This is a genomic window from Caballeronia udeis, from assembly GCF_001544555.2.
Classification (GTDB): domain Bacteria; phylum Pseudomonadota; class Gammaproteobacteria; order Burkholderiales; family Burkholderiaceae; genus Caballeronia; species Caballeronia udeis.
Genome location: NZ_FCOK02000027.1, coordinates 1 through 57,671, shown reverse-complemented (window position 1 = coordinate 57,671; position 57,671 = coordinate 1). Strand labels below are relative to the sequence as shown.

The 57,671-nt window shown below is 61.7% G+C and carries 42 protein-coding genes, 1 tRNA gene and 1 riboswitch (1 of these 44 running past the window's edge); of the genes, 21 read left to right on the top strand and 22 right to left on the bottom strand.

Going from position 1 to position 57,671, the window contains the following annotated elements:
- From AWB69_RS20010 to AWB69_RS19990, 5 genes are all read right to left on the bottom strand, one after another.
- Positions 1–335: the start of an efflux RND transporter permease subunit gene (locus AWB69_RS20010; protein WP_062087879.1), read on the bottom strand. It extends 2,965 nt beyond the left edge of the window; the window shows 335 of its 3,300 coding nt (coding positions 1–335); its start codon is at positions 333–335; its stop codon lies beyond the left edge, outside the window.
- 4 nt (positions 336–339) lie between these two features.
- The gene (locus AWB69_RS20005; RefSeq protein ID WP_062087876.1) at positions 340–3,468 is read right to left on the bottom strand and encodes an MdtB/MuxB family multidrug efflux RND transporter permease subunit; all 3,129 of its coding nucleotides are present in this window, start codon (positions 3,466–3,468) and stop codon (positions 340–342) included.
- A 33-nt stretch (positions 3,469–3,501) separates the two neighbouring features.
- Positions 3,502–4,857 carry an MdtA/MuxA family multidrug efflux RND transporter periplasmic adaptor subunit gene (locus tag AWB69_RS20000; protein ID WP_062087874.1) on the bottom strand — a complete coding sequence of 452 codons (1,356 nt, stop codon included), beginning with the start codon at positions 4,855–4,857 and terminating at the stop codon, positions 3,502–3,504.
- A gap of 600 nt (positions 4,858–5,457) precedes the next feature.
- Positions 5,458–6,288: an IclR family transcriptional regulator gene (locus AWB69_RS19995; RefSeq protein WP_062087953.1), complete on the bottom strand. Its 831-nt coding sequence runs from the start codon at positions 6,286–6,288 to the stop codon at positions 5,458–5,460.
- 701 nt (positions 6,289–6,989) lie between these two features.
- Complete coding sequence (locus AWB69_RS19990) at positions 6,990–7,298, bottom strand: hypothetical protein (protein ID WP_062087872.1); 309 nt, start codon at positions 7,296–7,298, stop codon at positions 6,990–6,992.
- Positions 7,299–7,600: 302 nt separating this feature from the next.
- On the opposite strand from AWB69_RS19990, the gene AWB69_RS19985 reads away from it, so the two are divergent.
- Together AWB69_RS19985 and AWB69_RS19980 are read left to right on the top strand one after the other, a co-directional pair.
- The gene (locus tag AWB69_RS19985) at positions 7,601–8,086 is read left to right on the top strand and encodes a hypothetical protein (protein ID WP_156528907.1); all 486 of its coding nucleotides are present in this window, start codon (positions 7,601–7,603) and stop codon (positions 8,084–8,086) included.
- 166 nt (positions 8,087–8,252) lie between these two features.
- Positions 8,253–10,817, top strand: a complete 2,565-nt coding sequence (locus tag AWB69_RS19980) for a mechanosensitive ion channel family protein (protein ID WP_082913485.1) — start codon at positions 8,253–8,255, stop codon at positions 10,815–10,817.
- 42 nt (positions 10,818–10,859) lie between these two features.
- Here the strand turns inward: AWB69_RS19980 and AWB69_RS19975 are convergent, their stop codons facing one another.
- A complete protein-coding gene (locus AWB69_RS19975; RefSeq protein ID WP_082913484.1) occupies positions 10,860–11,414 on the bottom strand; it encodes a cysteine dioxygenase family protein in 555 nt (184 codons plus the stop codon).
- Positions 11,415–11,558: 144 nt separating this feature from the next.
- On the opposite strand from AWB69_RS19975, the gene AWB69_RS19970 reads away from it, so the two are divergent.
- Complete coding sequence (locus tag AWB69_RS19970; RefSeq protein WP_062087868.1) at positions 11,559–12,041, top strand: Lrp/AsnC family transcriptional regulator; 483 nt, start codon at positions 11,559–11,561, stop codon at positions 12,039–12,041.
- 121 nt (positions 12,042–12,162) lie between these two features.
- Complete coding sequence (locus AWB69_RS19965; RefSeq protein WP_062087866.1) at positions 12,163–12,369, top strand: hypothetical protein; 207 nt, start codon at positions 12,163–12,165, stop codon at positions 12,367–12,369.
- A gap of 58 nt (positions 12,370–12,427) precedes the next feature.
- On the opposite strand, the gene AWB69_RS19960 is transcribed toward AWB69_RS19965, so the two are convergent.
- On the bottom strand, positions 12,428–15,067 hold the full coding sequence (locus AWB69_RS19960; protein ID WP_062087863.1) for an FUSC family protein: 2,640 nt from the start codon (positions 15,065–15,067) through the stop codon (positions 12,428–12,430).
- Positions 15,068–15,319: 252 nt separating this feature from the next.
- Between AWB69_RS19960 and recC the strand changes: the two genes are divergently transcribed.
- From recC to arfB, 4 genes are read left to right on the top strand one after another with little or no spacing between them, the layout of a single operon-like run.
- Positions 15,320–18,700 (top strand): exodeoxyribonuclease V subunit gamma, encoded by a 3,381-nt coding sequence (gene recC, locus AWB69_RS19955; protein ID WP_062087861.1) that lies wholly within the window; start codon positions 15,320–15,322, stop codon positions 18,698–18,700.
- On the top strand, positions 18,697–22,383 hold the full coding sequence (recB, locus tag AWB69_RS19950; RefSeq protein WP_062087859.1) for an exodeoxyribonuclease V subunit beta: 3,687 nt from the start codon (positions 18,697–18,699) through the stop codon (positions 22,381–22,383). Before recC ends, recB begins: the two co-directional genes overlap by 4 nt.
- Positions 22,380–24,410 (top strand): AAA family ATPase, encoded by a 2,031-nt coding sequence (locus AWB69_RS19945; RefSeq protein WP_062087857.1) that lies wholly within the window; start codon positions 22,380–22,382, stop codon positions 24,408–24,410. Before recB ends, AWB69_RS19945 begins: the two co-directional genes overlap by 4 nt.
- Positions 24,407–24,820: an alternative ribosome rescue aminoacyl-tRNA hydrolase ArfB gene (gene arfB, locus AWB69_RS19940; protein WP_231937172.1), complete on the top strand. Its 414-nt coding sequence runs from the start codon at positions 24,407–24,409 to the stop codon at positions 24,818–24,820. The genes AWB69_RS19945 and arfB overlap by 4 nt, the downstream gene beginning before the upstream one ends.
- A gap of 211 nt (positions 24,821–25,031) precedes the next feature.
- On the opposite strand, the gene AWB69_RS19935 is transcribed toward arfB, so the two are convergent.
- The 4 genes from AWB69_RS19935 to thiC form a co-directional block, all read right to left on the bottom strand.
- A complete protein-coding gene (locus AWB69_RS19935; protein ID WP_062087855.1) occupies positions 25,032–26,630 on the bottom strand; it encodes an L-lactate permease in 1,599 nt (532 codons plus the stop codon).
- A gap of 549 nt (positions 26,631–27,179) precedes the next feature.
- On the bottom strand, positions 27,180–27,605 hold the full coding sequence (locus AWB69_RS19930) for a hypothetical protein (RefSeq protein WP_062087853.1): 426 nt from the start codon (positions 27,603–27,605) through the stop codon (positions 27,180–27,182).
- Between the two features lie 244 nt (positions 27,606–27,849).
- Positions 27,850–28,062 (bottom strand): glycine zipper 2TM domain-containing protein, encoded by a 213-nt coding sequence (locus AWB69_RS19925; protein WP_062087850.1) that lies wholly within the window; start codon positions 28,060–28,062, stop codon positions 27,850–27,852.
- Positions 28,063–28,373: 311 nt separating this feature from the next.
- On the bottom strand, positions 28,374–30,305 hold the full coding sequence (thiC, locus tag AWB69_RS19920) for a phosphomethylpyrimidine synthase ThiC (protein ID WP_062087848.1): 1,932 nt from the start codon (positions 30,303–30,305) through the stop codon (positions 28,374–28,376).
- Between the two features lie 248 nt (positions 30,306–30,553).
- Positions 30,554–30,682: riboswitch (TPP riboswitch) on the bottom strand.
- A gap of 387 nt (positions 30,683–31,069) precedes the next feature.
- Here thiC and AWB69_RS19915 point away from each other — a divergent pair.
- The gene (locus AWB69_RS19915) at positions 31,070–32,215 is read left to right on the top strand and encodes an EamA family transporter (protein WP_082913483.1); all 1,146 of its coding nucleotides are present in this window, start codon (positions 31,070–31,072) and stop codon (positions 32,213–32,215) included.
- A 147-nt stretch (positions 32,216–32,362) separates the two neighbouring features.
- On the opposite strand, the gene AWB69_RS19910 is transcribed toward AWB69_RS19915, so the two are convergent.
- Both AWB69_RS19910 and AWB69_RS19905 read right to left on the bottom strand, forming a co-directional pair.
- Positions 32,363–32,503 (bottom strand): entericidin A/B family lipoprotein, encoded by a 141-nt coding sequence (locus AWB69_RS19910; protein WP_062087943.1) that lies wholly within the window; start codon positions 32,501–32,503, stop codon positions 32,363–32,365.
- Positions 32,504–32,818: 315 nt separating this feature from the next.
- Positions 32,819–34,225, bottom strand: coding sequence for a sensor histidine kinase (locus AWB69_RS19905; protein ID WP_062087846.1), 1,407 nt, complete (start codon positions 34,223–34,225; stop codon positions 32,819–32,821).
- 231 nt (positions 34,226–34,456) lie between these two features.
- Here AWB69_RS19905 and AWB69_RS45905 point away from each other — a divergent pair, with 231 nt between their 5' ends.
- The 4 genes from AWB69_RS45905 (at position 34,457) to AWB69_RS19890 (ending at position 36,593) form a co-directional block, all read left to right on the top strand.
- Positions 34,457–34,633, top strand: a complete 177-nt coding sequence (locus AWB69_RS45905; RefSeq protein ID WP_075643953.1) for a DUF1328 domain-containing protein — start codon at positions 34,457–34,459, stop codon at positions 34,631–34,633.
- Between the two features lie 164 nt (positions 34,634–34,797).
- On the top strand, positions 34,798–35,391 hold the full coding sequence (locus tag AWB69_RS19900; RefSeq protein WP_062087844.1) for a ferritin-like domain-containing protein: 594 nt from the start codon (positions 34,798–34,800) through the stop codon (positions 35,389–35,391).
- Positions 35,392–35,506: 115 nt separating this feature from the next.
- Positions 35,507–36,139: a response regulator gene (locus AWB69_RS19895; RefSeq protein ID WP_062087842.1), complete on the top strand. Its 633-nt coding sequence runs from the start codon at positions 35,507–35,509 to the stop codon at positions 36,137–36,139.
- A gap of 4 nt (positions 36,140–36,143) precedes the next feature.
- A complete protein-coding gene (locus tag AWB69_RS19890; protein WP_062087840.1) occupies positions 36,144–36,593 on the top strand; it encodes a response regulator in 450 nt (149 codons plus the stop codon).
- Between the two features lie 14 nt (positions 36,594–36,607).
- Here AWB69_RS19890 and AWB69_RS19885 read toward each other — a convergent pair whose 3' ends face one another.
- From AWB69_RS19885 to AWB69_RS19875, 3 genes are all read right to left on the bottom strand, one after another.
- Complete coding sequence (locus AWB69_RS19885; RefSeq protein WP_062087839.1) at positions 36,608–37,822, bottom strand: MFS transporter; 1,215 nt, start codon at positions 37,820–37,822, stop codon at positions 36,608–36,610.
- Between the two features lie 190 nt (positions 37,823–38,012).
- On the bottom strand, positions 38,013–38,384 hold the full coding sequence (locus AWB69_RS19880) for a hypothetical protein (RefSeq protein WP_062087838.1): 372 nt from the start codon (positions 38,382–38,384) through the stop codon (positions 38,013–38,015).
- 287 nt (positions 38,385–38,671) lie between these two features.
- Positions 38,672–38,756 (bottom strand) — tRNA-Leu (locus AWB69_RS19875).
- Between the two features lie 271 nt (positions 38,757–39,027).
- On the opposite strand from AWB69_RS19875, the gene AWB69_RS19870 reads away from it, so the two are divergent.
- Complete coding sequence (locus AWB69_RS19870) at positions 39,028–39,612, top strand: TMEM175 family protein (RefSeq protein WP_062087837.1); 585 nt, start codon at positions 39,028–39,030, stop codon at positions 39,610–39,612.
- A gap of 71 nt (positions 39,613–39,683) precedes the next feature.
- Positions 39,684–40,148, top strand: coding sequence for a metallophosphoesterase family protein (locus AWB69_RS19865; RefSeq protein ID WP_062087836.1), 465 nt, complete (start codon positions 39,684–39,686; stop codon positions 40,146–40,148).
- Between the two features lie 138 nt (positions 40,149–40,286).
- Here the strand turns inward: AWB69_RS19865 and proP are convergent, their stop codons facing one another.
- From proP to argA, 3 genes are all read right to left on the bottom strand, one after another.
- The gene (gene proP, locus AWB69_RS19860) at positions 40,287–41,753 is read right to left on the bottom strand and encodes a glycine betaine/L-proline transporter ProP (protein WP_062087834.1); all 1,467 of its coding nucleotides are present in this window, start codon (positions 41,751–41,753) and stop codon (positions 40,287–40,289) included.
- Between the two features lie 633 nt (positions 41,754–42,386).
- Positions 42,387–42,662 (bottom strand): oxidative damage protection protein, encoded by a 276-nt coding sequence (locus AWB69_RS19855; protein WP_047896384.1) that lies wholly within the window; start codon positions 42,660–42,662, stop codon positions 42,387–42,389.
- Between the two features lie 91 nt (positions 42,663–42,753).
- Positions 42,754–44,124, bottom strand: coding sequence for an amino-acid N-acetyltransferase (gene argA / locus AWB69_RS19850; RefSeq protein WP_062087832.1), 1,371 nt, complete (start codon positions 44,122–44,124; stop codon positions 42,754–42,756).
- A 22-nt stretch (positions 44,125–44,146) separates the two neighbouring features.
- Between argA and hrpA the strand changes: the two genes are divergently transcribed.
- Positions 44,147–49,405, top strand: coding sequence for an ATP-dependent RNA helicase HrpA (gene hrpA / locus AWB69_RS19845; protein WP_407923046.1), 5,259 nt, complete (start codon positions 44,147–44,149; stop codon positions 49,403–49,405).
- A 111-nt stretch (positions 49,406–49,516) separates the two neighbouring features.
- Here hrpA and AWB69_RS19840 read toward each other — a convergent pair whose 3' ends face one another.
- Both AWB69_RS19840 and AWB69_RS19835 read right to left on the bottom strand, forming a co-directional pair.
- A complete protein-coding gene (locus AWB69_RS19840; RefSeq protein WP_197500279.1) occupies positions 49,517–50,068 on the bottom strand; it encodes an outer membrane protein assembly factor BamE in 552 nt (183 codons plus the stop codon).
- Positions 50,069–50,158: 90 nt separating this feature from the next.
- A complete protein-coding gene (locus AWB69_RS19835; protein ID WP_075643952.1) occupies positions 50,159–52,093 on the bottom strand; it encodes a YadA-like family protein in 1,935 nt (644 codons plus the stop codon).
- A 526-nt stretch (positions 52,094–52,619) separates the two neighbouring features.
- Between AWB69_RS19835 and AWB69_RS19830 the strand changes: the two genes are divergently transcribed.
- The 4 genes from AWB69_RS19830 to AWB69_RS19815 all read left to right on the top strand — a co-directional run bounded on the left by AWB69_RS19830 (position 52,620) and on the right by AWB69_RS19815 (position 56,577).
- On the top strand, positions 52,620–53,621 hold the full coding sequence (locus AWB69_RS19830) for a YVTN family beta-propeller repeat protein (RefSeq protein ID WP_062087826.1): 1,002 nt from the start codon (positions 52,620–52,622) through the stop codon (positions 53,619–53,621).
- A gap of 54 nt (positions 53,622–53,675) precedes the next feature.
- Positions 53,676–54,695: a sterol desaturase family protein gene (locus AWB69_RS19825; protein WP_062087824.1), complete on the top strand. Its 1,020-nt coding sequence runs from the start codon at positions 53,676–53,678 to the stop codon at positions 54,693–54,695.
- Between the two features lie 189 nt (positions 54,696–54,884).
- On the top strand, positions 54,885–55,742 hold the full coding sequence (locus AWB69_RS19820; RefSeq protein ID WP_062087822.1) for an EI24 domain-containing protein: 858 nt from the start codon (positions 54,885–54,887) through the stop codon (positions 55,740–55,742).
- Positions 55,743–55,764: 22 nt separating this feature from the next.
- The gene (locus AWB69_RS19815; RefSeq protein ID WP_062087820.1) at positions 55,765–56,577 is read left to right on the top strand and encodes a competence/damage-inducible protein A; all 813 of its coding nucleotides are present in this window, start codon (positions 55,765–55,767) and stop codon (positions 56,575–56,577) included.
- Between the two features lie 60 nt (positions 56,578–56,637).
- Here the strand turns inward: AWB69_RS19815 and AWB69_RS19810 are convergent, their stop codons facing one another.
- A complete protein-coding gene (locus AWB69_RS19810) occupies positions 56,638–57,102 on the bottom strand; it encodes a rhodanese-like domain-containing protein (RefSeq protein ID WP_062087818.1) in 465 nt (154 codons plus the stop codon).
- Positions 57,103–57,469: 367 nt separating this feature from the next.
- On the opposite strand from AWB69_RS19810, the gene AWB69_RS19805 reads away from it, so the two are divergent.
- Positions 57,470–57,671, top strand: a 202-nt coding sequence (locus AWB69_RS19805; protein ID WP_197500278.1) for a glutamine synthetase beta-grasp domain-containing protein, incomplete at its 3' end; no start/stop codon positions are given.

The following is a 57,671-nucleotide window of genomic DNA, read 5'->3' as shown; positions in this document are numbered from 1 at the left end:
ATGGCGGCCTGCACGTCGCGCGCGGCGCCGTCAATATCGCGGTTCAAGCCAAACTGCAACGTGATCCGCGCCGACCCGACCGAACTTTGCGACGTCATTTCGGTGACGTCGGCAATCGAGCCGAGATGACGCTCCAGGGGACTGGCTACGCTGGTCGCGACAGTTTCCGGACTCGCGCCGGGCAAGCTCGCCTGGACCGAAATGGTCGGAAAGTCCACTTGCGGCAACGGCGCGACCGGCAGCTTGGTGAACGCGAACAGGCCGGCGAGCGCAATGCCGATAGCCAGCAGCGTGGTAGCGACCGGGCGCGCGATGAACGGTTGCGACAGGTTCATGCGCTTACTCCTGATCGCTCACCGGGCTCGCCGGGCCGGGCGGCGCGTTCCGGTAGAAACGCGAACGCACGCGGCGCGCGAGCGAATCGAAGCCGAGATAGATCACTGGCGTGGTGAACAGGGTCAGCGCTTGCGACACGATCAAACCACCCACAATCGCAATCCCGAGCGGGCGCCGCAGTTCAGACCCCGCGCCCCAGCCGAGCATCAGCGGCAACGCGCCGAGAAGCGCGGCCATGGTGGTCATGAGGATGGGACGGAAGCGCAGCAAACACGCCTGATAGATTGCATCGCGCGGACTTTTGCCTTGCTCGCGTTCGGCTTCGAGCGCGAAGTCGATCATCATGATCGCGTTCTTTTTCACAATGCCGATCAGCAACACGATCCCGATGATCCCGATGATGTCGAGATCGTGCCCGCTGATCATCAGCGAAAGCAGTGCGCCAACACCTGCCGAGGGCAGCGTGGACAGGATGGTGATCGGGTGAATGAAGCTCTCGTACAACACGCCCAGCACGATATACATGGTGACGACCGCGGCCAGGATCAGGAACAGTTCGTTCGACAACGACGCCTGGAAGGCCAGCGCGGCGCCCTGGAAACGGATCTGGAACGAGGCGGGCAAGCCGATGTCCTTCTGCGCCTGATCGATCGCTTTCACGGCTGCGCCAAGCGAAGCGCCCGGTGCGAGGTTGAACGAGACGGTGGTTGCCGGGAACTGGCCGAGGTGCGTGACCAGCAGCGGCGCTGCGCGCTCATGGAAAGTCGCGATGGCCGACAGCGGCACCTGTCCCGCGCTTGCTGTGGAGGACGGCAGGTAGATGCCGTTCAGCGTCTCGCTGTAGTGCGCCTGCGTCGGCTCGGACTCCAGGATCACGCGGTACTGATTCGACTGCGTGAAGATGGTCGAGATGATGCGCTGGCCGAATGCGTCGTAGAGGGCGTTATCCACAGTAGCCGGCGTGATGCCGAAGCGCGCAGCCGTCGACCGGTCGATCTCCACATACACCGACTGCCCGTTCTGCTGCAGGTCGGTCGCCACGTCCGCCAGTTCCGGCGATTGCTGCAACCGCGCCGTGAGTTTCGGCACCCATTGCGCGAACTCCGCCGAGTTCGGGTCGGTCAGCATGAACTGGTATTGGGTCGGGCTGACGGTGGAATCGATCGTCAGATCCTGCACCGGCTGCATGTAGAGCCGGATGCCGGGAATGTTCTCCACGTCTTTCTGCAACGCCCGGATCACGTCGCTCGAGGTATTGCTGCGGTCGTCGCGAGGTTTCAGGTTGATCAGCATCCGGCCGCTGTTCAGCGTGATATTGGTTCCGTCCACGCCAATGAACGAGGTCAGGCTTTCAACGTCCGGGTTCTTCAGGATCTGTGCGGCCAGCGCTTGCTGCTGTTCAGCCACTGCCTGGTAGGAGGCGGCTTGCGGCGCTTGCGTAATCGCCTGGATCACGCCGGTATCCTGGATCGGGAAGAAGCCTTTCGGGATCCAGATGTAGAGCAGGGCGGTCAGCACAAGCGTGAGCAGCGCGACCACCAGGGTCGAGCGCTGCCGGTCGAGCACCCAGGTCAACGCGACGCCATAACGCCCGATCACATAGTCGATGAACTGATGCGCGCGCGCTTCGAACTGGTGACTCTCCTTCGGCGGCGTGTGGCGCAGCAGCTTGGCGCACAGCATGGGCACGAGCGTGAGCGAGACGATCGCGGAAATCACGATGGTCACGGCCAGCGTGATCGCGAATTCGTGGAACAGGCGTCCGACTACGTCGCCCATGAACAGCAGCGGAATCAGCACGGCGATCAGCGAAACGGTCAGCGAAATGATGGTGAAGCCGATCTGCTTCGAGCCCTTCAACGCTGCTTCGAGCGGTGCCTCACCTTCTTCCACGTAACGGGCGATGTTCTCGATCATCACGATGGCGTCATCGACGACAAAACCGGTCGCTATGGTCAATGCCATGAGCGAAAGGTTGTCGAGCGAAAAGCCGCACAGATACATGACGGCGAGCGTACCGATCAGCGAAACCGGGACGGACAAGCTCGGAATCAGCGTGGCCCAGACGTTCGCGAGGAACAGGTAGATCACGAGCACGACCAGCACCACGGAGAGCGCCAGTTCGAACTGCACGTCACGCACCGACGCGCGAATGGTCGTGGTCCGGTCGGTGACGATCCGCACGTCGAGCGCGGCCGGCAGCGCGGACTGCAACTGCGGCAGGATCTTCTTGATGCCGTCGACCACTGCAATCACGTTTGCGCCCGGCTGGCGCTGCACGTTCAGGATGATGGCCGGCGTGTTGTCCACCCAGGCGCCGAGCTTGGTGTTTTCCGGTCCCGAAACGACCGTGGCAACGTCCGTCAGCATCACCGGCCGGCCGTTCTTGTAAGCGATGACCGCGCTCTGGTAAGCGCTGGCGTCGGTGAGCTGGTCGTTCGCGTTGATCGTGTAGGCCCGCGAAGGGCCGTCGAAATTGCCCTTCGGCGTATTGACGTTCAGGTTCGAGATCGTGGTGCGCAAGTCGTCGATGTTCAGGCCATACGACGCCAGCGCACGCGTGTTCGCCTGGATCCGGACAGCCGGCCGATTGCCGCCGCTGACCGACACCAGCCCCACGCCCCCGACCTGCGAGATCTTCTGCGCGAGACGGGTATCGGCGAGATCCTGGACCTGCGTGAGCGGCAGGGTCTTCGAACTGATCGCGAGCGTGATGATGGGCGCATCCGCAGGATTCACCTTCGCGTAGATCGGCGGTGCGGGCAAATCGGACGGCAGCAGGTTGCCCGCTGCGTTGATAGCCGCCTGGACTTCCTGTTCGGCGATGTCGAGCGGCAGGTCAAGACTGAATTGCAGCGTGATGACCGATGCGCCCGCCGAACTCTGCGACGACATCTGGTTCAGGCTCGCCATCTGCCCGAACTGCTTTTCAAGGGGGGCGGTGACCGAGGTGGTCATCACATCCGGCGACGCGCCCGGATAGAACGTCTGCACCTGGATGGTCGGATAGTCGACGGCGGGCAGCGCGGACAGCGGCAAGAAGCGCAGCGCGACGAGGCCGACCAGCATGATTGCCGCCATCAGCAGCGCCGTGCCGACCGGACGCAGGATAAAAGGACGCGATGGATTCATGCGGGTGCAGTGCGGTTATGGATCATGAGCGCATCACTGCGGCTGTTTGCGATGGTGGCCGCGTTGCGCGCCCGAAGCAGCCGATGCAGCCGCCGCGCCTGAAGAGCTGGAAGCGGCCTTGGGCTTTTCTGCCGGGATCGTGATCTTCGCGCCCTCCTTCAGGCGGTCGGAGCCGTCGATCACCACGCGTTCGCCCACTTCCAGACCTGTCTTGATGCTGGTGCGTTCACCATCGACCGGACCGATCTTCACATTGCGCACGGTGACCGTATTGTCCGGCTTCACCACATAGACAAACGCGCCCGACGAACCGTTGAGCACAGCGGGCGTGGGCACGATGACCGCGTCCTTGATCACATCGACCAGCAGTTTCGTGTTCACGAACTGGTTCGGAAACAGCATGCTTTCATTGTTGTCGAAGGTCGCGCGCAGCTTGACGGTGCCCGTGGTGGTGTCGATCTGGTTGTCGATGGTTTCCAGATAACCGCTCTCGAGCGACTTGGTGTTGGCCCGGTCATAAGCGGTCACCGACATCTTCGTGCCCGCATGCAGCGGCTTCAGGATGGCGGTGAGGTTGTCTTCGGAGGTGGTGAAGATGACGCTGATGGGCTGCAATTGTGTAATGACAACCACGCCGTTCGTGTCGCCGGTCGTCACGTAGTTGCCCGGATCGACCTGGCGCAGGCCGACACGGCCTGACACCGGCGCCGTGATGCGCGCATACGTCAGGTCGAGCTTGAAGGTATCCACGTTCGCCTGGTCCGACTTGACCGTTCCCTCGTACTGCTGGACGAGCGAGGCCTGCGTGTCCACTTGCTGGCTCGCGATCGAGTCTTGCGAGAGCAGCATCTGGTAGCGCTTCAGGTCGAGGCGCGCGGTTTGCAGCAGCGCCTGGTCTTTCGCGAGCGTGCCTTGTGCATTGCGCAAGGAGATCTCGTAGGGGCGCGGATCGATCTGAGCCAGGACGTCCCCCTTCTTGACCATCTGGCCCTCCTGGAACGCAACGTCCTGCAGCGTGCCGTTGAGCTGTGTCTTGACCGTCACCGACGCCAGCGGCGTCACTGTCCCGAGCGAGTTGATCACCACCGGCATTTCGCCCTGCGTCACCGTCGCGACATGCACGGGTTGCGGCGGAGCCGCCATGCCCGGACCGCCGCCACCACGCCGGCCCCCGCCTGCCTGCCGCGCTTGCTGCGAGTTGTCAGCACCGCCGCGATTCCACGGATGCCACGCGAACAAGCCCGCCACGATCAGGATCGCGACGACGATCCATACAAGCCGCCGCCGGCGGGACCGGGAGGCGGATACAGGGGGAGTCGAGGCTTGGGATACGGGCGAACGGGTGTCAGAGCGCGGCGGTGGTGCTGGGTGTTTTTTCTGTTCGTCCATCGTTTCAGTGGCTCGGTGAGTCGGTGGGCTTGGAAACTGTCTTGAGGTGCTGGCGGATTGGTGTGCAGGCGTTCGCGCTGACGCTTCTGAAGCGTGCCGGGAGCGCCTTTGGATTAACGTCCCGCACTGTACGCGAATCAGGCGGCGAACATGCCATTGGTGCACGGTGCGCTTACGCAGGGTTCACGTGAGTGAAAGTATCGAAAGCTGGGCCGCGCGCGAAGTGTGATGCTACGTCCCGCGCTTCGTTGCAGTCCAGCTATCTTTCTTTCGATTGATTACGAACGTTACGAGTCCCGCCGGGACGGAAGGCAAAACGAAATCAACGCGCGGGAGGGGCATGAACGCCGGCCGGGATCGTATCGCGTTGTACGTTTGCGAGTCAGGCGAAGCCACGGCAAGCCGTGCTCAAAGAGCCTGCGCCGCCGGGACGCGCGAAGCAGGAGACGCTTCGCGGCGACGAGTATGCGCGAGGTAATGAAACGACGGGCCCCGATAGGTAACGACGAGCACCGATGGGCGGTGAAATGTCCCGATGTCGCTGATGCGGGCGCACGGCGACCGGTGTTTTGCCGCCCATCGGGCGCGAGGCCGGGTGCGTTACTCGCTCAGGCGCGCGGACGGTGTTCCGCCGATCTCGTGCGTGATCTTCGCGACGCATTCAAGCAAGGCTGGAGCGACCTTGTTCAGGAGCGCGTCACGCGGCGCCTGATATTCGGCGCCACCGCAATTGACCGCGTAACGTTGCCCGGACGGCCCTACAAAGCCTGCTGCAACGGCGTTGAGCCCTTGATGCCACTCGCCGGTGGAGATCGCGAAGCCACGGCGCACCGCGTCTTCCAGACCCGGCTTCAGGCTACCGTCGATACTGGGCCAGTCGTCGCCCGAAGCGGTCCGCAGGCTGTCGAGCAGACCGGCCCGGTCGGGTTCACCGAGCGCCGCCAGATACGCGCGCCCGACCGCCGTGCGTCCCAGATCCATCCGCGAGCCCACTTCGAGTCGCGACACGAGCACGGCCGAGCGTGGCCGGATGGTATCGATGACGACCATGTCCAGCCTGTCGCGCACGGCCAGATGAACGCTTAGTGTGGTCCGGTCCGCCAGTTCGATGAGAAACGGCCGTGCCCGCGCCCGGATGTCGAAGTTGCGCAGGAAGCCGTTGCTCAACTCCAGGACCGAAGCCGTCAGGACGAAACGCTCACTGTCGGGTAATTGAAACAGCAAATTGGCGCTCACCAGAGTCGCCGTCAACCGCGAGATGGTCGGCTTGGGAATACCCGTCCATTCAGCTAGTTCACGATTGCTGACCGGAGCGTCGGCAGCGGCGATTCGCCGGAGCACATCGAGGCCTCGCGACAACGCGACGACTTCTTCCCCATCACGCCCTTTTTCCTTTTCCCGGCTTACAGGCCGGCTCTCAGTGGTATGCATTATTTTTCGGAACTTGGTTTCGTTGGAAAGGCCGGAGACGCCGTTCGTCGAAGCTGACTGAGCACGCGCGCCACCGCTCACCGGAATCGTATCAACCAGCAATCCAAAACGTGCATTTGCTGGACCCGTTTTTGTCATCAAACCAGCGTACCTTACGGTCAGATAGTCGCTCAATCCTCGAAATTTCGCTTGACTAGGTTTCGCATAACGTAAAAAATGGAACCCGATTTCGAAAGCACTCCGGAAGCGCCAGTTGCGCGCGTCGAATTGCGATCGATAACCAGCTCTCAGGTTCTAGCACGGCCCTCGGAATGGCTAGAACTTTTAAGGCGCTACGGCAACGTAGCGCCTTTTTTTTGCCTGTCAAAGGCGCGCCCGACCATGTTCAGGATGCCACCGTCCTGATTGCCCATCTGCGTTCACGTGTCGAGAAGCGTTGTTGCCCGGTACTGATCTTGCCCCGATGCAGGAGAGGATAGACGCTGCATGTGGCGCGTACGCGTCGCAAGTACTTACGCTACCTTATCTCACGGCTTTCCAATTCGTTCGCCGCGTATGTTTAGTATTTTTGGGTGAACTAAAGGATCCTGATGCTTTTGCCAATAAGCCGATGCCCTTCCGAAACGAAAGGGCATCGTGAGAGGCGCGGGTATGTGCAGGGTGGTTGACCCGGCGAAGGGCTCATGCCCCGATCAATACGCCTACCGGTGTGCGGCGAACATCTTGCCGGGTTTCAGCAAGCGCCGGCCGCGCAATGTCCAATAGATGCTCGCTATGCCCAATACCGCCGCGCTGCCGAATACCAGCACAGGCGAAATCTGCTGCGGCGAAGGATTGCTGGTGGCAACGACCATCGACGCGACCAGCGCCGCGCCCGCTTGCGCAAAGGCGCGTCTGGCACGGTTGCGATAGCCGGAAAAACGCACTGAACGCGACATTGGCGTGCGCGTGAACGGCTCGAAAAGGATCAGCCCGGCGACGAGGGCAACCAGCAGGTTCATCAGGATCATGGCAACACTTCACTATCGAATTCAGGGATGGCCGCACTATAAGAAGCGTTGTCGATGAAATGAATCAGAAGGGTCTTAAAGCGGGTCCGATTGTGAATGTCGTGGAGTGGCGCCGATGGCGTTGCTGCGAATTTGTCCGGAACGCGCCTGAAACCTGGCCGAACGGCCAGCATCGCTGTGCTGAAAGGAAGCAGGCTGGCGCGCACGGTTATCATGAGCACTGAATGAGCCGTTGAAGCGGTGAATGTGACGGATGTGAAAATCGGGCGACGGCAGATCGCTCGCCCAACAGGACAATGACGATGCAAAAGAACTGGATGAACCGGCTGGCCGGTGCTGTGGTTGCGCTCGGACTACTCGCCGCGTGCGAAAAGCACGACGCCGCGGCGGGGCAGGCCGCGGGCGCGTTGAACAATGTAGCCAGCCAGGCCGGTCAGAAATATGATCAGGCTGCGAACTATGTCGGCCAGCAAGTCGACTCGATCAAGCAGTCCGCGCAGCAGAACCTGCAGTCCGCGGGCACCTTGCCGGATATGTCGGCGAGCGGTGTGGCCGCAGCAGCACGAGCGAATCTGGCAGGCGCGGCGAGCGCGACAAACGCGGCCATTGTCAATGCAGCGAGCGACACCGGCGCGGGCCTGCAGTCCGCCGGCCGCAAGTTGCAGGATTGGTCCGCGAGCTCGGCGACAGGTCAAAGCGCGGCGAGCGGAGCGTTGGGAACGAGTTCGGGCAGTTCGTCCGCTACCTCGCCGGACCCTGGAAATGCGCGCACGGATATGGACAAATAGGTGGCCGCCGGCTCGAGCCATGGAGTATGCAACGGTCTTCAACGCCGTGATTGCGGTGTCCCCGGGCTAACATCTCGTTACCTGCGTGACCGTTTTGTCTAAAGATAATTTCGGCGCAGCGGCTAAACTGGCGGTCTTTTACCTTTTTTGCGTATTGCGCACCGCCATGAAACCAAGCCGCATCCGGGCGCTTGCTGTCGCGCTGGTATTGGCCGCGTTGGTCAGCTCGGCGCTCTCTGTTTTCTCCCCGAACGCTAACGCTGCCCCTCCGGCGCTCACGTTGCCGTCGTTCCAGGAACTCATCAACAAACCGGCGGCACCCAGCCCGGGCTCAGCGTCCGCGGCGGCTTCCGGTACAGCGGACGCTACGGCCAGCCCGGCCAGCGACGCGGATCTGACGCGCTCGCTCGACACGGTCATCTCCACTCTGGACAACGACCGGGAACGCACGGCGCTGGTCGCGCAGTTGAAAAAGCTTCGCGACGCCAAGCGTGACGTCCAGGCCGCCGCAGAACCGGCCGACTCAGCCGCCGCGTCCGGCGGCTCCGGCGCGGCGGTGCTGCCGGAGGTGGCTGCGGCGTCGTCGGCGAGTTCATCGTCGGCGGCGTCGGCGGTCGTTGCCGCCATCACGCCGAAAACCGGGCTGCTCGGGGCGATCGCGTCGGGGCTGTCGAGCCTGGAGGACGACTTCAGCCGTGGCCGCACGCCGCTTAATTATTGGGGCGGCCGCCTGAACGCCGCAGGCAATGAGCTTTTCACCATTGTCTCGGGCCAGAGCCGCGAGAGTTTTGGCCACACGCTGTCCAACTATTGCCTGATGCTGGCAGGCTGGGGCCTTTGCGCTTTCCTGCTGGTCTACTTCCAGCGGTACTTGCACACGCGTTACAACGTTCATTTCGGGCTCCGTGCCAATCCGACTACCAGCGAGCTTCTGATCTTCACGCTGCGGCGGGTCGGGCCCTACCTTTTCGCGTTTATCGCGGCGCTGACTTTTGTGCGGCTGATGCCCGTGTCGCTCGGCCGCACGCTCGCCATGGTCACGGCGTACGCAATCGTCGCGGGCGCCGTGTTTTCATCGATCTGCCTGATCATGTTCTCGCTGTTCGGCTCGGCGCATCGCCGGGTGGCGGTGCATCTGCTGATCCTGCATGCGCGTCGCCTGTTGTTCCTGATCGGTACGCTCGGCGCACTCGGCGACGCCGCGTCGAACTACGACGTGGCGCAACAGCTCGGCACGAATCTGTCAGGGCTCCTGTCGACGGTCGCGAACATGGGAGCGGCGATCCTGACCGGCTATTTCACGCTGGCGTTCCGGCGGCCCGTGTCCCATCTGATCCGCAGCCGTTCGTATGAACAGCGCAGCCAGCACAAGGCCGCGACCGAAACGTTCGAGGTGGTCGGCTCGCTCTGGCAGGTGCCAATGCTGCTGCTCGCATCGGCTTCGGTGATCGCGACGCTGGCGGGCATCGGGACCTCCGAGAACGTGCTGCAGATGGCGATCGCCACCGCCGGCTTGCTGGTGGTCGGACTGTTTCTCAGCGCAGTTGTGTTGCGCGTCACGCGACTGCCGCAGCGCAAGACGCGCCGGCAATCGGCGTATGTACGGCGGCTTTTCAAGTTCTTCGGCCGCATGATCGTGCTGATGATCTGGGTGGCCTTCATTGAACTCGCTTCGCGTTTCTGGGGGTTTTCGCTCACCCAACTGGCGGAGGAAAGCGTTGCTGCACGTGGCATCACGCATGCCGTGAGCGCAATCCTGCTGACTATTCTTATCGCCTGGCTGGTGTGGATCCTGATCGATACGGGGATTCAGGAGGCGCTGAATCCGAACACGCCGCGCGGTAAAGGGCGTGGTCCGAGCATGCGTGCGCGCACCATGCTGCCGCTGATCCGCAACGTCGTGTTTGTGGGCCTGCTGACTGTCGCCGCGATCATTACCGCCGCCAATCTCGGGCTGAACGTGACGCCGCTGCTCGCCGGCGCCGGCGTGATCGGGCTGGCGGTGGGCTTTGGTGCGCAGTCGCTGGTGGCCGATCTGATAACGGGACTTTTCATCATTATCGAGGACACCATTTCTGTCGGCGATTCGATCGAGGTCGACGGCGGCCATGCGGGCGTGGTGGAGACCCTGACCATCCGTACCGTGCGGCTGCGCGACGGGCAGGGCGCTATTCACGCCATTCCGTTTTCGCAGATCAAGGTGGTGAAGAACCTGTCGCGCGATTTTGCCTATGCGGTGTTCGAAGTCCGGATACCGTTTTCCGCGGACGTCGACCAGATCACGCAGATGATTCGTGAGGTCGGCGCGGAACTGATGGCCGATTTTCGGTACCGGCGCGAGATGCTTGGACCGATCGAAGTGTGGGGACTGGACCGTTTCGATCCCAACTGGATGGTCATGAAAGGGCAGATCAAGACGCTGCCGCTGAAGCAATGGAGCGTCGCGCGAGCATTTAACGTCAGGGTCAAGCGCAAGATGGACGAGATCGGCATGGACGTTCCGGTGCCGCAGATGCAACTGCGGGTATCGCGGGAATCCGGTGGTATGGACACGGTTCTGGACGATGTCGAGGAGCTGACAGAAGCGGCCCCGTTGTCGCCGGTGGAGCGCAGCGCGGCAGCCATGGCCCGCGATATTTCGCACAACTCCCAGCCCGCGCCGCCGCCGACCGATCAATCCGTGCAAGTGCCGCCGCAGATTCCGACGGCGTCCGAGCCAGGGAAAGCGTAGGGTAGTTCCGCGGCTGTTCCCGTCTGACCTGACGTCGACGCGCTAGGCGGCAACCATCACGAGGTCGTTGACGTGTGTCGAGATGCGCGCGCCGGGCACGCCATAGATGTGAAGCGAGACGGCGGTCTGTCCGGCCGCCGAGGCGTTGCCCAACTGGTGAATTGCCCCACGGCCGGCGCCGACAAATGACACCGCGCCGCGTGCGCGCTCGTGGCGGCGTGTTTCAACTGCCCGGTTCGCGTCCGCATCCCACGCGTAGAGTGTCTCGGACAGGGTTCCCTCGATCACCGTATAGGCGCACCACGTGTGATGACCATGCACCGGGCTTGCCTGACCGGCTTGCCAGACAAGTGCGGCAACGGCGTAGCGGCCAAGCGGATCGGCCGCGAGCAAATGCCGGCGATAACAATCCGGCCCGCCTTCACGCTGCGCGTCCGATAACAGGCCGGCTTCCCGGGACAAGTCATGGAGCGCCGAGCGCACGCCAAGCGCGAATCCCGCCGAGGACGGATCGAGGCGGCAGGCTTGATCGAGTGCTTCGGACAAGCGTGCGAGCGGTGATCGTGTATCAATGGCAGGAGTCGTGGCAAGAGTCATGGCGAGGCTCGTCAAGGAGGCGCAATCAAGGAGAAAGGAGCAGAAAGCCGTACCTCTTTTATACCGGTTTGCATGTGGAAAAAGTTTCCATATAATTTCGTCAAGGCACGGAAAAGTAGAATAATTTCCTATAAGGGGCGGGCTGTGGGCATGGACCTTATCGATCGCAAGTTGCTGGAGCTGCTGCAAGAGGACGTGACAATGCCTATTGCCGAACTGGCGACGCGCGTCAATCTCTCGCAGACGCCATGCTGGAAGCGCGTGCAGCGGCTGAAGGAAACCGGCGTGATTCGCGCGCAGGTCGCGCTGTGCGATCCGCGCAAACTGGGGGTGGGGACAACGGTTTTTGTCGCGGTGAAGACGAATCAGCACACGCAGACCTGGGCGGAGGACTTCACGCGCGCGGTGCGCGACATTCCCGAAGTCGTCGAGGTGTATCGGATGAGCGGGGAGACGGACTATCTGATGCGCGTGGTGGTGTCGGATATCGACGACTACGACCGTGTCTACAAGACGCTGATCCGCGCGGTACCGCTTTACGACGTGAGTTCGAGTTTCGCGATGGAACAGATCAAGTATTCCACCGCGCTGCCTGTGCGCGCGCCACTCGGGGTCACCGGCAACTGAGGTTGTGAGCTCGATGTGGAACGCATCCTGCGAGATGGACGCAAGGCTGGCGCAACCCTTCTGAAATCCATGTCGGGTAAGATCGTGCGCTTCGTCCAATCCCACTCAGAGCTTCGATTTCATGACCGATGACCGCCGCAAAAAGGCCCCGACGCGGAAGAACCCTACCTTCGGAATCAGTATTCTCATCGTGGTCGTGGTGCTGCTTGTGATCGGCACATTGTTCTTCAACGCGATCCGTGACAAGCGCGAGTACGAAAGAGAGAATCCGCAGGAGGCCGCGAGCGCCGCGGCACCCGCCGCGCCTGCGACGGGCGCTTCCCAGTAACGCTGTTGCGGCTTGCCGCTTATGCGTGGCGTTGCATCAGGCGGCGATGCTCCAGCCGTCACTCCGGCAGGTTGATCAGGCTCGCGTCCTTGCGAATCAACAGTGACGCCGTCAGCATTTGCTTGCACTGATGCGCGAGCAGCTTCAGATCCTGGACGGCATCGGCCGGAATATCCTGGGCGCGCTCCGCAGCAACCACCATTGAATCCAGTTCGCGCGTGAGCAGCTTTGACTGCTCAGCCTGATCTTCGGGAGCGGGCACGCCGTCCTGCGCCTGCGTTAGATTGTCGCGGATAACGCTCAGCGCGCGCTGCACGGGTTGCGCGGCATGCCCCGCAGCGGACTTCCCTACCGATTGCAACAACGGCCCCGCCGCCGTGATTTGCGACGCGAGCACGTGGCTGCGGATCAGCAGATCGTTGAGTTCAGGCACGAACCTTTGTTGCGCTTTCGGTTCGAGCATCATGCGCTGAAACGCCTGGCCGAGATTCGCAAACGCGATATGCACGTTCTTGCGCGCGAGGCGATAGCGGAAGTCGCTGTCGAGCGCCTCCGCTGCCACAGCTGCCGCGGCGGAGGCGCCAGAAATGGCGGTCACGGTCGCACTTTCGCCGGGGACGGCTTTCTTCTTCGATGCCCCGGCCGGAGGCTTTTCACCTGCTTCAGCGACGGCTGGTTCAAGCCGTACTGCCGTTGCGTCCGGGAGGGTTTGCGCTGCAGCACTGCTTCCATCCGATACCGCTGATACCGCAGATACCGCCGATTCAGCCAAAGCGGCCGCCGGGTTGCTCACGACCGGTGACCTGCCGGAATCGTCGCCACTTATCGCGCCGGGTGAGGAAGCATCCCCCGCTGTCGCGAGTTCCGCCTTACCGGCTTCCACCTGCGCAAGCGCAATCGTCGCTGCTTGCGCCGTTGCTGCGTTGGCATCCGCGAACAGATTGGCGTCCGCCGCGCTCCTGGCTTCCGCCTGAGCGCCGGGCTTGCCGGTCCACCACCAGCTTGCTTCAAGATAATTGCGCATGGCGCCGATCATGTCGCGCACCTGCTTGCCCATCAGCCGGTATTCCCAGTACGGAAACAGATGACTGGCGGCAATCGCGATGGCGCATCCAACGACGGTGTCGATCGCCCGTTCGCCGATCAGCCGCATGCCGCCCGGCGCAAGCAGATGCAGCATCAGCAGCACGTAGGCCGACGTGAACACCACGCTCGCCGTGTAGTTGAAGAGCAGCAGGCTGTAGCTCATGACCATGCAGGCGAACATGGCGACCAGCAATACGTGCGGGTCCTTTACCACCAGGATCAACCCGACGCACGCCGCGCAGCCGATAGCGGTGCCGATGATCCGCTGCACGTTTCGCTGTTTGGTGAGCGAGTACCCGGGCTTGAGAATGATGACGGTTGTCATCACGATCCAGTACGCGTTGGTGAGCGGCAGCAGCCGTCCGAGCCAGAACCCGACGCCCACTGCAATGGTGACGCGCAGCGCATGCCGGAAGCTCGGCGAGGCCATGGTCAGGTTCGAAAAAATCTGCATGAACGGCACGCGCCGGCTCGACACAAAACGCGACAAGGTCGGATCGACGCGAATCACCGTCTCGGTAATGCCCGGATCGTGCCGCGTCTGGCGACGCATCCTGTCGATCAGCCGTGTCGCACTCCAAAGCCTCCTGAACGCGGACGACACCGCCGAATAGGCCTCCGGGTTCTTCTGCGGGACCTCGTGCCGGCGCATCTGGTCGAGTTCGTATTCGATCGCGCGCAACTCGGCCTTCACGTTGATGCGTGCCCGTGCCGGCCGGTTTTGCAGCACGGCCAGGCCGATGTCCTCCAGATCAAGCGCGGACTTTCTCATCAGGTCGCGGTAGAAGATCAGGATGTCCTGTCCGCCAAAGGTGTTGCGCACGAGCGGGTAGTCGGTGTGCGCACCCACGAACATCTCGTGCAGGTCGACCACGTTGATGAAGAGGTTGAAGAGCATGACGCGGCGTGCATCGAGCTTGCCGCTTCTCAGTTTCGGCAAGTTGCGCAGCACGATGTCGCGCGCCGCGTCCTGGCGCTCGACCGCCGCGATCTGCTTTTCGATCAATTTTCGGTAACACTCGTCAAAATTGGCGTCGAGATCGTAAAAAGCCGAGCGCGCGAGCAGATACTCGGCGCAACTGAATACGCTTTCCGCCAACGCCTGGCGCTCGATCCGATAGACAAGCGAACGGCTGACGAACGTCGCCCAGTAGGTGTACCAAAGACCGCCGAGCAGGATCCACGAAGCGTTGACGAGCGCCTGCATGGGCGTGAAATGCTCTTCCAGCGTCACGATCATCATGAAGAGTGTGGCGAAGCTGATCTGCGGCCAACGGTTGCCGTACACCACCACCAGCGACAGCACGAAGGTGAGCGGTACGACGGTCAGCCACAGCGTCACCGCGTTCGCGCTCGCGATGCCGGTAGCAAGCGCCGACAAGAAGCCGATCACCGTACACGCCAGCATCTCGTTGTGCTTGTACTTCAACGGCCCCGGCATGTCGACGACGCTCGCACCCAGCGCGCCCGTCGCAATGGTGAAGCCGAGTTCACGATTGTGAAATACGGTCAACATCAGGATGGCCGGCAACGAGACGCCGAGCGCGATCCGCAAGCCACCGAAGAAGTACTGGCTATAAATGAATTTTCTGATTTCTAGCGAGTAACGCATCGACTTCCTAGTTTGCTGCCCGGGTCTTCGGGTGTCTCAGGTCCCGGCATGATCTCGAGTTCCCATATAGGGCCACCCGGACCTGACTTGATGTGGGTTCGAGTCTAACCCAACTCGACGGCATCCAAACCTAGGCCGTTTGGCCGAATTCCGGTCAAGAACGGCCTTTGCTATCCTGTCGTTTCACCTCGCGACACGTCCTTGGCCCTGGCCGTTCGAGTTGTTGCCCTTCATGCCCAATTAGCAGGATCCATGCTCGAACTTTTCTATTCGAATCGCCATGAAACGCTGTCGCAGGCGCTGCTCGACGACGTCGCCGCGTTCGCGCTGAATGGCGGCGATCCGTTCGCGCGTCAGACGATCATCGTGCCGAGCGCGGCGGTGCGGCGCCGGCTTGAGCTGGATATGGCCGCGCGCTTTGGCATCTGCGCAAACGTGGACCTGTGTTATCTCGCGCAGTGGTTGTGGGCCAGGATCGGGGGCGTCTTGCCCGTCCCCGAGCATTCGCCATTTGCGCCTGACCGGCTCGTGTGGCGCTGCTTCCGGTTGCTCGGTGCAATGACGCAGACCGCGCCGGAGAGCTCGTCGCGGCTGCGCGCCTACCTCGACGCCGCGGACGACTCCATGCGCTACGAACTCGCGCGGCGTATCGCGACGGTGTTCGATCACTATCTGACGTACCGGCCGGAATGGCTGCTGCACTGGCAGGCCGGCGGGTCGATCCTGGCCTCGGCCGGCGGGGCAGCCGATGCAAACGGCCCGCGTCTGCCGAATGCCACGGCCATCCAGCGCGAGGACGAACGCTGGCAGGCAGCGCTATGGCGTGCGCTGCTCGCCGACCTGGCGCAAGACGCCGGCGAGCACGATCCCACGCCGCCCGCCTACCGTTTCCTGAGCGAATCGCCGAAACTCGATCTCGACGCCGTCATGAAGGCCGAGTGGCCGGAGCGCGTGAGCGTGTTTGCGTTGCCGACCATGCCGTCATTGCATATTGCGTTGCTGCGCGAGCTGTCGCGATGGATCGACGTGCGGATCTACGCCATTGATCCGTGCCGCGAGTTCTGGTTCGACATCGTGAGCGAGGCGCGGGTGGAACAACTCGAACTGGCGGGGAAGCTGGACTTCCAGGAGGTGGGTCACCCGCTGCTCGCCGAATGGGGACGCCAGACGCAGGCGCAGTTGCACATGCTGCGCGAGCTGACGGAGAGCGCTGCGTCGCGGGAAGCCAGCCATTTCGAGGAGAACCCCGCGCCGACGTGGCTGGCCCATGTGCAGAACGCGATCCTCAATTTGAATGAGGTTGCCGAGCCCGGCGAAGCGCTCGAACCGGGTATCGAAATTCATGTGTGCCATAGCTTGTCGCGGCAACTCGAAGTGTTGCACGACCGTTTGCTCGGCTGGTTCGACGAGATCGACGGGCTGCAGCCGTCGGATGTGCTCGTGGCGTTTCCGGATCTTGCGGCGGCGGGCCCGCTGATCGATGGCGTGTTCGGCACCGCGCCCGCTGGCGTGGCCGGCGAGCGCCGGCGGATTCCGTACCGGATCACGGGTCTGCCGCCGTCGCAGGCAAACCCGGTTGCGCGCGTGCTGCTCGACTGGCTGGCGCTGCCCGAACGCAGCGTGGGCGCGCCTGAGTTGATCGAATGGCTGCGGGTCGACGCGGTCGCGGCGCGTTATGGCATAGACGCCGTCGCGCTGGAAACCGCGCAGACGTGGCTTGCGGCGGCCGGCGCACGGCGCGGGCTCACGCCGTCGGCCGTCACTGCCGCCGACGTGCCCGCGGCCCGTCACACTTTCTCCGACGCCCTCACGCGGCTGTTCCTCGGCTATGCGTTGCCCGACGGCGGTGCGCCTGTCGACGAATGGTTGCCGGTTGGCGGCGCGCAGGGGTCGGATGCGGAGTTGCTCGGCCGGCTGACACGGTTCATTGACGACATCGAAGCGTTTGGCGAGCGCATAGCCACGGCGCGTACGCCGCAGGCCTGGACGCAATTGCTGCTCGACGCGCTCACCCAGTTCTTCGATGCCGGTCTGCCGTTCGCGGACTCGATCGCCGACGTCCGTTCGACACTCGATGCACTGATGCTGTCAATGAGCGAAGGTGCTGTCGACACCGAAATTGCCGCCGACGTTCTGCGAACGGCGCTCACGGACGCTCTCGACGACGCCGCGCGTGGCGGCGTCCCATGGGGCGGCGTGACGTTTTCGTCGCTGACGAGCTTGCGCGGGTTGCCGTATCGCGTGGTCTGCCTGCTCGGCATGGACGACGGCATGTTGCCCAGTCTCACGCGCGCCGACGAATTCGACCTGATGGCGAGTTTCGGCAAGCTTGGCGACCGGCAACGCCGTGACGACGAGCGCAATCTGTTTCTCGACTTGCTGTTGTCGGCGCGGGACCGGTTGATGATCGCCTACACGGGCCGCAGCATCCGCGACAATGCCGCGCTGCCGCCCGCAGCGCTGATCGACGAATTGCTCGACTATCTGGCGGAAACGGTGGCGGGCGAGGGCGCATCGCCGAAAGAGCTCGAGCGCGCGCGCAGCCGCTTTGTGTTCGAACATCCGTTGCAGCCGTTCGCCCCGGAGTACTTCAGCGCGCCGTTGTTCACCTACGAGCCGGAGCGCGCGGAACTGGCGCGAACGCTGGCGCTCGGCAGGGTCGAACCGTCAGTGAAGTTCTTTAGCGAGCCGTTGCCGGCGGAAGACGTGGAGCCCGTTGCGTTCGACGACTTCGAGCGTTTCTGGCGTCATCCGGCGCGCGCTATCTTGCGCGATCGGCTTGGCATCTCGCTCTTCGACGCTGAAACCGAACTCGGCGATACGGAACCGTTCGAGCTCCAATATCCAGGGCGTGCCGCGCTTGCCGATCGCGTGCTGCCCGCGCTGCTCGAGCTCACCGCCGACAATGAATCCCACGGCCTCGATCGTGCGCGGCGTGTCGCGCGGGCGAGTCCCGAAATGCCGGGCGGTGCGACGGGCGGCGTGTGGCAATCGCGGGAAATCGGCGCATTGCATTCGCTTGCCAACCGGGTGCGGGTCGCGACATCGGAAGGCGCCGCGCGCTTGCCGTTCACGCTGGATATCAAGCCGATTTGGCCGGACGCCGAGTTGTTCGGCCGCCACGACGCCACTTTGCAAGCTGACGCTTTGCAACCCATGCAGCTTCACGGCACTTTGAATCTGCTCACCGACGAAGGCCAGATCATCTACCGATACGACGTGCCGCGCGCCCGCGACTACCTCTCTGCATGGCTTGCCCATCTTGCCTACTGCGCTGCGTTGCCTGACGGCCCGCGACGCACGGTGTGGCACGGCCGTGGCGCGCAATCGAGCGGCTTTGAACTGATGCCCGTCGACGATCCGCATGCGCACCTGGCGACCCTCGCCGCGTTATATCGCGCCGGGCGGCGGCTGCCGTTGAGGTTCTTTCCGAAGAGCGCGTGGACATGGGTCCGGGAGAGCGAGTCCAAGGCGCAGAGTGTGTGGATATCCGACCGGACGCGCGGAGAATCCGACGACCCCGCGTTGCGCATTGCGTTTCGCGGCGCTGAACTGAGACTCGACGAGACCTTCGTCACGTCGGCCAGGATCGTCTTCGACCCGCTGATCCAGCACATGCGGAGCGACGCATGATGCGTAACGAAGCAAGCACCCCAACAGCCGGCGAACTCGACGTCTTCGAATGTCCGCTCGACGGCGTGAACCAGATTGAAGCATCGGCGGGAACGGGCAAGACGTGGAACATCTGCGCGTTATACGTTCGCCTTCTGCTCGAAAAGAAGCTTGCCGCCGACGCTATCCTCGTGGTCACCTTCACGAAGGCAGCGACCGCTGAACTGCATGAGCGTATCCGTTCGCGACTCGTCCAGATTGCGCACGCAATGGAAACCGGCGACACCGCGGACGACGCGTTCCTCGAGCGTTTGTTCGAGACCACGCTTGAACGCATCGATCCCGATGAGGCGCTCAAGCGCATCAGGATCGCGCTGCATACGTTCGATCAGGCCGCCATCCATACGATTCATGCGTTTTGCCAGCGTGCGCTGCAAGAGGCGCCGTTCGCAGCCACCATGCCGTTCGCGTTCGAACTCGAAGCCGACGACAGCGCGTTGCGCTTCGAGATGGCGGCGGACTTCTGGCGTGAACGGGTTGAGCCGGCCGCCGCGAGGGATTCATCGTTCGCCGCGTGGCTCGTGAGCAAGGGCGCGGGACCGGCGTCGCTCGACGCACAGCTTTCGCGTCGGCTTAAAAAGCCGCTTGCCACGTTGCGTTGGGGTGAGTCGGAACTGGCGACGCGCGAGGACGCGCGAGCGCTGTTCGATACGGCGTGCGCGGTGTGGCATGTCGAACGCGACACCATCGTGCAGTTGCTGATCGACGCCGAAGCGAAGCTCAGCAAGACCACGCACAAGCGCACGCTGATCGATGCGGCAGTGGCGGCGTGGTCCGACTATTTCGCCGACAACGACTGCCACGCTGCGCCGCCGAAGGAAGCGCTGAAGCTCACGGCGAGTGCGTTGAAGAAAGGCACGAAGGTGAAGAACGAGCCGCCGTCGCACGTTTTCTTCGATCACGCCGAGACGCTTGCCGCCGCCGCGGCCGCAGCGGAAGCGACGCAGCGCGCGGCCTGGCTTGGCATTGTGCGTGAGTGGCTCGACTATGCGCCGCTGGAACTGGCGGCGCGCAAGCGGACGCGGCGCGTGGTGTCGTTCGATGACCTGCTGTCCAACCTGTACCAGGCGCTCGCGGCCAACCCGTGGCTCGCCGATGCGCTTCGGGCACGTTATCCGGCAGCGTTGATCGACGAGTTCCAGGACACGGACCCGCTGCAGTTCGCTATCTTCAACAGCATCTTCGCGCCGCAAGGACCGCTGTTTCTGGTCGGGGACCCGAAGCAGGCCATCTACAGCTTCCGTGCCGCCGACCTGCATACGTATTTGAAGGCGCGCGAGCAGGCATCGGCGAGATATACGCTTGCGGTCAACCAGCGCTCGACTGCACCGATCATCGACGCCTGCAATCGCATTTTCGGCGCAAACCCGGCGGCGTTTATCCTCGACGGATTGACGTATCAGCCGGTGCGCGCAGGTACCCGTGAACGCCAGCCGTTCAACGACAACACAGCGTCGGCCGCGTATTCCGATACCGCCGATTTCTGCGTGTGGATGTTGCCGCAAGGCGATTCCGCGCTATCGAAAACGAACGCCAACCGCCAGGCGGCCGAGGCCTGCGCGGCGGAGATCGTGCGTTTGCTGCGCGGCGCTCAAAACGGGGAAGTAACGATAGGCGACAAGCCCTTGTCGCCCGGCCAGATAGCTGTCCTTGTGCAGACGCATCGGCAGGGAAGTCTCGTCAAGCGCGTGCTGGCGAGCTGGGGCGTGGGCAGCGTGGAACTGGCGCAGGCGTCGGTGTTCGGTACGTTCGATGCCGAGCAGATCGAGCGTTTGCTCGCCGCTATTGATACTCCCGGCGACTTGCGCCGTCTGCGCGCGGCGCTTGCAACGGACTGGCTCGGGCTGGACGCCGCCGCGTTGTGGAACATGGAGCATAGCGAAGCCGTTGAAGGCTCCGCCGCAACCGACGCCATGAGCTGGGTCGAACGTTTCTCGCGTTACCGGATGCTGTGGCACGAGCGCGGTTTCGCGGTCATGTGGCGCACGCTCGCGCGTGAGTTGCTGATCGCGCAGCGTCTGGTCGTAGGTCCAGACGGCGAGCGCCGCCTGACCAACGTCAATCATCTGGCCGAGTTGATCCAGGCGCGCGGCGCTGTGCAACCGGGCATTGCGCCCACGCTGCGCTGGCTTGCCGCACAGCGCGCGGAGCAGGACGGTGGGGAAGATGCGCAGTTGCGGCTTGAGTCCGATCGCAACCTTGTGCAGATCGTCACGGTGCATAAATCGAAAGGCCTGGAATATGCCGTCGTGTTCTGTCCGTTCCTGAACGACGGCGCGTTGCGCGATCCGCCGTCCACAGGGCTGCCTGATGCCCGCGAATATCACGACGGCGGTGCGGCCATCCTGCACTACGGCTATACCGACGAAGAGGGTGAACGCGCATCCGCGCTTGCCACGCGCGAGCAGGCCGCCGAGCGCGCGCGGCTTGTGTATGTGGCGCTCACGCGTGCCGTGTACCGGTGTTATGTGGTTGGAGGGGTGTATCTGATCGGGAAATCGGCGAAGGAATCGCGGCGTAGCGTACTCAATTGGCTGGTCGCGGGCGCAGGCCATCCGTTTGGCGACTGGCTCACCGAGCCGCCCGAGGAAGACGATGTGGTCGGAAGTTGGCAAGCGCTTGCAACCGGCTCCATTTCCGTCGAACCCCTGCCCGTGATCGACGTGCGCGAACCGCTTGTGGTGAATCGCGACGCCGCCTTCGTGCCGCAGCCGCGAACCAGCCGTCGTGTATTGCGTGACAGTTGGCGGACCGCGAGCTTCAGCTCGATGATTGCAGCCGGTGCCCGCGAGGAATCGAACCAGGCGCAGCCCGCTGATGAACGTCCTGACCACGACGGACTTATCGATGCAATCATGGCCGCCGAAACGCCGGTGCCCGCAGCGCCGGTCCAGCTCGCCGCCGACGATATCCTCGCGTTTCCGCGCGGTCCGTCGGCGGGCGAGTGCCTGCACCGGATGTACGAACTCGCTGATTTCACCAACTCGGCCACATGGCCCGAAGCGATCGGGCGCGCGTTGCATGAACATCCCATTGCTGTTTCCACGTATGACGCGCCGGCTGCCGACCTGCCCGCAATGATGGCGCGTCTCCTGGCTGATACAGTTGCGACCGAACTCGTATCCGGCATGCGCCTCCACACCATCCCCACCAAGCGGCGCATGAATGAACTCGAGTTCCTGTTCCCTGCGGAATCGCTGGATTTCTCGGCCTTGCGGCGTGTGCTCGTCTCGCATGGCTTCCCCGATGTCGCACTGGAAGCCGGAACCTTGCGTGGCTTCGTCAAAGGGTTCATCGACATGATCGTCGAGCACGAAGGGCGCTTCTGGATCGTCGACTGGAAGTCGAATCATCTTGGGCTGACGCCGGCCGATTACGACGAGGGATCTCTGGGTGCGGCGATGGCCTCGCATGCTTACCATTTGCAGGCGTTGTTCTACGTCGTCGCGCTGCATCGTTACCTGCGTGTGCGGTTGCGCGATTACGCGTTCGAGCGGCATGTCGGCGGTTACCTGTATTTGTTCCTGCGCGGCGTACGGCCCGATTGGCGCGAGGGCGACCGGGCAGCAGGCGTGCATGTGGGCAAGCCATCGCTGGAACTAATCGAGGCGATCGACCGCCTGATGCAAGGAGTTGCCGCATGAACGCGCCCGACCTGACTTTCGTCCCCGACGACAACGTCGCGCTTGCCGATGGTTTCGCGCGCCGGATAGGCGCGTTATCGAAGCGCCTTCAGGGCGATGCCGGCAACGTACGCTGGGCCCAGCGCGCGGCATTCGCAATAAGCCGCGCGACTACGCAAGGGCATGTGTGCATTGCGCTTGATGCACTCGCGCAGCGGTATGGCGAAACGGTCGGCACGGTACATGCCGCGTTGCTGGCAAGCGGCGTGGTGTGTGACGGCCGGGAAGCGGCTGCGGACCTGCTGCCGCTCGTTATAGATTCGAGCCGGCGTATCTATCTCGCCCGGTATTTCGACTATGAACGGCGGCTCGCGCGGGCACTGGTCGAACGTGCCGAAGTGTCTGCCAGGCCTATCGATCCGGCCGAATTGAAAGCGCGCGTGGGGCGCTATTTTGCGGCATCAAAGAATGACGATGACAACATCGACTGGCAAAGCGTGGCCGCGCTTGTGGCGTTGTCGGGACGTCTCACCATCGTGAGCGGCGGTCCGGGAACGGGCAAGACAACAACAGTTGTCGGCGTGCTCGCGTGCCTGCTCGACGAAAACCCGGCTTTGCGAATCGCGCTCGCGGCCCCGACCGGCAAGGCGGCACAGCGCATGCAGGAGGCGCTGGCAGAACGCGCCAATGTGTTGCCGCCCGAGTTGGCCGCGCGTTTGCCGCATACGTCGTTCACGTTGCAGCGTCTGCTTGGCACGCAGGCGAACGGGCGCTTCCGGCATCATCGCGACAATCCGCTGCCGTTTGATGTGATCGTGATCGACGAGGCGTCGATGATCGACGTCGCGCTCGCCGCGCATCTTCTCGAAGCGGTCGCGCCCGGTGCGCGGCTCGTGATGCTCGGCGACAAGGATCAACTGGCCGCTGTGGAAGCAGGCGCTGTGTTCGCGGAATTGAGCGCGCAGCCGGTTTTCAGCGATGCCGGCGCGGCGCGGATAGCGGCAGCGTTGTCGATGCCGGCCGCGCGGTTCATCGCCGCGTTGCCGCACCACGATGATGATCAAACCGCGCTGCTTGAAACCGAACCCATGTGGATTGACGAGCCCGGTTATCTGATCCCGGACGACGGCACCGGCGCTTATGACGCTCATGACATATTGGCCGGCCTGCCCGAAGTCGACTGGCATCCGGCGGCGCCTGTCGCGCCCGGACAACCCGCGGTGAGTCCGTTGACCAATTGTGTCGTGTGGTTGCAGCACAATTACCGGTTCGGCCTGGATTCGGATATTGGGCGGTTATCGGTCGCCATCCGTCGCGGTTCCGTTGACGACGCGCTTGCTGCCTTGACGCCCGGCAGTCGCGACAATCCGGCAAAAGCGGCGCTACTCATCGACGATGCCGGACCCCATCTCTCGGAGCGCACCCTGGCGCACCTGAACGCCGGTTTTGAGCCGTACGCGCGAGCGCTTGCCGAAACGCTTGAAGCGGGAACCGGCGCCGCGCCGCTTTTCGATGCGCTCAACCGCTTTCGTATCCTCGCCGCCACGCGTCATGGGCCGCGTGGCGTGGATGAAATCAACGCGAGGGTCTCGGCGTGGGTCCGCGCGGTTGCGTCGGTCACGCTGGGCGCAGGCGCTCAATGGTTCGCGGGGCGACCGGTGATCGTGACGCGCAACGACTACGCGCTGGGCGTGTTCAACGGCGATATCGGCATTGCGCTGCCGGCGCCGGGCGGTGCCATGCAGGTCTGCTTCCGCATGGCGGACTCCACGTTGCGGATGCTCTCGCCCGCCGCATTGCCGCCGCACGATACGGCGTTTGCGCTGACTGTCCACAAATCGCAGGGCTCTGAATTCGACCACGCCGCGCTGGTTCTGCCCAGCGCGTTTGGCCGGATGTTGTCGCGGGAACTGGTTTATACGGCGATCACACGGGCGCGTAGCCGTGTCGATGTCATTGGCTCGGCGGACGTTTTTGCGCAGGCCGTCCGGACACCCACGCGGCGTGACTCCGGTCTGGCCGCGCGCATTGCGGAGGCTGCATTGTGAATCATACGATCGAGTATGTGATCCAGCCGAACGAGGTCGAGCTGAGCGCCGTGCGCGCGCAGGGAGCGGGCGGTCAGAACGTCAACAAGGTATCCAGCGCGATTCACCTGCGTTTCGACATCCAGGCGTCGTCGCTCCCGGAAACGATCAAGATGCGCCTGCTTGCGTTACGCGATAGTCGCATTACGCGCGACGGGGTGATCATCATCAAGTCGCAGGAACACCGCACGCAGGACATGAATCGGGCGGCGGCGCTCGCACGGCTCGACGAGATGATCCAGCGCGTCAGCGTGACGCGCCGCACACGCGTGGCGACGAAACCTACCCGGGCTTCGCAGTTGCGAAGGGTGGATGGGAAAGTGCGGCGAGGCGCGGTGAAGGCAAGGCGGGGACGGGTAGTCGGGGAGTGAGCCGCATTCAGCCTGCCTGGCACGGCGGTCCGCTGCTCGCCCGGTCAACGCTTGGGCGATGCACGTTGCACGACCAACCCCCATGCTGGCTCGCAACGCAATCAGCGCCGTCCATCGAAGGCCAAGCCCTGCCACCCGCATTCGCACGCGGCAGGAACCTTGACGTTCAAAACAAGCCTGCAAAAATCAAGACGTGCCGCGCGCTTTCCCGTCAATGCGGAATCATCCAGGTCAACACGTTCTGCTGCAGCCAGACCAGCACACCGAGCAGCACGGTCAACAGAATGGAGTGCTTGAACGTCTTCGCGAAAACCACGCCTTCCTTGCCTTTCAGTTCGGTGGTGGCGACGCCCGTCGAGATGTTCTGCGGCGAGATCATCTTCCCCATCACCCCGCCCGATGAATTCGTGGCGGCCATCAGGATTGGGTTGAGATTGAGCTGCCGTGCCGCGACCACTTGCAGATTACCGAACAGTGCATTACCCGACGTATCGCTGCCGGAGAGGAACACCGCGACCCAACCGAGGAACGCCGAGACCAGCGGGAAGAAAGCTCCCACCGACGCCACGCCCAGGCCGAGCGTGTAGTTCATCCCCGAGTAGTTCATCAGGTACGCGAGCCCGACGATAGTCGCAACCGTCAGGATGGCGATGCGTGTCTGGACCCAGGTATCCACGATCGACGCGCGAAATTCGCTCAGGGGCAGCCGCACGATCGCGGCGGTGATAATCGATGCCACCAGGATCGCGGTGCCGGTCGCGAGCGGCTGGAAGTCCCAGATCGCGCCGTACGGCTGGTTATAGAGCGTGATGAAGACCGCTTTGTCGAGCCCAGGCCACGGCACTTTCACATCGCCGATCAGGAAGATCTTTGCGACGGTCCAAACGATCACGACCACCGATACCACGATCCACGGCACCCAGCCGTGGCTGCCGGAAACCTTGCCGCGGGTCTGCGCGACCCGATCCACGTTGATGGCGAAACGCTCGTCCGGCGCCGGTTTCCAGACGCGCAGGAATGCGATCGTCAGGATCAGCGACACAAGCGAGGCAAGCACATCGGTGAGCGAATAGTTGATGTAGTTCGACGTGACGAATTGCGTGAGCGCGAACGTCCCGCCGGCGACCAGCAGCACCGGCCAGATCTTGAGCATGTTGCGAAAGCCCGCGTACACGCCGATCACGTAGAACGGCAGCAGCAGCGCGAAGAACGGCAATTGGCGTCCGACCATCATGGCGAGCAGGTCGGGGGAGAGATGGGTCACGGCGCCGAGCACGGTGACCGGCACGCCGAGCGCGCCGAACGCAACCGGCGCGGTGTTGAAGATCAGCGTGAAGGTGAGCGCTTCGAGCGTCGGAAAGCCGAGCAGGATCAGCAGCGAACTCGTGATGGCGATCGGTGTGCCAAAACCGGCGATCCCTTCCAGCAGCGCACCGAACGAGAATCCGATCACCACCAGCACGATGCGCCGGTCGTTGGGCAGGTTGTCGATCATCCATACCCGGAATGCTTCGAAGCGGCCCGAGCGCTGCGCGATGTTGTAGAGCAGGATCGCCGCGAAGACGATCCACATGACCGGCCAGACGGCGAACACGGCGCCTGCCGCAACGGAATCGGCTGCCAGGCCTATGGGGAAATGCCACACGGCAACGGCCACTACGATGCCGACAATCAAGCCGGCGAGTGATGCCTGCCACGCTGGCCGGCGCGCCCACCCAAGCAGCGCCAGCACGACTGCAATAGGCAGCACGGCGACGAGAAAGGACAGGCCGAGCGAGCCCCCGACAGGTGTCAGAATCTGATGAAACATGTTGTCTCCTGGTCTTGTTCTGATGAATATTTTGATGAACGCGTGGCGTTCTCCGGCCATGGCGACCGGTACCGCGACAGCTCCGTGAGTTTTATTCGGCGTGCAATAAGCGCGCCGCTGCTCGACACACCATGCAACTAAGCGTTTGCATAATGCGTCTTGTCTAAGGATAGGGCGGGGATGGCGCGCGTCAAGGAAGGATTAACCATAGCCTTGCAGGTTGTATCGAAGTCTTGGCGCGTGGCGGGGTCATGCGTATCGGGCGCGTCGGTCCCGGACGGGGCGCATGTAACCCGGCGCAAAACCGGACGCAGATCACGCTGTGAACGGCGACAAGCCAGGGCAGGACGTGGGCGAAGACCAACATGATAAGGATTCCTGTAACCGTAGCGTCCGGACTGGCGCAGCGAGCAAGGAATTCTGGCGAACGACGCGCACAAAAAAACAAACCGCGCTATGGCTAGCGCGGCTTATGTGGAAGCGTTACATCGAGCGGATAACAGCCGCCCAAGTGGAAAAGCAGAGGGCGAAGCGCTCAGTGACAACAACTCAGTGACGATAGTAATGCCCGCGTCCACCGCCGCCGTACCAGCCGAAGCCAACCGACAGCAAAGGGCCGTAACCGTACGCGGGATAACCGTAGCCACCGTAATAGGCCGGATAGGGCGCGTAGACCGGATAGCTTGGGTAGTAAGCGGGATAAGGCGCGTAGACAGCAGGCTGTGCAGCGACGTATTGCGGTGTTGTTGATGCATACGCGGACGGAGGGTTGCCGGTGCCTTGATAGTTTTGCGTATAGCCGGTACCGGATGCTCCGGCCGGTGCGACAGGGTTCTCCTGCTGCGTTTGTGCTGTGCTGACTACCGGAGTGCCCGGATAAGGCGGATACGCTGGGTAATAACCGTACGGCACGTAGTAACAAGCGCTCAAGCTCAAAGCGCCCACGAGGGCGGATAGTGCGAGCTTCGGGCTCATGGTGCGACTCCTCATTGCGTCGGAACGCGACCGTTCGAATGAACGGGACATCCGGAGCCTAGCGCATCGATCGAACGTGGGAAAGCATGGACGCAGATCCCAATGTTTCGGTCCGTTTCACAGGTGAGGTTTGGTGCACCGGAGCGCTTGAGTTCGGTTGCAGCCCGGTCGCCGTGTTAGCAAAGCGTGGCGACCGGGCCCAGTGCGTCAGATGCAAAATCATCCGACACGCTGAGGTATCACGCTACTTGCCAACCTGATTGCCGATCAGGCCGCCTGCGGCCGCGCCGCCCACTGTCGACAGCGCGTTGCCGCCAAGTGCCGCACCCGCCACGCCACCGACACCCGCGCCAATAGCCGTATCGCGTTGCCGCGTTGTCATTTGATCGCAGGCAGACAGGCCGCCGAGAAGCGCGGCAATGAGCGCAGCAGCGCCAATCTGTTTGATCTTGTCCATTTCAACTCTCCAAAAACGATGATTCACGAAGGTATGACGGGTTGCTGTCAAACCGGCGAGCTTCTCGTCGCGCATGGTTTGCGCTTGGCGGAGGAGCCTGACTGTCCACGTCCAACCCGGCGGCGAAAAGACAGGTTCTGCCGATTCTTACAATGTAGAAGCAGAAACGGTGCCCGATCGTCGTATTCCGCAGACAATTACTGAGTTGCACGTCCCTCAATGCGAAACGGCCCGTCGCACAGACATGCGGCGGGCCGTTTTATTTGTTACCGGAAGCGTTGCGCCTTCACAGGCGCCCGGCTTGATGCTTCTTACGTGCGCTGGTAAATCTCAGCGCCCTTTTTCACGAACTCGATCGCCTTCGTTTCCATGCCTTGTTTCAACGCTTCGATATCCGATACCCCTTGCTTCGCCGCATATTCGCGGACGTCCTGGGTGATCTTCATCGAACAGAAGTGCGGGCCGCACATCGAGCAGAAGCGTGCGACCTTGGCTGAGTCCTTCGGCAGGGTTTCGTCGTGGAATTCACGTGCCTTGTCCGGATCGAGGCCGAGATTGAACTGGTCATCCCAGCGGAATTCGAAGCGCGCCTTCGACAACGCGTTGTCCCGCACTTGCGCACCCGGATGGCCTTTTGCCAGATCGGCGGCGTGAGCCGCGAGCTTGTACGTGATGATGCCGGTCTTCACGTCGTCCTTGTTCGGCAACCCCAGGTGTTCCTTCGGCGTGACGTAGCAGAGCATGGCCGTGCCGAACCAGCCGATCATCGCGGCTCCAATACCCGACGTGATGTGGTCGTAACCCGGCGCGATGTCCGTGGTGAGCGGCCCAAGCGTGTAGAACGGCGCTTCGTCGCACCAGTCGAGTTGCAGGTCCATGTTCTCCTTGATGAGCTGCATCGGCACGTGGCCGGGACCTTCGATCATCACCTGCACGTCGTGTTTCCACGCAATCTGCGTCAGCTCGCCGAGCGTCTTCAGTTCGCCGAGCTGAGCTTCGTCGTTGGCGTCATAGATGGAACCCGGACGCAGGCCGTCGCCGAGCGAGAAGCTCACGTCGTAGGCCTTCATGATTTCGCAGATGTCTTCGAAGTGCTCGTACAGGAAGCTTTCCTTGTGATGAGCCAGACACCATTTCGCCATGATCGAGCCGCCGCGCGAGACAATGCCCGTCATGCGGTTGGCGGTCATCGGCACGTAGCGCAGCAGCACGCCGGCGTGGATCGTGAAGTAATCCACACCCTGTTCGGCCTGTTCGATCAGCGTGTCGCGGAAGATTTCCCAGGTCAGGTCCTCGGCCTTGCCGTTGACCTTTTCGAGCGCCTGATAGATCGGCACCGTGCCAATGGGCACCGGGCTATTGCGGATGATCCACTCGCGCGTTTCGTGAATGTGCTTGCCGGTCGAGAGATCCATGACCGTGTCGCCGCCCCAGCGGATGGCCCAGGTCATCTTGTCGACTTCTTCGCCGATCGACGATGTCACCGCCGAGTTGCCGATGTTCGCGTTGATCTTCACCAGGAAATTGCGGCCGATGATCATCGGTTCGCTTTCCGGGTGGTTGATGTTCGCCGGGATGATTGCGCGGCCGCGGGCGACTTCCTCGCGGACGAACTCGGGCGTGATCTCCTTGGGCGCGTTTGCACCGAAAGCCTGGGCGCCGAACGCCTGGCCGGGATGCTGGCGGCCCATCATCGCGGCGAGTTTTTCGCCGTTCGGGCCGCTCGTACGCAGCGATTCCAGATACTCGGCACGGCGCTGGTTCTCGCGGATCGCGATGTATTCCATTTCCGGCGTGATGATGCCCTGGCGCGCGTAGTGCATCTGCGAGACGTTCTTGCCCGGCACTGCGCGGCGCGGCGTGCGATGCAGTCCCTTGAAACGCAGGTCGGCGGTAGCCGGGTCGGCAGCGCGTTCGCGGCCGAAATTGCTCGAGAGGCCGCCGAGCGACTCCGTATCGCCGCGTTCTTCGATCCAGCCCTGGCGAACGGCCGGCAGACCCGAGCGGATATCGATCTTGGCTTCCGGGTCGGAATACGGGCCGGAGCAATCGTAGACATAGACCGGCGGATTTTTCTCGCTGCCGAAACTTTCGTTGGTGTCGGATTGCGTGATTTCGCGCATCGGCACACGGATGTCGGGGCGTGAGCCCGTCACGTAGATCTTGCGTGAGTTGGGCAGCGGCGCGACGGCGGCAGCGTCGACGACAGCGTCGTCGGACAGGAATTTCGGATTGGCGTTCATGCGGCTCTCCTTTGTCGACCGGTGTTGGCGCTTTGGCGTCTACTCCGGTCCCATGCAGATGTTTGCGGGGGACGGGTGTTTCCCAGCCGGCCTGCGAAAAGCGCCAGGCGTGCGAAATTGCACCAAATGGCACGAGATCGCACGAAGTCGGCTGAGTCAAACGCTAGCCACGGGAGACCGAAGAAAAAGCAGAGAAGGAGGCGGGCGGATCAGGCGGGGATGCGCGAGAAAGAAAAAAGACCCCAGCGCTGCGAAATCCGAACGCTTCCCTGCGCTGGCATTATCCAGATCAGGTTCAAAGGGTATTTCTCACCCGCGACACACGGACAATCCGGTGAAAGATTGCGATGTGCAGCGCAGGACCCCCGCGTTAGCAGCCGCCACAATACACCTCGCCGTAGTGTGTTGGCAACCATCTGTAACACTCACGCGTGCGGATGCATCGCTTACTGCATAATGACGACCACCGTGTTTTCCCGGATGTGGTCCGACATTTTTCACCCGATCGGTCCGGCAAACTCGCGGCGGCTCCTGCCGGCTTTTCAAGCCGGTATCGAGCTTCGGCACCTTGTTGCCCGACCCCTTTTTCTGCTTCCGACATGTTGTTCTGCCTTGCCCGTTTTGCCGCGACGCTCGAGCGGCATGCGCGCCGTTCATCGCTTCCCGCAGTTCCGGGTGAGGCGAAAGCGGTGGTTGTAAGCCTGTCCGTAAGCCTGTCCGTCTGGCCGGCTGACGTTGCAATCTTCTTCGTCACGGAGTAACGGATGTCTACACCGTTGCCGCCGCCGCGATCGCCGGATTCTGATTCGCCACCATTGCAGCTCGTGCCGTCGCAGCCGCAGCCCTCGGCTGATGTGCTGCCGTTTCCGCGCCCGCCGGCGGATGCGTCATCGGCATTGCCATTGCATTCGCCGGACACCCCGCCGGACGTTTCGCGGAATGTTTCGCCGGGCGTGACAAACCCGCAAGCGTCCGCCGATGCCTCCAAGCGCCGCCCGTTCAATCTTCCTCGCCATTTCCCGTTCGGGCTTCCCGCAACCCGCAGCGGCCGCGTGGCGCTTGCCCTCTGCGTGGTGTACCTCGTATGGGGTTCGACCTACATGGCGGTGCATCTGTCGCTGGAATCGTTTCCTCCGCTGATGTTGTCGGGATTGCGCAACTTCTTCGCCGGCATTGGTTTGTTCATCTTCGCTGCGCGCCGCGATCCGGTCTGGCCGACTTTCGCCGAAGTGCGTAACGCAGCGGCGGTCGGAACGCTGCTCGTGGGTTTATCGAGCGGGATGCTCGCATTTGGCATGCGCACGGTCGAGACCGGCACGGCCGCTGTCATGGTCGCGACCGTGCCGTTGTTCGCTACTGTCATTGCGGCTATAGCAGGACGCAAGGTCGCGAAGGGGGAGTGGATTGCGGTCGGGCTTGGGCTGATCGGGATTGCGCTGCTGAATCACGGTGATCCGTCGTCGGGGTCGACTGCCGGCAGTCTTGCAATCCTGTGCGGCGCGCTCTTCTGGGCGGCCGGCTCGTTTCTCGCCGGGCGTCTCAAGCTGCCGTCCGACTTGCTGGTATCGACTGCGCTGCAGATCAGCCTTGGCGGCGCGATGGCGACCGTTGTCGCGTGGGTGTCAGGCGAGCGTATTGTGAGCATGGCATTTACGCCGTTTTTGGCTTACCTCTACCTGATGCTCGTCGGGTCGATGGCGGCGTATGTTGCGTATGCCTACCTGATTCGCCACACGAGCCCGATTATCGCGAGTAGCTGCATGTATGTGAATCCTGTTGTGGCCGTGGTGATAGGCGCGCTGTTTCTCGGCGAGGTGATCACGAAGTGGACCGTGATGGCGACCCTTATCATCCTCGCGAGCGTGGCTTTGTCGTTCTGGTTCGATTACAAGCGGCGCGGACTGGTTTGACGCCGGCTTGACAGCGGGCGGTACAAAAACGGCGGACCTTTCCGGAAAATTCCAGAAAGGTCCGCCGTTTTTTGTGGCCGCGAAGACGGCTGTCAGCAAACTGGGACTGGTCACGAACCTCTCACTATCCGCCGCCAGCTTCCTTCGTTACTCCGCGCCGTGCTTGTCGGCCGAGTTCGTGATTGCGTTGCCGCCCTTCGAAAGGTCCTGGCCGGCGCCGGCCACCGTATTGCAAGCTGCAAGCGCGGCAGTTCCGACGATCAACAGCAAAGCGATAAGTCGAGTCATGAGCAATTCCCCTTGAGTTTGATGCGGGTACGCCAGCCGTTCGGCCATGAAAGCGTGCCCGATGTTCGAATCCTGGCCACCCGGCGTCCAACAGCAAAAGCGGCTGCAAGACACATCGCGGCCTTGGCTACGATCGATCACCGCTTCGAACCGCTTCGATCGACCACGCCAGTTTGAATAATCATAAAAAACTGCGCGTGCGCAAGCTGTAGGCGCGGATGTTTTTATCGTGTCGGCGCCGTCTGCAACTTCTGTCAGCGCCGTCCTACAAGCGCAGCGCGAGCGCCAGCAAAAAGCCAACAGGGCGGTGGGCCGTCAAGCGTCGAAGTTGCGTACGCGTGGCATGGTGACGCGGATATCGGTGCCATGCGGCTGGCGTCGTTCGATCTCGATACGACCGCCGCGCGCACTGACTCGCTGGCGCATGCCCAGCAGTCCATGCGTGTGCGTACGCTGCAGATCCTGTGGGCGGATGCCGACACCGTCATCGGCTATATGCATTGATACCCGCTCTTCATCCAGCGCCAGCGCAATCGACACGCTCGACGCGTGCGCGTATTTGGCCGCGTTCGTCAGCGATTCCTGTGCGACCCGGAACAACGCGATCTCGACCTCTTCGCCGAGCTTGATGTCGTCGTCGGGCAGCGCGAGTTCGAGCGTCCAGCCGGTGCGTTGCGCGGTTTCATCGGCGAGTGTGCGCAGCGCCGTGACCAGTCCGAAGTTGGCAAGCACGGTTGGCCGCATGTCTTCAATAATCCTCCGCTTCAGCGCAATCCCCTGATCGAGATTCGCGAGCGCACGGCCGAGTTTCCCGGCCATCGCGGGCTCGGTGCTCTTGAGCTTGTTGTTGACCCACGCCACGTCCATCTTGCTGGCCGTCAGGATCGAACCGAGTTCGTCGTGCAGTTCGCGGGCAAGCTCGGTCTTCTCGTTTTCACTCACCGACTGCAGATGCCACGCGAGCTCCTCCAGTTGCCGCGTGCGGTCGAACACGAGCTGGTCCAGCTCCTCTTGCTGCGTAATCAGCTTTTGTTGCACCCGGTCCTGCTTGTCCAGCTGGATGCCGAGATTGCGGAACAACAGCAGGAACAACACGATATTCAATCCGCACAATGCGCCCACGCATAACGTGGAAATACGCTGGTCGGCGCGGCTCGCGTCAAGCGCCGATTGCGCCCGGTGCTCTTCGTTCAGGCGCAGCAGGGTGAGCGTGCTGTCAAGGACAGGGGTAGTTGCATCGGCGTCCGAACCAGAGCCTGCTGCAAGTCCCGCGTTGATCCGTGCATCGAGGATAGCGCTGACCTGTTTGAAACTGGCGAGCGCGGTGTCGTCCGCCTTGCGGCGATAGTACGCATCCAGCGACGCGACCGTTTGTCTGATCCTCGCCGCCGCCGCATTGGAGTCGGCGGTGTAGGTGTTGTCCGGCGCGAGGCGAAACGCGCGTTCGTCGGCGGTCAATGACGCGATGTCCGCCGCCAGCGCGGTCAGCTGCGTGGTGGCGCCTTTCGCATCGAGCGCGGTCTCGTATTCCGCGGCAATCCGCATGCGGCCCGACTCGAGTATCACAAGGCCGCCGACCGTGATCACGATGGCCACGGTCATCGCGACGGCCCAACTCCAGCGACGCATCCAGCCGTTCAAACGCGCGCTGAAGCGGGTTGCGCGCCGCGTGACGCCCGCTACCGGATTCGCCGTGCCGCCTTCGTGCAAAGAGGAAGTCATAGGGAGTCGCCGGGTTTCTGTCCGGCCAGTGTAACTTTTCGCGTCGTCCGGGGTTGATTGAATTGCGCTCGATTCGCGACGGGTAAGAGGCGGATAAGACGTGAAGTAAGAAGCGCATTGAAAGCGTTTGTCGGCGCTCTCCTACACGAAAAACGGCGCGCATCCAGATGGCAGTTCATGACAGCCTCGCTAACATCCAGTTACTAGTCCAACCTTATTGGGGAACCGATCATGTTGAAGTGGGCATTGTTTTTCGCCATTGTCGCTGTCATTGCGGGCTTGCTCGGCTTCACCGGTGTGGCAGCGGGCGCGGCCAGTATCGCGAAATTCCTGTTCGTGCTTTTCCTGGTCCTGTGCGTTGTGTTCCTCGTGCTTGGTTTTATCGTGACGAAGAAAATAATCGATTAGCGCTGGCCGAATAGCCGGCAAGCACCTGGCGCGGGCAGGCACGCCGCATGCAGGCCATGACGAGAGTGACCGCGGGCGGCGGTGCCGCCCGATATTCCCGACGCACACATCATGAACCTGCCCAACCGTCGGACAAAAACCGATTCTTTTTCTGGAGCGCATCAATGTCGAAATCGTCTGCTGTAAAAGCTGCACCGGCACAATCGAAGGAAGCCGGCGGCAAGTCCGATCCCTTTGTGCTGGACATGGAAAAGATTCGCGCCAACGCGCGTCGGCACATGGACGACGGCCCGGTTACCTCGTCATATGGCGCGGACAAGGAAGTCGTGTTGAAGCTGCTGAACGATTCGCTCGCCACCGAGATCGTCTGCACGCTGCGTTATAAACGCCACTACTTCATGGCGAAGGGCATTCATTCGGAAGCGGTCGCTTCGGAATTCGCGCAGCACGCGACCGAAGAGCAGGAGCACGCGGACACCATCGCGGAACGTATCGTCCAGTTGGGCGGCGAGCCGAATTTCGCACCCGACAGCCTCGCGTCGCGCTCGCATTCCGAGTACAAGGAAGGCGCCAACCTGATCGACATGATTCGGGAGAACCTGATCGCGGAACGCATTGCGATCGATACATATAGTGAAATCATTCGCTATATCGGAGAGAAGGACGTCACCACGCGCCGGATTTTCGAAGAGATCCTGGCGGTCGAGGAAGAACACGCCGACGACATGGCCGACCTGCTCGACGGCCTTGACGGCTGATTGTGCGGTAACGTTGAAAAACCAGTGAAGTTTCAGGACGACGCGCGGCAGGATGATTCTCGCCGGGCGTTGTCAGGACAATGATTCACTCTAAAAATGGCCGCGGACAGCGCAGATGATTCGAGTGTTGATAGCGGACGATCACGCCATTGTGCGAAGCGGGTTCCGGCAATTCGTCGCGGACGAACCCGACATGGAAGTCGCCGCCGAAGCGTCCACCGGTGACGAAACCATCGCCCGCGTGCGCGAAAGCGCATTTGACGTCGTGCTGCTGGACATTGCGATGCCGGACAAGAACGGTATTGATACCTTGCGTGTGATCAAGCAGATCCGCCCGGAGCAGGGTGTGCTGATGCTGTCGGGTTATCCGGAAAGCCAGTACGCGATCAACCTGCTGCGTGCTGGCGCCAACGGGTATCTGAACAAGGACGCGGCGCCCGACGAGATCGTGCGGGCCATTCGGACGGTGGCGCGGGGCCACCGGTACCTGTCGGAATTTATCGCCGACGCACTCGCTGACAAGCTCGAAAAACCCGCGACCGGGCGGCCGCACGAAACATTGTCGGAGCGGGAGTTTCAGATTTTTTGCAAGCTTGCGGGCGGTCAGATTCCGACCGAGATAGCGGAGGAACTGCATTTGTCGGTGAAGACGATCAGCACGTATCGCGCTCGCGTTCTTGAAAAAATGCGGCTCGCGAACAATGCCGATCTCACGTATTACGCGATCAAGAACGGTTTGATCGAGTAGGAGGATGCCCGCCGTGGGCCAACAAACGATCGTCGATAAAACCGGTCTCGCGCACAAGCGGCCGCTGAGCGTGCTGTTGATCGAAGACTCGCCGTTGATCCGGCGCAGCCTGGTGGAAGCGATCGATGCGTCCGGCGAACTGCGGGTCACCGCATGGGCGGACACGCCGGAAACGGCGATCGGGCTGCTGGAAGCGCAGAGATTCGATGCAGTCATTGTCGACCTGCAACTGAAGCGCGGTTCCGGCGTCGAGGTGCTGGCGTACTTGCAGCGTACCGGCATGACCGATTCGGCGTTCGCCGCTGTCCTGACGAACCACGCGCTGCCGGCCTACCGCGAGCGTTGCCTGCAATACGGCGTGCGCCATTTCTTCGATAAATCCCTGGAATTCGACCGCGTTCTCGACGCGTTGCATCACTACGCGCGCGCCCGGGGCGCAGCGCCTTCGGCTTGAAGCAAGCGCCGGACTCAGGCCTTTTTGGAACGGCTTCGCGAATGGCTCAAGCCGGCAAGCCCGGTGGCTGCAAGTCCCGCGAGACATACGCCGACCCAACCGAACGCGTGCCAGGCCAGCGATGCAACGGCCGATCCCGCGGCGCCGCCAATGAAATAGACGACCATGTACACGGTATTCACGCGGCTGCGTGCTTCCGGCTTGAGCGCGTAGATTCTCGATTGATTCGATATCTGCGCGGCTTGCACGCCGATATCGAGCACGATCACGCCGATCACCAAGCCTGCGAGACTGTGTCCCGACAGCGCGAACACCACGAACGAGACAGCCACCAGCACGATGCACAGCGACACTACCGCCCGCGGTCCGCGCTTGTCCGCCGACTTGCCCGCAAGCGGCGCGGCCAGTGCACCCGCTGCACCGACAATACCGAACAGTCCGGCCGCCTGAGGGCCGAGATGGAACGGCTCGCCGGCGAGCAGGAGCGTGAGCACCGACCAGAAGATGCTGAACGCCGCGAACAACGCGCCGCCCGTCATCGATGCCTCGCGCAGTGCCGGCGACTCGACCACGAGATGCCACATTGACGCGAGCAGGCGGCCGTAGGGGAGTGTGGAGGTCGGCTTGCTGCGCGGCAGGCGCATTACCACGAGTACGGCGAGCGCGATGGTCGCGGCGACCGAGGCGCCATACACGGCTCGCCAGCCGAAGTACTCCGCACCGAAACCCGAGACCGTACGCGCGAGCAGGATGCCGATCAGCAAGCCGCTCATCACCGTTCCAACCGCGTGACCGCGTTGCGCCGGCGGCGCGAGTTCGGCGGCGAAGGGTACGGCTTGCTGCGCGATGGTCGCCACGACACCGAGCGCCAGGCTCGCGGCGATCAGCACGCCGAGCGTGGGCGCGGCTGTTGCCGCGACGAGCGCGATGCCGAGCGCGGCCAGTTGCAGAAGAATGATCAGGCGGCGGTCGAAGCGATCGCCGAGCGGCGCCAGCAATAACATGCCGAGCGCATAGCCGAGTTGCGTGACGGCGGGCACCGCGCCGATCATCCCCGCGCTTTCCGGGAACGACGCGCGAAATGCCGCGAGCAGCGGCTGATTCGTATAGATATTAGCGACCGATACGCCTGCGATCGTCGCCAGGACGAGCAGCGTCGCCCGCGAATAATGTGGGTGAGGCGGATGATGCGGGGCGTGGGAATTTGAATCGGTGGCGGCAGCGGACATGGGCGAGGGCTCGAGGATTCAACGCACGAAGCGAGCCGCTGATGATACTAAAGACGACCGGAGTCCGCTGACGGGGGCCATGTGAGGCCTGAGTCGATGCCTGAGTCACTGCTTGAGCCGCTGCATGAGCAAATCCGTGTGTTCATTGACGTGTCGAAATGAGAGCGTCAATGAATCTACGGAAATACGGTTACTCCGTGTCGCTGGTGTCCGGCTTCAGCGGGTACTTTGCGGCGAGATCCGCCGGGGTCAGCCACTGGAACGTCTTGAGACTACTGCCTTCGAACGTGCATTCGACGGCGGCTTGCACTTGCAATGTCGTGGTTTTGATCGGAGTCACGCCTGTTGGCGGAATCTTTTTGGTGTAGCTTCCTTCGACCACGACACGTGTGCCTTGATAGGCGACCCGGGGCGGGTCATAGCTCAGCCTGGGCTCGGAGGCGGGGTAGGTATCGACCATCCTGGCCTTGCACACCTGGCCGTTGCGATACGGGGTGGTGCAGCCTGCGGTGCAGGTAAGAACGGCAGCAGCGGCCACCGCATAAAGGGTTCGATGTTTCATGATGGCTCGCGCTAGGTAGGACGCGCAGTCTACTGCAGTCGGTTAAGCGAAGACAGGGGACTGGCGGCGGTTTCGGCATCGATAAAGCGGGCCAGCGTCGTGCGGTGCGGCTTCTCTCGTTTCCTTTCAACCGGTACAAATGAAATCCGGGGGCGCAACGACGTTGATACGTTTCTGTATGAATATACAGTGATCGTTGCGCTGATCTGCATGCGGCAGAAAAACACCCCTTTCGTTCAGCGGACGCTCAGTCAATCTGACGGTCACTCTGGCAATCAAGCTGACGCTGGTAGCGGGGACCGGACTTGAACCGGCAAGCCGTTAGGCGGCGGATTTTAAGTCCGCTATGTTTACCAATTTCATCACCCCGCCAAGCGGACGGCATTCTACCATCGGACGGCCGGCGGGCCAATCCAGACAGGCGCTAGCGTCCCGCGTCCGGGTCGCCAGGGATGCGCTGCATTGCAGCCAACCACCACCGCGTTTTTTCTCCCGCTCGCGCTAAATCGACAACGCCAGGTCGCTCACGCATAATTTGCTGCGAGCGGCCGGGGTGCGACCGTGTCAGGGCCACCCAGGCCGCAAGGCTATCGACCGCCGCGTCGCAACGAGCAAGCACGAGCAAGCACAAGAAAGGACGAAGATGGGCACGAACCGGATCGAAGCATTCAGCGACGGCGTGATCGCCATCATCATCACGATCATGGTGCTGGAACTCAAGGTGCCGCATGGCGCCGATCTGGTGTCACTCAGCGCGCTCGGCCCGGTGTTTTGTGCCTACGTGCTGAGCTTCGTGTATGTCGGCATCTACTGGAACAACCACCATCACCTCATGCACGCAGCCAAACGCGTCAACGGCAGCGTGCTGTGGGCGAACCTTCACGTCCTCTTCTGGCTGTCGCTGCTGCCGTTCACCACCAACTGGATGGGCGAGAATCACATGGCGTCATGGCCCACCGCGCTCTACGGCTTCGACCTGTTCATGACGGCGGTCGCTTGGTACATCCTTACGCGTGCGTTGATCGGCCTGCATGGAGCCAACTCAATGCTGGAGCGCGCAATCGGCGCGGATCGCAAGGGAAAGATTTCCGTGGTGCTGTATCTCGTCGCCATCGCCGCATCGTTCTGGGAGCCGTGGGTCGCCGCGGCCCTGTATGCGCTCGTGGCCGTTGTGTGGCTCGTGCCCGACCGGCGCGTGGAGAAAGTCCTGCTTACCGAAGAACAATGACCTGCGCCGCGGTGATTTTATCGGCGTGAACAGTGCTACGCTCGGGCCATGAAGTCCTGCGAGCGAAGCCCATGTCATCTGTCATCCGCATCGGCATCATCTCCGATACCCACAACCTCGTTCGCCCCGAGGCGCTCGATGCGTTACGCGGCTGCGAGCACATCATTCACGCCGGCGACATCTGCAATCCCGCTGTCCTGGACATACTCAACGAACTCGCACCCGTCACCGCGGTCCGCGGCAACAACGACTCGGGCGCGCGGATCGACGACCTGCCTGAAGCGCTGACGTTTCATATCGGCAATACAGCGATTCATCTCGTCCACGACATAGCCGATGTTCCGAAGCAACTTGCCGGTATTGACGTGGTCGTGACCGGCCATTCGCATAAGCCTTTGATCGAACGCCGCGGTGCGACTCTGTTCGTCAATCCGGGAAGCGCGGGGCCGCGTCGGTTCAAGCTGCCGGTGACGCTGGGCATCATGCTGATCGACAAGGGCGAGGTGCAGGTGGAGATCGTTCGGCTGGTGGAGTGAAAGCAGCGTCAGCGGTCGCGTGGCTGCGACCGAAAGGCAAAGAGACCGTTCCACGTCACGTGGAACGGTCTCTTTGCTTTGCTCTGTTTTCGCTGTTGACTGAACGAATCAGAGACTGTCGATCACCTTGGCCCGGCGCTACGCGCGTGCGGTCGCTTCCGGCATCCGGTCATCCATTTCGGCTGCTTGCCGCACACCGCGCATCACGGCATGCGCTTCCGAGCGCGAGCCCACGCACGGCGGCGAACCCTTCAGCGGTTTCCTGGCCGTCTCATGAAGCGCGAGCACCGAGACAATCCCGATTACCGACGCCCCCATCAGGTAGTACGCCGGCATCATCAGATTGCCCGTCGATGAAACCAGCCACGCCGTCACCAGCGGCGTCGTGCCGCCGAACAGCGAAACCGAGACGTTGAAGCCAATCGCAAGCGCGCCATAGCGGATCTTGGTGGGGAAGAGCGCGGGCAACGCGGACGGCATGGCGCCGGTGAAACATGAAAGCAACACGCCGAGAATCAGCATGCCGCCGAAGATTGGCAGCACGGTGCCCATGCGGATCAGCGTCAACGCGGGTATCGACAACAGCAGCAACCCGACGCATCCAAACAACATCACCGGCTTGCGTCCGACCTTGTCCGACAGATGGCCGGCCCCAAGCGTCATGGGCATCATCAGCACCATCACGATCAGGACGATGAAGAGCCCGTGCGTTTCGTTGAATTTCAGCGTGGCGCTAAGATAACTCGGCAGATAAGACAGCGCCATGTAATCGGTCACGTTGAAGATCAGCACCAGCCCGACGCATTGCAGCATCGGCCTCCACTGCTTGACCAGCATGTCGAGGAATTGTTCTTTTGGCGTGTTGTGCGCTTCGCTCTCACGCTTGTCGGCTTCGCGCTGGAATGCGGGTGTCTCTTCGAGCTTCAGCCGGATATACAAGCCGATCAACCCCATCGGTCCCGCGATCAGGAACGGAATGCGCCATCCCCAGGAGAGCAGCGATTGCTCGGACATCGTCGCGGTCAGCACCGCAACGCATCCTGCGCCCAGCACATAGCCCACGAGCGTACCGAACTCAAGAAAACTACCCATGAACCCGCGCTTCTTGTCAGTCGCGAATTCCGCGATGAACGTCGCCGCGCCGCCATACTCCCCGCCCGTTGAAAAGCCCTGGACGAGGCGCGCGACGAGCAGCAGGATCGGTGCAAAAATGCCGATGCTTCCATACGCCGGAATCAAGCCGATACAAAACGTGCCGATCGCCATCATGATCATGGTCATCGCGAGCACGCGCTTGCGGCCAATACGATCTCCCAGTGGTCCGAACACCATGCCGCCGAGCGGACGCACGAGAAATGCCGCGGCGAAGGTCCCGAACGTCGCGATCAGTTGCGCCCCCGGATTGGCCGACGGGAAGAACACCTTGCCGAGCGTCACCGCGATATAGCTGTAGACGCCGAAATCGAACCATTCCATTGCGTTGCCGATAGCCATGGCGCCGACTGCGCGCTTGAGCAGCGATTTATCGACGATGGTGATGTCGTCGAGCGACAGGTCTTTTTCGGGTTGCGGTTGTCGCCAGAGGCCGTCGTTCGGTGTTGCCATGAAGAAAAAGCTCCAGGTGTGTTGCCGAGCCGCCCGAGGGACGGTTCGGCGTGCGCATGAGCGCACGTTGCCGGGAAAGTGCGGTTTCGCGACGAGGCGAGTTTCAGTGCGTGCACCGAAAGCGGTGGCCCGCCCGTCGAACGCAGAGGAAATGCGCTAACGGTGCGATGGACAATGCGGAGGCCTCGCGCCGATGTCGCGAAATGGCACTTCGTGGGTAGCACGGGTACTGCGTGCACGGGTACTACGGGGATAGATGGCTGGACGCAGCTAAATTGGGCAACGGAGGCGCGAGAGGTGCATGAAAACGCGCTGCAGTCCGGTTGCGTGCTGTGTCACGGATTGAGAAGGCTTGAGAGCAACTTGTCCACGGGCAAATCCAGACCCGCGGAAGCCTCCACAACCACTCGCCGATATCTCGAATTAGCGCTTGAATGAATGCTTCACGCGCGTCATTGCTAAGAAATTGACTTTGAATTGCAGTTGGAAAGACGCAGATGTTAGCACGATGCAAGACGATGCGCAAACCGGGGCACGCAGGAGGGCGCTCTTGCCGGGTCGCAACGGTCATGCGAAAAGAAAAAGCCGGCCTCGAAAGGCCGGCTTTTCATCGCCGGAAAACGACTCGCGGGATCAGCTTTGCGTGGGCGGTACGTAGCCTTGGGCGGTGTCGGCACCTTCGCCAAAGAAGTACTTTTCCGTTTGCTTGAGCAGGTACTGGCGTGCGCGCGGATCAGCCATGTTCAGGCGGTTTTCGTTGATCAGCATGGTTTGCTGCTTGAGCCAGCCTTGCCACGCTTCTTTCGAGATCGTTTCATAGATCCGCTTGCCGAGTTCGCCCGGCAGGGGCGGAAAGTCGAGTCCTTCGGCTTCCTTGCCGAGTTTCGCGCATTGAACCATTCGGGCCATCTGTATTTCTCCTGTAGCGGGGTAGCTGGACGCCTCGCATCGGGCCGCGCATGAGTGCGCCTGCGACCGGACGAACACGTCTCGAAATAAGTTAGAGCTGCTTCATCAGTACAAGCGATTTACGTTGCCAGTTGTAGAGCCGGCGGCGGTCTTCAGGCAGATCGTCGACCGTCACCTTCACGAATCCGCGTTTGAGAAACCAGTGTTCGGTGCGCGTGGTCAGCACGAAGATATGCGTGAGGCCACGAGCGCGCGCCCGTTGTTCGACACGCTTGAGCAGGCGTTCGCCGTCGCCGGAACCTTGCGCTTCGGGCGAGACCGTCAGGCAGGCCATTTCGCCGATGCGTTCCTGCGTGTACGGATACAGCGCCACGCAGCCGAACAGCACGCCATCGTGCTCGATCACCGAGAAATGGTCGATATCGCGTTCTATCTGGTGACGGCCGCGCCGCACGAGCGTGCCGTCCATTTCCAGCGGCTCGATCAGCGTCAAAATCCCGCCGACGTCATCCGGCGTGGCTTCGCGCAGGCTTTCGAGATTCTCGTACGAGATCATCGTGCCCACGCCGTCATGCAGGAAGAGTTCGAGCAGGATGCTGCCGTCGAGCGCGTAAGGAATGATGTGCGCCCGCGCCACGCCACCGCGGCAGGCGCGAATGGTGTGCTTCAGGTAAAACGCCGCGTCGCCTTGCAGTTCGCCGCTTTCGTGCAGCCGGTAAGCGTCGTCCAGCGACATTTCACGCACCAGCTCGCCCTCTTCATCGAGGAGACCCGGGGTTTCGGTCAGGAAAATGATCTTGTCAGCGCGCAGTGCAATTGCCGCTGCCGACGCCACATCTTCCATCGACAAATTGAACGCCTCGCCCGTCGGCGAAAAACCGAGCGGCGAGAGCAGCACGAGTTTGCTGCTGGTGAGCGAGTGGCGAATGGAATCGCCGTCGATCTTGCGTACCACGCCGGTATGCTGGAAATCGACGCCATCCAGAATGCCGACCGGCCGCGCGGTCACAAAATTGCCCGATACCACGCTGATGTGCGCATGCGCCATCGGCGTGTTCGGCAGCCCCTGGCTGATCGCCGCTTCGATGTCGAGTCGCACTTCGCCTGCCGCCTCTTTCGCGGATTCGAGCGCGCGGGCGTCGGTGATACGTAAGCCGTGCGAAAACTCCGATTCCACGCCGTGCAGGTTCAACTGTTCTTCCACCTGGGGTCGCGAGCCGTGCACAAGCACAACGTGGATACCCATGGCATGGAGCAGTCCGACGTCCTGAACGAGGGCGTTCAGGCGTCCTTCCTGCACCAGTTCGCCGCCGAACGCGACCACGAAGGTCTTGTTTCGGAACGCGTGAATATAGGGTGCGACGGAACGCATCCATTCCACGAACTGGCCATGGTCATCAGGCGCTTCGGGCTCGGTCGTAACCGGCGGAGGCGCGGCGGGGAGGTCGGTTTGAGAATTCATGCCGGGATTATAATGCCGTGCTATGCCGAATGTTTCCAAACGTGCCGCCGATGCGGACAAGCTTGACCCCCAGGAGCAGTTGAAAAAGCTGCGTGAAGCGCTGCTGCGCGATGCCGCCGCACGCGAAAGCGATGGGGAAAATGAGGCCGATGACGACGCGGGGAGTGCCGTCAACCGCAAGAAGGAAGCGGCTGCGCGGCGCTTCGCGGGGGCATCGGGCGGTTCTGCTGCCGGTGCTTCCAAAGCGGCGGCGGGTGGTGCGGGCACGAGCTCGACTGCCCCGCAGACCGCGAAGAAAAATGTTCAGAAAAGCGTGGCGGGTTCGCCTGTGCTTTCCCGCGATCAGCCGAAAGGGTCTTCGAGCGCGGCTCCGTTTTCCCGGGAGCCCGCGCGGCGAAAAGACGAGCGCGGTGGTCTGGCCTTGTTATCGACTTTATTGTCTGAAAAGGACGTGGGTCCCAGCGTTTCATCGAATGCTGGTGATCGCCGTGACCAGGGCGCGAATGCACGTGTTTCGAACCAGGGTGATCTATCGGCGACGAAGCGGGCCGGCAGTAACCCTCCGGTAACCAATCCGCCCACGCCCCAGGTTCACCATGTTCATCCGGCCGCTGACGCTTTCGCGCAACAGCGGGTTGCACAGCAGCGTCCGGCACCGGCCAAAGAGGGGCGGCGTGAACCGGAATCTCGTATCAATGAGCGCGGCACTGCCGGGCAGCCGGCAACCGGTCATCGTGCGCAAGAACACCGGGGGCAGGACGGGAAAGTCGCGCGTGCTCAGAAACGGGTGCCGGACGTAAAACACACGGCTCACGATGCTCGCCCGCAAGGGCGTCCGGGCGGGGTGGAGAAACCTGCGGCTGGTCGCGAATCAGCGCGCAATGCCCAGCAACCTGAGCCGGTCACTGCCAATGCGCGCCCGCAACGTCACGAGCACAGCGCGAAAGCTGGTCACCTTCCTGCAGGGCCGCGTGACAACATGCAAGCGGCGGCGACCGGATCGGACCCGCAGTCGTCCCGGAACCGGCCGGCTGTCAACGTTGCGATTGTTTCGGAACGCGGCCCACGTCGTCGCGACGACGCGCAGCGGCCCGGAACGGTGTCCGAGCCGCTGCGGGACGCAGGGCCTTCGCTTAAGCCGCTCATGGCAGCGGGGTCCGAAGCATCGGTGGAACAACCTTCAGCGCGAAAATCCGAGCTAGCCAAGTTGAGCGCCGAGCAGGGCGCGCAGAGCAGTCCGCACGATGCCGAGTCTGGTGCTTCCGGCTCCCCGGATCGAGCGGCCCGGCCGCCTAAAGGAGAGCGTGCGGGAGAGCGCGCGTCCCAAAACGCTCAACAGCGCCCGAACGCGCAAACCGATGCTCCGAGCGCGCAGCGTCGCGACACCCCGCGCCCGCGCCGAGTGGTCGAGCCAAATCCCATTCCGCCGATCCATTTCCCGGAAACGCTGCCAGTCTCCGCTCGACGCGATGAAATCGCTGCCGCGATCCAGGCAAACCAGGTCGTGATCGTCAGCGGCGAAACGGGCTCCGGAAAAACAACGCAGTTGCCCAAGATCTGTCTGGCCCTCGGCCGGGGCCTTGGCGCGGGCGGTTCGGGGCTGATCGGCCATACGCAGCCGCGCCGCATCGCGGCATCGGCGACAGGACGGCGGATCGCTGAAGAACTCGGTACGCCGTTCGGGGAGGTGGTCGGCTACAAGGTGCGTTTTACCGACAACCTGTCGCCCGGCGCGTCAGTGAAGCTGATGACCGACGGGATTTTGCTGGCGGAAACGCAGACCGATCCGCTGCTCGCGGCCTACGACACGATCATCATCGATGAAGCGCATGAGCGCAGCCTGAACATCGACTTCCTGCTTGGCTATCTGCGCGAAATCCTGCCTCGACGTCCGGATTTGAAGGTGATCGTGACATCGGCGACGATCGATGCCGATCGGTTCGCCCGTCATTTCGGCAGCGACGAAAAACCTGCGCCGGTGATTGAGGTGAGTGGGCGGCTATATCCGGTCGAGGTGCGTTATCGCCCGGTCGAGGAAGACAGCCCGGCTGTAAAAGCCGCGCAGGGCACCACGCCCGGCACGCAGCAAAAAGATCGTCCGGAGCGTCCGAAAAGCCAACGTGAAAACGATCGCGATCTGATGGAAGCGATTGTTGACGCCGTCGATGAACTCTGCCGCGAAGGCCCCGGCGATGTCCTCGTGTTTCTCCCCGGCGAGCGCGAAATCCGCGACGCCGCCGAAGCGTTGCGCAAACACCATCCGCCGCACACGGAAATCCTGCCGCTGTTCGCACGTCTTTCCGCGGCCGAGCAGGAACGCGTGTTCAAGACGTCGAACGCACGGCGCATCGTGCTGTCGACGAACGTCGCGGAAACCTCCCTGACGGTCCCGGGGATCCGCTATGTCGTCGATACCGGCCTGGCGCGCGTGAAACGTTATTCGTATCGCAACAAAGTGGAGCAGTTGCAGATCGAACCGATCTCGCAAAGCTCGGCGAACCAGCGCGCGGGCCGTTGCGGGCGCGTGGCCGACGGTGTGTGCATTCGTCTCTACGAAGAAGACGATTACAACCTTCGCGTGCGCTTCACCGATCCGGAAATCCTGCGGTCATCGCTGGCCGCGGTGATCTTGCGCATGAAGTCGCTGCACCTGACGGCCATCGAAACATTTCCGTTTCTCGAACCGCCGCCGGGTCGTGCGATCGCCGACGGTTATCAACTGCTGAACGAACTCGGCGCAGTCGATGACGACAACGCGCTCACGCCCCTCGGCCGCGAACTGGCGCGTTTGCCGCTCGATCCGCGCGTTGGCCGGATGATTCTTGCCGCGCGCAATCATCAGTCGCTGCGTGAAGTGTTGATCATTGCCAGCGCGTTGTCCGTTCAGGACCCGCGCGACCGTCCGATCGAGGCGCAGGAACAAGCGGATCTGGCGCACAAGAAATTCGCCGATGAGCGTTCCGAGTTCCTGCAGTGGACGAAAATCTGGGCGTGGTTCGAGGATGCGATCGCGCACAAAAAGTCGAACAAGCAGCTCACCGATGCGTGCCGCGCGAACTTTTTGAATCACGTGCGTCTGCGTGAATGGCGCGATGTGCATTCGCAATTGCTGACCGTCGTGCGCGAACACGGCTGGCGTCTGAACGAATCCGAGGCGACGTTTGAGCAGATTCATCTCGCGTTGCTGACCGGTCTGCTCGGCAACGTGGGCCTCAAGGCCGATGACGAGCCGTACTACCTCGGCGCGCGCGGTATCAAGTTCTATCTGTGGCCGGGTTCGGCTCTGCTGAAGAAGGCGGGGCGCTGGGTCGTAGCGGGTGAACTCGTGGAAACGAGTCGGCTTTACGCACGCTGTATCGCGAAAATCGAGCCTGAATGGCTTGAGCAAGTTGGCGCGCATTTGCTGCGTAAATCGATTTCCGAACCGCATTGGGAAAAGAAAAGCGCGCAAGTCGCAGCGTTCGAACGCGCAACGCTGCATGGCCTGACTGTCTACGCTCGCCGGCGCGTGAGTTTTGGTAAACAAGACCCGGAGCGGGCGCGTGAGTTGTTTATTCGCGGCGCGCTGGTGGACGGCGAGTTCGAGACCAAACTGCCATTTTTTGCGCACAATCGCAAGCTGCTCGCGGATATCGAACAGCTGGAGCACAAGTCGCGCAGGCAGGATGTGCTCGTTGACGACGAATTGATCTTTGGTTTCTACGATTCGCTAGTGCCGAAGGGTATCTATTCGGGCGCGGCATTCGAACGCTGGTATCGCGATGAGGAAAAGAAGGAGGGCGCGTCGCGCCGGTTGTTCCTGTCACGCGATGACCTGATGCGTCACGAAGCCGCCGGCATCACGACTGATCTGTTCCCGAAACGGATGACGATGGCCGGCATCGAAATGACGCTCACCTATCATTTCGAGCCGGGTTCTCCTCGCGATGGCGTGACGCTGGCCGTCCCGCTATTCGGCCTGAATCAAGTCGATGCCCGTCGTTCGGAATGGTTGGTTCGCGGCATGCTGAAGGAGAAGATTCAGTTGTTGCTGAAGTCGTTGCCGCAGAAATTGCGGCGGCATCTTGTGCCGCTGCCCGAGTTTTCCGCGGGTGTGGTCGAGCGGCACAGCGGCAAGCCGTTCGGCGCGGGCGGTTTGCTCGAAGCGCTGATTGTCGACATTCGCGAGCAGACGCAGATCGCGATGAAACAATCGGACTTCAAGCTTGAAACGCTGCCGGCGCATCTGTTCATGAACTTCAAGGTCATCGACGAACACGGCAGGCAACTCGCGATGGGCCGTAACCTTGCCCAGTTGCGGACTGAACTGGGCGGTCAGGCACAGCAGCATTTCCAGAAGCTCGCTGCGGGCGCGACATTGGATATCGGCAATGACGCGGCGGCGCCAGTGACGCGAAACGCATCGGCATCCGACTCTTCGAGTACGGCGCTCTACGAAAACCTCACCACATGGGATTTCGGGAAGTTGCCCGAATTGCTTGAAATCCGGCGGCGCGGTCAGACGCTGTTCGGCTATCCGGCGTTGATCGATCGGGGAACGCATTGCGACGTTGAAGTATTCGATTCGCCGGAAGAAGCGGCACGGATTCATCGGGCCGGTTTGCGTCGGCTGTTTGCATTGCAGTTGCGTGAGCCGATCCGGTATCTCGAGCGCAATTTGAGTGGATTGCGGGAGATGTCGCTGCAATACATGGCGCTGGGTACGCAGGAGGAGTTGGGCAGCCAGATTATAGAAACGGCATTGGATCGCGCGTGTCTGCAAGATCCGCTTCCCGATAACGATACGGATTTCTACGCGCGTCGCGATCAGGGCAAGAGCCGGTTGACGCTGCTTGCACAAGAAATTGCACGGCTGGCCGGGCAGGTTCTGGCGGAATACGCGATGGTGTCAAAGAAATTGGCGCAGGCTAAATCGTTTGGCGCACCGTACGCGGATATGACCGCGCAACTGAACGGGCTGATTGGCAAGCGTTTTATTATCGATACGCCATACACGCAGTTGTCTCACTTCCCACGTTATCTGAACGCGATGGCGCTGCGAATCGACAAGTTGAAGGCGGATGCTGTGCGGGACGCGCGGTTGTCGGCGGAGAGTGCGCCGTTGCTGCAAAACTATCAGCGGGCGATTGCGCAACGCGGCGGGGTGGCGGATGCGCGATTGAGCGAATACAGGTGGTTGCTGGAGGAATTGCGCGTCTCGCTATTTGCGCAGGAACTGCGTACGCCGATGCCGATATCGGTCAAGCGCTTGTACAAAGTGTGGGAATCGATGCAACGATAAGGCACGTGAACAGCGGGCACGTAAAAAAGCGGGCACGCAAAAAAGCGGGCACGCAAAAAAGCGCGAGACCCGGCGGATAGCCGGGCTCGCGCTTTAAGCGTTTTTACGACGTTACTTTGTTGTTGCGCCCGGGCTTTCAACGACGTCGAGACTCAAAGGCGTTGCTGTCAGAACAGCGGCTTCAGAACTCGCCGGATCGCTAGCCTCGGTGCTGACAGGGGCGACCACATACTTCTGCCATTTGCCGTCGGCAAGCGTTTCCACGTTGTCGCCGCATTTCCGATAGAAATTGCGAGCTGCATCATGCGAGGTGAATACGGCCTTCAACTGGCAGACCATTTGCGGCGTGCCGGCGTCGTTCGTTACGTTCAGCACGTAGTCCCATTCACGAACGCCGAAGAACCCTTCCTGGAACTGGGGACGGCCGAGGAGAGACGCGACCTGATTCTTGGTCATGCCGGGCTTGAGCTTGCGCAACGCTTCCGTCAACGGATAGCTACCACCGATATTCGACGCCGATTCAGGAGCCGGAAATACCAACTGGTCTTGACCGCCGTTGCTGGTAAGCCGGCTACCGGTGCCGCACGCTGACAACAAAAGGGTTACTACAAGCGGAGCAGCGAAAGGAAGTGCACGCGATGGCTTGCGGAGGGTGAAGTTCATCTCTTGATCGGATTCCGTTGTTTTCATTAACTCGGTGTCGCGGGCTTTTGCAGATCGCCCGCGACACTACCTCTACCTGGCTGTGCTGGCTTACCAGTGCATGCCGGCGCCGACCGAGACGCCGAACTGACCGCGCGTGCTGGTCGTGCCGCTTACTTTGTAGGCCCAGATACCGTTATCGGAGAGTTGCGACACTCCGATAGCCACTGCCGATTGACCGCCGTAGGTGCCGCCGCCCAAGGCCACCATGCCGCGGCCAGGCAACACTGCTTGCGGCAAGCCTGCTACTGCAAGCGCCGCTGCCGTTCCGGCGTACGCATCGCGACGCGTACCTTCCGTCTTGGAGTCCGTGTAGTCGTTGGCCTGCTTCAGCGTGTTGCCGGCGCTTTGGTTCAACTGGTTCACGTTGACTGCGTCGGTGCCTTGGGTACCGGCTGCGACGTTCGTGATCTGACGTTCGCTGCCGGCAGCGCCAACCGATACCGTGTTCGCGCGATCGGCAACCGAATTCTGACGGAGCGCAACGGCATCGCTCGCAGACGCCTGGGCGCCGTTGCCCATGGCAACCGATCCCGTGCCGGTCACCACTGCGTTCTGGCCGAGCGCAACCGAGTTGTCGGCGGAGGCTTGGGCCCCGCTGCCCATGGCCACGGAGTCCGCGCCGGTTGCTGCTGCGTTCGCGCCTGCCGCTACCGAGTGGACGCCGGTTGCCGACGCGGCGTCCGTGCTGGGCGAGCCGTCTGCGCTGAACAGGGGATCACCGGCGTCGATCACAGCATTCTTGACTGCGCTAGCGACGGCGTCGTTCACCGCATTACCGACGGATGCATTGACCTGGCCAATCGCATCGTTCAATTGGCCGACATTGACGGCGTCATTCGCGTCGATTCCCGCTGCGACGTTATGGATAGCGGTGCCGCCATCGCCTTCGAGGGTGACGTTGCCGTGATCGACCGAGCCATCAGCGTTACGGTCATATTTGACCGCGCCATCCGCGCTCGCCGCCGCGGCCGTTGCCTGGTCGCCTACCGCTTTCAACTGCGCGACGTTGACTGCGTCGGTGTCTGCCGCGCCGGCTGCGACGCCGCTGATCGTGCGTCCGCCAACGTTCACTTCACCTGTCGATGTTTGCGGGTCCGACAAGCCATAAGCGGCATAGCCGGATTGCGCACCAACCGTGGTTGCCGATCCGGCGCCGAGTGCCACGCTGTTGGCATTGTTTGCGATTGCGTTGTTGCCGATCGCGATTGAATTTTCGAAAGCCGCGTTGGCGTTGGCGCCAACGGCAATGCTGCCCGAGCCGGCCGCGATTGCCGAATGTCCGACGGCGAGAGCATCGACTTCGTTCGCTTGCGCCGAAGCGCCGACAGCGGTTGCCCCGTCGGCCGTAGCGGCTGCATGCGCGCCCAGAGCGTTCGACAACGCGCCGTCCGCCTCGGATCCGTTCCCGAGTGCAATGGATTCAGCACCATTCGCGGCGGCGCCTGATCCGACGGCGACAGCGTTGGTTGTTGCGACCGACGCGTTGCCGACCGCGATCGCGTTTTCGTCGTTCGCATTCGCCGCGACGCCGACCGCTACGGCGTTTTCGCCATTCGCTTGCGCAAAGGCGCCAACGGCCGAGGCGTTATCGCTTGCTGCCTGGGCAAAGGCTCCGACGGCGGTAGCGCCGCCACCCGATGCGGCAGCGTTCGCGCCCACCGCGCTCGCGAGTAGATTGCCGGCGTTCGAACTGACGCCGATCGCCGTTGCCTGGTCGCCGTTTGCGACCGAATTTTCCCCGGCAGCGTACGCGTAGACACCCGACACCTTCGGGGCTGCCATGAGCCCCGCTTTCGGCGCTGCCCAATCGTCGCCAACCTGCGCGTGAGCCGGCGCTCCCGCCAACAAGCCGCCAATCATTGCCGCCTGCGCGATCCCGAGTTTCGCCGAAGAGGACCGCTTGGTCTTCGACCTCGACGTCTCGGAAGCCGCCACCCACGCGCCAGAGGATTCGTTCCAGACTGCTTTGAAAATTCTATTCATGAAAGAAGGATGTCTAACAATTTGACAAAATACATGTCAGGTTGATCGATGAAACGCTTCGCGCTTATGCCCGCATTGCTGCGGCGAACCATAAGACGTGACCGATCCTTGTAACGAGGACCTCCCGCTTCGCAAATTCTGGCCCGCTCGGGCGTTGGACAGTCTTCCTACATTGCTACGCTTCGGACTCAGAAGCTCGGGATGATGGCGTTTATCGAGTCAGCTAAATACACGACTTTTCCTAAAAATATTCGAGAGCCGCGATATAAAGTTCGGATTACAAAATAATTGAAAAATACGTAAAATATCGTCGCACTTTCGGTGCAAGACGGCCGGGGGCGGGCGATTGATCTGCCTGTTGATGGCTTCTCGTTCGGTCCGGGTTGATTTCCCTCGAACGTGAGCGCGGACGGCTGTCACGGCGTTCGTGGCGCCAGTGGTAAAAAAGTACCGAAAGCCCTTTTGCATCAAGCTTCGAATGACTCAAACGTTCTACAATGGCGGCTGTTTTCTGACCTGAGTTTTCATGCGCAATTTTCTCCGTACTCGTTTCGCGCGCGCGACCGCTGTATTGATCGCTGCTTTTTCCATTACCGTGCCGGTTCACGCCAATAACGTGATCGTGCTCAATTCCGGTGAGGCCACGCTGAGTTTTATCGACGAAACGACGCATCAGGTCGTGTCGACCATTCCCACAGGCAAGGAACCGCACCATTTGATGGCGACGCCGGACAACGCGTCGCTGATCGTCGCGAACTCGGTGTCGAACAATTTGATGTTCATCGACCCGAAGACGGGCAAGCCGCAGCGCTGGGTCGAAAATATCGAGGACCCGTATCAGATCGGTTTCTCGCCGGACAAGAAATGGTTCGTCTCCACCGGCTTGCGGCTCGACCGGCTGGATATCTACCGTTACGACGGTGCCAATATCTCGATCGCGAAACGCATTCCGCTGGCGGTCATGCCCAGCCATATCGCGTTCACGAACGACAGCAAGACAGCGTTTATCTCGCTGCAGGTGTCAGGCGAAGTCGCGGCGATCGATCTGGCAACGCAGACGGTGAAATGGAAGATGAAGGTCGGCCCCGTGCCGGCGGGCCTCTGGATGACGCCCAACGATAAATACCTGTTGGTCGGCATGACCGGCGCGGACTATGTCGCGGTGGTGGACTGGCGCGACCAGAAGATCATTAAAACGATCAAGACGGGCAATGGTGCGCATAATTTCCGCTCGCTGGCGGACAGCAAGCATGTGCTGGTGTCGAACCGGGTCGCAAGCACGATCAGCATCATCGACCAGGATTCGCTGACGAACGTGGGCGACATCACGGGTTTGCTGCCGGGGCCGGACGACATGGAGCTTTCCGCTGATAAACGTTATCTTTGGGTGACGTTCCGGTTCGCGAAACGTGTGGGTATCATCGACATGACCAACCGCAAACTCATCCAGACAATTGCTGTGGGCCGTTCTCCTCACGGGATTTACTTTTTCGATCGAGCTCCGGTGACCGGTCCGAACGGTGGTTGAGATTGTTGATTGAATCATCGGTTTAGTGGCAACGGGTAAAAGTAACGGAGCACCATGTTTCAATCCATCTTCTCCATGCTCGACAATGTCGTTTCGACCATGCAGACGCTCCTGTACGTCGACGTGATTCAGCCGTTTCTGTTCAAAGTGGGTTGGATGGACTACGACGAAGACACATTCGACGCCCTCTATTGGGTAATCGTGGGTGTGCTCGAAGTTCTCGTCATGTATGCCATCCTGCGGCCGCTCGAAGCGTTGCGGCCCGCGGAGAAGTGGCGGGACCGCAAAGGCGTGCGCGTGGACGCGCTTTACACGTGGATCGTCAAGCTAGGTTTCTTGAACCTGTTTTTTTTCTTCACTTTCCAGCCGCTTTTCGACAGCTTCCAGGGCTGGTTGCGGCTTCACGATATTTCCAATATTGAACTCGACAACCTGTGGCCGGGCGTCACTTCCCAGCCCATCGTCGCGTTCCTGATCTATCTGATCGTGCTTGATTTCGTTGGTTATTGGTATCACCGGATGGAGCACCGAATTGGCATCTGGTGGGAGCTGCACGCGGTGCACCACAGCCAGCAAAAGATGTCGTTATGGTCCGACGACAGGAATCATCTGCTCGACAACATAATGCAAGCCGGCGTTTTTGCCACGGTTGCACTGGTGATCGGTGTGCCGCCGTCGCAATTCGTCGTGCTCGTCGCTGTGACCAACCTGATGCAAAGCGTCCAGCACGCGAATATTCGCGTGCACTTCGGCTGGCTAGGTGAGCGCCTGCTTGTCAGTCCCGCGTTTCATAGGCGGCATCACGCGATTGGCTACGGTCACGAGGGCACTGCATACGGGTGCAACTTCGGCGTGCTGTTGCCGTGGTGGGACATGATGTTCAGGAGCGTGTCCTGGAATCGCGAGCTCGAGCCGACCGGCATCCGGGATCAACTGGCTGTCGGCGATGTCCCCGGGCGTGATTACGGTAACGGTTTCATCTCGCAGCACTGGCTCGCGTTCAAACGGATAGCGCAACGTATTGCGTCGCGTCGCGCGACCCGTGCTCCGGGGTCGGATTCCGCCGCAGTCTGAGCGGCTCCAGCGAGGCTTACGGCCTTGCCCTGCCGCATCAGGTGCTCGCGCGTGGGCTCTTCTGTTTCCCTGTCGCCGGCCCCGGCCGGCGACGTTGTTTTACGCTGCAGCGTTAGCCATCTGGACGAGCAGCGCGGCATGCGCTCTCTGGTTTATCCTGTCTTCTTTCCCTTTAAAACGATCCTTTGCATGAATGACTTGCTGCGTTCGTTCGTGCGTGCGCTCGCGAACGCCTTTCATCCGAGAATGCTGTGGCTGACCTTCATGCCTTTCGCCGTGGCGACAGTGGCGTGGGGCGCCATCCTATGGTTTTTCTGGCAAACGTTGACAGGCGCTGCGCGTAACTGGCTTGACGGCTGGGCGCTATCGTCGGCAATGTATCGGCTTTTCGACTCCATCGGATTCTCGTCGCTGCACGCCGTGATTGCGCCGTTTTTCATCGCAATCATGGCGATTCCGCTGATTGTCATAACAATTTTGTTGCTGATTGCGACGCTTTCCATGCCCGCCGTGATCAAGCTGCTGACGCGGCGCCAATACGCTGCCCTTGAAATGCGGCGCGGAGGTTCCTGGTATGGGAGCCTCGGACACTCAGTCATCACCACGGTCGTGTGCCTCGTGCTGCTGGTCTTTACGCTTCCGCTTTGGTTGATACCGCCATTTTTCGCGATTATTCCGCCCGTCTTGTGGGGCTGGCTGACTTACCGCGTGATGACTTATGACGCGCTTGCGTTGCATGCAACTGCGCAGGAGCGGCGGACTATCGTGCGGCGCGCGCGCTGGCCTCTGTTTGGGATTGGCGTGATCAGCGGCCTGCTCGGGTCCTTGCCGACCATGTTGTGGGCGTGGTCGGTCTGGCTGGTGCCTCTGTTTCCGGTCGTGGCGGCGGTGACCATCTGGATCTACGCATTCATTCTCGTTTTTTCGGCACTCTGGTTTGCGCACTACTGCTTGCATGCGCTTGAGCATCTGCGGATAGAAACCGCTGCGGCTGCGCTTGCGCCAAGCGGTCCCGGCACGCCGCCAGAATTTCGAATTTCCGGCTAATTTTCACGATCAGGGAGCATTCATGGGCTTTGGCATGATCATCATTGGCGATGAGATTTTGTCCGGTCGCAGGACCGACAAGCATCTGCCGAAAGTTATCGAACTGTTGTCGGCGCGCGGTTTGTCGCTCGACTGGGCGGATTATGTTGGCGATGAGCGTGAACGCATCACCGCTACGCTCAAGCGGGCCTTCGCATCGGGGGATGTCGTTTTCTCGACGGGCGGGATCGGCGCGACCCCTGACGATCACACGCGGCAGTGCGCCGCCGCTGCACTCGGCGTGCCGCTCGAACTGCATCCGGAAGCGGCCGAACTGATCCGCGCGCGAATCCGCGAAACGGCGGGCGACAAGCCGGTGGATCTCGATTTGCCGGAAAACCTGCATCGGCTGAACATGGGCACGTTTCCGAAGGGCGCGAGCATCATTCCGAACAGCTACAACCGCATCCCGGGGTTTTCGGCCGGCAACATCCATTTCGTGCCAGGTTTTCCCGTCATGGCATGGCCGATGATCGAATGGGTCCTGGACACGAAATACGCGGACCTGCATCACGCGAAGCCCTATGTGGAGCGGTCGGTGCTGGTCTTCGGCTTGCCTGAGTCGCGTATCACGCCGTTGATGGAGTCAATCGAGAGCGACTTCGCAGGGGTGCGTGTGTTCAGCCTGCCAAGCGTCGGCGACGCCACGCGCGGTGCAGTGCTTGGGCGCGCGCACATTGATCTGGGCGTCAAGGGCGAGCCGGAAGCAGCGAATGCAGCGTTTGCCCGGTTGCGGGAGGGCGTGGCCGCGCTCGGCGGCGAGATTGTGGAGATTGAACCGGGCGCAGCAGCTTAATAAAGTAAAGGTCGCGGCGAGCCTGGCGGAGCCAGCAGGTAGTTACAGCAGGTAGTTACTTTACGCGCCGATCCAGGGCAGGCCGCGAAAGCACCAGCCGGAAACGGTTTTGCGATGACCCTGTCCGTCCTTGTCGCCCTCAAAGCCTTCGAGCAGATCGAAGGCTTTGGTGAAACCCTCCTTCTGAGCCAGGACTGCTGCCAGTTTTGAACGCGCAGCGCTACGGCAGAGGAACAAAACGGGTGTGTCGGGTGTGGCCACGTCGCGCAACTGCTGCATAAACGCCGCGTTTGGAACAGAGCCGGGATACTGAATCCACTCAATGTGCGAGTACTGTGCTGTATCTATAGCCGGCCGGCCGACCCAGTCGAGTTCTGCCCGCGTGCGCACGTCGACCAGGCGAACGGAGGGGTCGAGTTGAAGGAGCTCGAAAGCCTCAGCGGGCAAAATGGCTCCCGCGTAGGGCAACTGGTTTTGATCGGCGCGTTGCGTGGCCTGGGTGTACAACTGCTCGAGCGTGCTCATGGACGAGGTCTCCAATCGGACATTTTAATCAGGCATTCTAGCTCGCTGCCAGCGCCGCAATCACCCGCGGTTTACTGATTTAGGGGCACGCATCGGACTGGTGCGAAGCGTTTGAATTGCCCCGAATCAGTGCTAACGTTATGAGTCTTAGTTTCGAATGCACCGAATATGTGCATGACTATGCGATTTTGATCGAGTAAGCCCCTTGAAGGGTAATGGTGCTTCCCCGAAAAAGCGCGCAGCTTCAATTGCTTAGCGCAACAATGGTGCACTTGGCATGGAAGCTGCTTTTGACTCTACCGATGGTTTCGAATCGGTTAGGCGGCGAATTGATGTTCGTCGACTTTTGTTAATCAGGAGATAGGTAATGAGCAAATCCGTGGCCGACGTCATGCAACTCGTCAAGGACGAGGACGTCAAGTTTGTCGACTTCCGTTTCACCGACACGCGCGGTAAAGAACAACACGTTTCGGTGCCGGTCTCGGCATTCGACGAAGACAAATTTGAAAGCGGCCACGCTTTCGACGGTTCGTCTATCGCCGGCTGGAAGGGCATCGAAGCGTCGGACA

Coding starts and splice junctions, on each gene's coding strand:
- AWB69_RS20005 (WP_062087876.1), bottom strand. CDS start 3,468: ATGAATCCATCGCGTCCTTTTATCCTGCGTCCGGTCGGCACGGCGCTG.
- AWB69_RS20000 (WP_062087874.1), bottom strand. CDS start 4,857: ATGGACGAACAGAAAAAACACCCAGCACCACCGCCGCGCTCTGACACC.
- AWB69_RS19995 (WP_062087953.1), bottom strand. CDS start 6,288: ATGCATACCACTGAGAGCCGGCCTGTAAGCCGGGAAAAGGAAAAAGGG.
- AWB69_RS19990 (WP_062087872.1), bottom strand. CDS start 7,298: ATGATCCTGATGAACCTGCTGGTTGCCCTCGTCGCCGGGCTGATCCTT.
- AWB69_RS19985 (WP_156528907.1), top strand. CDS start 7,601: ATGCAAAAGAACTGGATGAACCGGCTGGCCGGTGCTGTGGTTGCGCTC.
- AWB69_RS19980 (WP_082913485.1), top strand. CDS start 8,253: ATGAAACCAAGCCGCATCCGGGCGCTTGCTGTCGCGCTGGTATTGGCC.
- AWB69_RS19975 (WP_082913484.1), bottom strand. CDS start 11,414: ATGACTCTTGCCACGACTCCTGCCATTGATACACGATCACCGCTCGCA.
- AWB69_RS19965 (WP_062087866.1), top strand. CDS start 12,163: ATGACCGATGACCGCCGCAAAAAGGCCCCGACGCGGAAGAACCCTACC.
- AWB69_RS19960 (WP_062087863.1), bottom strand. CDS start 15,067: ATGCGTTACTCGCTAGAAATCAGAAAATTCATTTATAGCCAGTACTTC.
- recC (WP_062087861.1), top strand. CDS start 15,320: ATGCTCGAACTTTTCTATTCGAATCGCCATGAAACGCTGTCGCAGGCG.
- recB (WP_062087859.1), top strand. CDS start 18,697: ATGATGCGTAACGAAGCAAGCACCCCAACAGCCGGCGAACTCGACGTC.
- AWB69_RS19945 (WP_062087857.1), top strand. CDS start 22,380: ATGAACGCGCCCGACCTGACTTTCGTCCCCGACGACAACGTCGCGCTT.
- AWB69_RS19935 (WP_062087855.1), bottom strand. CDS start 26,630: ATGTTTCATCAGATTCTGACACCTGTCGGGGGCTCGCTCGGCCTGTCC.
- AWB69_RS19930 (WP_062087853.1), bottom strand. CDS start 27,605: ATGAGCCCGAAGCTCGCACTATCCGCCCTCGTGGGCGCTTTGAGCTTG.
- AWB69_RS19925 (WP_062087850.1), bottom strand. CDS start 28,062: ATGGACAAGATCAAACAGATTGGCGCTGCTGCGCTCATTGCCGCGCTT.
- thiC (WP_062087848.1), bottom strand. CDS start 30,305: ATGAACGCCAATCCGAAATTCCTGTCCGACGACGCTGTCGTCGACGCT.
- AWB69_RS19915 (WP_082913483.1), top strand. CDS start 31,070: ATGTCTACACCGTTGCCGCCGCCGCGATCGCCGGATTCTGATTCGCCA.
- AWB69_RS19910 (WP_062087943.1), bottom strand. CDS start 32,503: ATGACTCGACTTATCGCTTTGCTGTTGATCGTCGGAACTGCCGCGCTT.
- AWB69_RS19905 (WP_062087846.1), bottom strand. CDS start 34,225: ATGACTTCCTCTTTGCACGAAGGCGGCACGGCGAATCCGGTAGCGGGC.
- AWB69_RS45905 (WP_075643953.1), top strand. CDS start 34,457: ATGTTGAAGTGGGCATTGTTTTTCGCCATTGTCGCTGTCATTGCGGGC.
- AWB69_RS19900 (WP_062087844.1), top strand. CDS start 34,798: ATGTCGAAATCGTCTGCTGTAAAAGCTGCACCGGCACAATCGAAGGAA.
- AWB69_RS19895 (WP_062087842.1), top strand. CDS start 35,507: ATGATTCGAGTGTTGATAGCGGACGATCACGCCATTGTGCGAAGCGGG.
- AWB69_RS19890 (WP_062087840.1), top strand. CDS start 36,144: ATGCCCGCCGTGGGCCAACAAACGATCGTCGATAAAACCGGTCTCGCG.
- AWB69_RS19885 (WP_062087839.1), bottom strand. CDS start 37,822: ATGTCCGCTGCCGCCACCGATTCAAATTCCCACGCCCCGCATCATCCG.
- AWB69_RS19880 (WP_062087838.1), bottom strand. CDS start 38,384: ATGAAACATCGAACCCTTTATGCGGTGGCCGCTGCTGCCGTTCTTACC.
- AWB69_RS19870 (WP_062087837.1), top strand. CDS start 39,028: ATGGGCACGAACCGGATCGAAGCATTCAGCGACGGCGTGATCGCCATC.
- AWB69_RS19865 (WP_062087836.1), top strand. CDS start 39,684: ATGTCATCTGTCATCCGCATCGGCATCATCTCCGATACCCACAACCTC.
- proP (WP_062087834.1), bottom strand. CDS start 41,753: ATGGCAACACCGAACGACGGCCTCTGGCGACAACCGCAACCCGAAAAA.
- AWB69_RS19855 (WP_047896384.1), bottom strand. CDS start 42,662: ATGGCCCGAATGGTTCAATGCGCGAAACTCGGCAAGGAAGCCGAAGGA.
- argA (WP_062087832.1), bottom strand. CDS start 44,124: ATGAATTCTCAAACCGACCTCCCCGCCGCGCCTCCGCCGGTTACGACC.
- hrpA (WP_407923046.1), top strand. CDS start 44,147: ATGCCGAATGTTTCCAAACGTGCCGCCGATGCGGACAAGCTTGACCCC.
- AWB69_RS19840 (WP_197500279.1), bottom strand. CDS start 50,068: ATGAACTTCACCCTCCGCAAGCCATCGCGTGCACTTCCTTTCGCTGCT.
- AWB69_RS19835 (WP_075643952.1), bottom strand. CDS start 52,093: ATGAATAGAATTTTCAAAGCAGTCTGGAACGAATCCTCTGGCGCGTGG.
- AWB69_RS19830 (WP_062087826.1), top strand. CDS start 52,620: ATGCGCAATTTTCTCCGTACTCGTTTCGCGCGCGCGACCGCTGTATTG.
- AWB69_RS19825 (WP_062087824.1), top strand. CDS start 53,676: ATGTTTCAATCCATCTTCTCCATGCTCGACAATGTCGTTTCGACCATG.
- AWB69_RS19820 (WP_062087822.1), top strand. CDS start 54,885: ATGAATGACTTGCTGCGTTCGTTCGTGCGTGCGCTCGCGAACGCCTTT.
- AWB69_RS19815 (WP_062087820.1), top strand. CDS start 55,765: ATGGGCTTTGGCATGATCATCATTGGCGATGAGATTTTGTCCGGTCGC.
- AWB69_RS19810 (WP_062087818.1), bottom strand. CDS start 57,102: ATGAGCACGCTCGAGCAGTTGTACACCCAGGCCACGCAACGCGCCGAT.